Raw genomic sequence first — 57671 nt, 5'->3', positions numbered from 1 at the left:
TTAAAGGCAACCAAAAGTTATTAAGCTCAGCGTGGAATCCAAAATAAGCCACCGCCATCATTCCTGAACATAAAAAGGCCGCCAGTCTGGTCTGAAAGCCGATAAGTATCATTACTCCAAGTACTACCTCAAGCAGTCCCCCAAACCATCTAAACGAAAATAACTCTGGAAACATATGCTCGCTAACAGGAATACCAAACAGCTTCGTTGTTCCATTCAATAAAAAAGCATAGGCGGTGACAATTCGTAAGAGAGCTAAGACGTATGGTTCAAAACGCGACATGGAACTAAACAGCACTTTCATTGACTACTCCTTACATTCGCATGGTTTTAATACCTAATCTAGTCATTAACCTAACGAGAAAGCCAAGTCCAAACGTATCAAGTCAAATGCGACAAATAATAGATTTAATGAGCTTGAACGAGTCTAACAAGGATAGGTTATTTTATTGAATAAGGTTGATATAAAGACAATGACATTAAAAAAGCAGGGTGAGGTTGGGGGATAGCCAGCAATACTATACTCAAAGATTCAAGCTACATACGAAAGACCAACCTACCCCCAATCATCCCTTTTAGTTTATAACTATTAGATTACATTGATTATTCTAATTTGACTAAGTCAAAATTGTTTAACTTTTGTTTAATAATAGATCTGCCTCACAACCTTATCCCTATTCCTATAACGCTGGTCTTATAATCCTGCCTTTAAGCTGGCTTCAATAAACTGATCCAGATCGCCATCCAATACTGCGCCGGTATTAAAGGTCTCAACACCTGTGCGTAAGTCTTTAATCCGAGAGTCATCGAGTACATACGAGCGAATCTGACTGCCCCAACCGACATCCGACTTATTATCCTCAACTGCTTGTTGTTTCTCCATTCGCTTTTGCATCTCAAGCTCATACAGCTTAGCACGCAGCATCTTCATTGCAGTGGCTTTGTTGCCATGTTGGCTACGCTCATTCTGACACTGTACGACGATATTGGTTGGCTCATGGGTAATACGTACCGCAGAGTCGGTGGTATTGACATGCTGACCACCGGCACCGCTTGAGCGGTAAGTATCAATACGCAGATCTGCAGGGTTGATATCAATGTCGATATCGTCATCAATTTCAGGCGACACAAATACCGCGGCAAACGAGGTATGACGACCATTATTGCTATCAAAAGGCGACTTGCGCACTAAACGATGCACCCCTGTCTCGGTACGCAGCCAACCAAACGCATAATCGCCCGATACCTTAAAGGATGCTGACTTAATGCCCGCCACACTGCCAGCAGAGACTTCGGTGATATCGACCTTAAAGCCATGCGCTTCACACCAGCGTGTATACATTCTAAGCAGCATTTCTGCCCAATCTTGCGCCTCAGTGCCGCCGCTGCCCGACTGGATATCAACGAAGCAGTTATTGGCATCCATCTCACCATTAAACATACGTTTGAATTCTAGATCTTCAACTTGAGCCTTTGCAGCATTTAACTCACTTTGCACATCAATAAGTAGACTCTCGTCATCCGCCTCTACTGCCAGATCTAGCATCGCGGCCGCGTCTTCTAAGGTAGTTTCTAACCCTGTTATGGTATTAATCACGCTATCTAACTGGCTTTTTTCTTTACTGATTTTGGTCGCCCGCTCTGGATCATTCCAAAGCTCTGGGTTCTCCATTTCAAGGTTCACTTCTTCTAGACGCTCTGACTTCCCATCAAAGTCAAAGATACCTCCGCAGATCCTGCGCACGGTCGGTTAAGTCTTTGATTTGTTCTTGATATTGATTGATTTCCATTGATATTCCTAAGGTTTTAAAAAGTTGTAAGGGTTATAAAAGAATAGAAAGGGTACTAAATTAAAGTAGGACTGACGCTAACACATTCGATTTTCTTAATTTCGATTTTAAAGCGACCAGTCTTCAACCGCCCAGCGGTGCGCTAAGGCATGGGCATGAAGTACATCGTCTGGCGTGACTGCGATAGCGACATCCGCCCACTCAAGCAAGGGCAGATCATTTTTTGAATCAGAATAAGCATACGTTTTATCATAAGTGATACCTTGGTCTTGCTGTCCATCAAGCCACTTTTTCAGATGATAGAGCTTACCGTCTTTGAAATTTGGCTTGTCCGTAAGCTTACCGGTATAGCGGTTATTTTTGACCTCAAGTGGCGTTGCCAATACATTTGCCTGCTCGATACCGAAGCGTTCAGCAATGGCACACACCACAAAGTCATTCGTCGCCGAAATGATAACCACATCATGCCCAGCCTCCAAATGATGACGCAAGGTACTGATAGCTTGGGGGCGCATATGCGGCTCGATCTCAGTTTTGATATAGTCTTCGCGTAGCTCACACAGTCTGTCCATCGGTAAGCTACTTAAAAACTGCGCCACGAATTCATTGTATTCTGTCGCATCTAAGGTGCCTTCAATATACTCTTCATAAAAGCGCTGGTTCGCGGTGCGATACTCTGCCTCATCAACCAAACCATTTTTAACAATATATTCTCCCCAAAGATAATCACTATCGACATCCAATAACGTATGATCTAAGTCAAATAAAGCCAATTCTTTTGATTGCATAAAATACCTTTTTAAAAACAGTTCTATAAGTGATTAAATATATTAGGGTCTGTTTACCCTTAACCTGAGTGTGAAAGTAGTGCGGTTTAGCCGTGATTGCAGCGGATATACTTGGTGACGCATGAGGCAGAGGCGTGAGCTTTAGACCGTTCTCGCGGTAGCAGGAACGGGATAAAGCCACACGCCTCGCCTTATGCTAGCCAAGATAGTAGCGAAAAGCGCGATAAGCTCCAAACTCTAAGCTTTATATTTATAAGCTAATTGCTGGCTTAATAATTTTACGCTTTATACATTTTAGCTCTATAACTATTAATACTATAACCCTAATCAGGCAGTGGCATCTCTTCAAGACCTGTCTTAAACTCTTGACACTTATGAGCGTAATGTAAGGCGGACATCTTAAGCATCGCCACTTGCGCATCGCTTAATGTTTTGACCACTTTCGCCGGTGACCCCATCACTAGTGAGTTATCTGGAATCTCTTTGCCTTCAGTGACCAATGCTTTTGCGCCGATGATACAGTTTTTACCGATTTTCGCATTATTGAGTACCACGGAACCAATACCGATTAGGCTGTTTTCACCGACGCTACAGCCATGCAACATCGCTAAATGACCAATGGTCACATAATCGCCGATATTCACTTCGATACCCGCATCGGTATGAATCACTACATTTTCTTGCACATTGCTAAAGTCGCCAATATTAATACGCGCATTATCACCTCGAATCACCGCACCAAACCAAACGCTGGCTTTATGACCGAGTGACACATCGCCAATGACTCGGGCACTATCGGCAACCCAACCTTCAAAGGGTGTCGCAAACTGGGGAGCTTTATCCAAATACTTATATATCATGTTGAAAATCCTTTTAATTGCTTTACGTCTTAATAGCTAAGTCTTAACGGTTAAAAGTCTAATCCGGTCATTTTATTATATTGTATACTATCTTTTTATGAGCATTATCCAATCATTTGTCATAAAGTCAATTTATTGTCCGTTGTACTCGTGCTATTATCTGCTCCATCTATCAAAACACTTTTTCATTGCCTTTTTATAGTCATATTTTTATAGTCATATTATTCATGTTTAAAACATTAATAACTAAACTGCTCTAATTAAAATGACTAAATCTTCTGGATACCCTATGCGTCATTTTTTATTCGATTTTATTTTTACTATTTTTTGTTTAATCGTCGCAGCGTGGTGGGGCTTCTCACATGGTGGCGTCCCCGGCTTGGGTAAGGCGCTTGCCATTACGGTCATCTTAGCGATTATGGAAATATCGTTGTCTTTTGATAATGCGGTGGTCAATGCCTCAATTTTAAAAGGCTGGAATGACTTCTGGAAAAAGATATTTTTAACAATTGGCATTCTGGTAGCCGTCTTCGGTATGCGTTTGGTATTCCCTATTGTTATCGTGGCAGTAACCGCCAATTTAGGCTTCTTTGAGGTCATTCAACTTGCCTTAAATGAGCCTGCCCAATATGCCCAGCATCTCAACGCGCATCATGCTGAGATTTCTGCGTTTGGTGGTATGTTCTTATTACTGGTCTTCTTAACCTTCTTATTTGGCGATAAAGACGTCCTTTGGTTTAAATGGTTTGAGGGTAAACTGCGACGGTTTAGCAAAGTGGATGCCATGAGTACCTTTGTGGCCATTGTGGTATTGATGATCTCTTTAAGCTGGGTCGATGACGCTCATCAGTCGGTTATATTAATGGCCGGTATCTGGGGTATTTTAGTGTATTTGGGAGTCAATGTACTCTCAACCATGCTTGAGGGTAGCAGCGATACGGATGACGGCGAGGTGCTAACGGATGCGAAAGGCAACATTATTACCAATACATCGGGCGTCTCCTCAACTATATTGAAGGGCGGTATCGCAGGCTTTATTTATCTTGAAGTATTAGATGCCTCATTTAGTTTTGACGGGGTGATTGGTGCGTTTGCGATTACCAACGATGTGATTATCATTATGTTGGGCTTGGCAATTGGTGCGATGTTTGTGCGCTCGATGACGATTTTCTTAGTAGATAAAGGCACGCTAAATGAATTTGTTTACTTAGAACATGGCGCCCATTATGCGATTGGGGCATTGGCAATTATTATGCTATTGTCCATGAAGTTTCATGTACCTGAGCTGGTTACTGGGCTTATTGGGGTGGCGTTTATTGGATTGTCTTTATTTAATTCGATCCAATATCGCAAACATGAACAGGCCAATGATTAAAAGTCTATCTAAATTTAAGCCAACCCTTTTAAGTTCAAGTCTTGTTGAGCTGACGAGCCTTCATTTTTGGAACGAGCCTTCTTTTAGAAAATAGTTTTTAGGAAATAGTTGATGCGATACACATATTCTTCCGCCCTGTTATTATCAGGTGCCATGATGGCGACTTGCCCTGCTCATGCCGGCAGCTCAGACATCGAAACGGCTGGCGATATCGTGATGGTTGCCATCCCTGCTGTTGCCTATGGCTCGACCTTTTATATGAACGACGAGGAAGGACGCAACCAGTTTTATAAATCTTTCGCGACCAATGCGGTGGCGACCTATGGTCTAAAAGAGCTTGTTGATAAAGAACGTCCTGATCACAGTGATGATGACTCTTTTCCATCAGGTCACACCTCTATCGCCTTTCAGGGTGCTAGCTTCATTCATAAACGCTATGGCTGGGAAGTGAGTATCCCAGCCTATATTGGTGCGACTTTTGTTGGCTATAGCCGGGTAGAGGCAGATAAGCATCATACTTCTGATGTGCTGGCCGGCGCTGCTCTTGGCGTAGCAAGTAGTCTGTTTTTTACCAAAAGCTATGACAATGATAACCTACACATCAGCGCCAATCTCGCACCTGAGTCATACCAGTTAGCCGTACACTATCAGTTCTAAGCACTTTATTAATAATATTAGCTCATTATTAATGACAGATAAACAGTGCGATTGGAATTTGTTAGAGTCACCCCCATCTAGCCTATTACCAATACAAAGAAAATATTCGACCTGCGTGGATATATTTTTAATGATTGCCTAGCCATTTAGAGTCAGGTTTTGTATAATATGCAAAATCTGTACCTAAGCGAGTAGACATGACACAGTTTGCAACACTCACTAATGACCTATCCTTTAGTGATTTTGTTGTTTCCTGTCATTGGTCTACTCGCTTTTTTGTGGCTGAAATTTGTTAAATCAAATTTTATTGAGCAGAAAAACAATCGTAATTTTCACAAATGTCAGGTCATGATAAACACGAATAACAAGGGTGGTAATATGGGCGTACAACAAGACACAACTCACACTAATTTAAATCAAGCGGAAGCTGTATTGGCCTTGGCTGACGGCAGCATTTTTCGCGGCATCTCAATTGGTGCAAGCGGTCACCGCATCGGTGAGGTGGTATTTAACACCTCAATGACGGGCTATCAAGAAATTCTGACTGACCCAAGCTATGCCAAACAAATTGTCACCCTAACCTATCCACATATTGGTAACACAGGTACCAATAGTGAAGATGCCGAATCTGGCGATATTTATCAAAAGCATCAAATTTGGGCAGAAGGTTTGATTATTCGTGATGCCACCATGACCACCTCAAACTTCCGTAATTCAGAAAGCTTATCCGATTATCTTATTCGTCAAGAAACTGTTGCGATTGCTGAAATTGATACCCGTAAGTTGACCCGTATCCTGCGTGATAAAGGCGCTCAAAACGGCTGTATCCTGACCGCAAGCAATGGCGATACCCTAAGTGATGACGACGTCGCAAAAGCGCTAGAGTTGGCCAAAGGTTTTGAAGGACTTGAGGGCATGGATCTTGCAAAAGAGTGCACTCATCCAGAAGGCTTTGAGTGGACAGCAGGTACATGGGAATTAGCGGACCGCGGCGTACACGGCGTAACCGAAAGTGACACTGGCGGTTACTACAAACAACTAGGCGAACACATCGAACATAAATATGATGTGGTGGCGTATGACTTCGGCACCAAGACCAATATCTTACGTATGCTGGTCGACATCGGCTGCAAGGTGACAGTTGTGCCTGCCACCACCCCAATTGCTGACGTATTAGCGATGAATCCAGATGGTATCTTCTTATCAAATGGCCCTGGTGACCCTGCTGCTTGTGATTATGCCATCGATGCAGTGCGTCATATTATTGAAGAGACGGATATTCCAACGTTTGGTATTTGCTTAGGTCACCAGTTGGTTGGTCTTGCCAGCGGTGCAAAGACCATGAAAATGAAAACAGGTCATCATGGTGCCAACCATCCTGTTCAAGACTTAGAAACCAAGTCAGTGATGATTACCAGTCAGAACCACGGCTTTGCGGTTGATGAATCAACGCTTCCTGACAACATCAAGCCCACGCATCGCTCATTATTTGATGGTACCAACCAAGGTATTGAGCTGACCAATAAGCCGGTATTTAGCTTCCAAGGTCACCCTGAAGCCAGTCCTGGACCTCATGATGCTGCGCCTTTATTTAAGAAGTTTGCAGACATGATGGCCGCTGCTAAGCAAGGTTAATCAAGCATATTTATTTGCTTAAGCTCAAGTTGCACTCATAAATACCAGCAGAATTAAATAAGCAGAATTAAATAAATAGAAGAGAGACTTATGCCAAAACGTACCGACATAAAAAGCATCCTAATCATCGGCGCCGGCCCTATCGTTATCGGCCAAGCATGTGAGTTTGATTACTCAGGTGCTCAGGCGTGTAAAGCGCTTCGTGAAGAAGGCTACCGCGTTATCCTTGTTAACTCAAACCCAGCAACTATCATGACTGACCCTGTCATGGCAGATGCCACGTATATTGAACCCATTACTTGGCAAACCGTCGAGCAAATTATTGACAAAGAACGTCCAGACGCCATTTTGCCTACCATGGGCGGTCAGACAGCGCTTAATTGTGCGCTAGATTTAGACAAAAATGGCGTACTAGAAAAATACAATGTAGAGCTTATCGGTGCGACCAAAGACGCCATCGAAATGGCAGAAGACCGCGACCTATTTGACCAAGCGATGAAACGTATTGGTCTTGAATGTCCGCGAGCTGAAATTGCCGAAACCATGGAGCAGGCTTTTGAGATCCAAGCAAGCTTAGGCTTCCCCTGTATTATCCGTCCTTCCTATACCATGGGTGGCTCTGGCGGCGGTATCGCCTACAACCGTGACGAATTTATCGAAATTTGTGAGCGTGGCTTTGATCTATCCCCTACTCACCAGTTATTGATTGATGAATCGCTGATTGGCTGGAAAGAATATGAAATGGAGGTAGTACGTGACAAAAATGATAACTGTATCATTGTCTGTGCTATCGAAAACGTTGACCCGATGGGCGTGCACACTGGTGACTCAATCACTGTTGCCCCAGCACAAACGCTAACGGATAAAGAATATCAGATCATGCGTAACGCCTCATTAGCGGTACTGCGTGAGATTGGTGTTGAAACCGGCGGTTCAAACGTACAATTCGGTGTGAACCCGAAAACAGGCCGCATGGTTGTGATTGAGATGAACCCACGTGTGTCACGTTCATCTGCTCTGGCTTCAAAAGCGACGGGGTTCCCGATTGCTAAAATCGCCGCTAAATTAGCGGTTGGTTATACGCTTGATGAGCTTCAAAACGACATCACTGGCGGTAAAACACCAGCAAGCTTTGAGCCATCAATTGATTATGTAGTGACTAAGATTCCTCGTTTTAACTTCGAGAAATTCCCCCAAGCAGAAAACATCTTATCGACACAGATGAAATCTGTTGGTGAAGTCATGGCTATCGGCCGTAATTTCCAAGAGTCTATGCACAAAGCACTGCGCGGCTTAGAGACTGGTGCTGATGGCTTTGATGAACAAATCGATTTCGCCGCATTAAAAGCAGGTAAAATCAGCGAAGATAAAATCAAAGCGGAAATCACAAACCGCCTGACTGTGCCAACACCTGAGCGTATCTTCTATTTAGCAGACGCTTTCCGTTTGGGTATGAGTGTTGATGAGGTCTTTAAATTTACCAATATCGACCCATGGTTCTTAGTACAAATTGAAGACATCGTTAAAACCGAAGAGCAAGTAAAACTACTAGGTTTCGGCGGCATCACTGCTAAGAACTTACGTCAATTCAAACGCAAAGGCCTATCAGATTTACGTCTAGCCAAATTACTTGGCGTATCGCAAAAGCAGCTGCGTAAAAAGCGTTGGGACTTAGATGTTCACCCTGTTTATAAACGTGTGGATACCTGTGCTGCTGAGTTTGCAACCTCTACAGCATACATGTACTCAACCTATGATGAAGAGTGTGAAGCCAACCCAACTGATAACAAAAAAATCATGGTTATCGGCGGTGGTCCAAACCGTATTGGTCAAGGTATTGAGTTCGATTACTGCTGTGTACATGCCGCCCTTGCTATGCGTGAAGACGGTTATGAAACCATCATGGTGAACTGTAACCCTGAAACAGTATCAACCGATTATGATACCTCAGACCGTCTGTACTTTGAGTCAATCACGCTAGAGGATGTGCTAGAGATCGTACGTATCGAGAAGCCAGAAGGCGTTATCGTACAGTTTGGTGGTCAGACACCGCTTAAATTAGCCCGTAGCTTAGAAGCAGCTGGCGTTAACATCATTGGTACCTCTCCTGACGCTATCGACCGTGCAGAAGACCGTGAGCGTTTCCAGCATATGATTCAACAGCTAAACCTGATTCAGCCACCGAACGCGCTAGCGACTAGCATGGAAGATGGCCTGATGAAGGCAAGCAGCGTTGGCTATCCATTAGTGGTTCGTCCGTCATACGTTCTTGGCGGCCGTGCGATGGAAATTGTTTATAACGAAGATGAGCTTAAGCACTACTTGCGTACTGCGGTACGTGCATCAAACGAAGCACCCGTCCTACTAGACCGCTTCTTAGACGATGCGATCGAAGTAGACGTAGACTGTGTGAGCGATGGTAATGAAGTGGTTATCGGCGGTATCATGCAGCACATTGAGCAAGCCGGCGTTCACTCAGGTGACTCAGCTTGTTCATTACCTCCTTACTCATTGTCTGATGAGATTTGTGATGAGATGCGCGCTCAAACTGTTTCTATGGCCAAAGAGCTTGGCGTGATCGGTCTGATGAACGTCCAATTTGCAGTAAAAGATGGCACGGTTTATATTCTAGAAGTGAACCCTCGTGCAGCGCGTACAGTACCTTTTGTCTCTAAATGTATCGGTACATCCTTAGCACAAGTTGCCGCACGTTGTATGGCAGGCACATCGTTACAAGACCAGAAATTTACCAAAGAAATTAAGCCGGCCTTCTTTGCGGTTAAAGAATCGGTATTCCCATTTGCTAAGTTCCCAGGTGTTGACCCTATCTTAAGCCCTGAGATGAAGTCTACTGGTGAGGTTATGGGCGTAGGTAAGACCTTTGGTGAGGCCTTCTATAAAGGTATTATCGGTACAAACGAGCGTCTACCAGGTCTACCAGAAGAAGGCGAAATCAAAACCGTATTCTTATCAGTGCGTGACAGCGACAAGCCAAACTTACCACCGATTGCTAAGCAATTGGTTGATTACGGCTTTAAACTGGTTGCCACTTCAGGTACTGAGAAATATCTAAACGAGCAAGGTATTGAGTGCGCACGTATTAACAAAGTAACCGAAGGCCGCCCACACATTGTCGATGCCTTGAAAAATGGTGAAATAGACCTTATTATCAATACAACTGAGGGCAAACAAGCACAAGAAGATTCGTTCTCTATTCGCCGTAATGCCTTACAGAGCAAGGTTTTCTACGTAACTACACTAGGCGCTGCTGATGCTGTATGTAAGTCATACGCCATTGATCTACCATTTGATGTGTATAAGTTACAAACCTTACATGCTCAAGCAGATACTGCTGAATAATTGACATTGTGCTATTAAACAAGCAAAATTAGCGTTTAACAAACCCTATTTTGCAGCGTTATTATTATTTGAATTCATTGCTAATCGATCACGTCGGTTAGCAATTTTTTATAAGGGTCTGTTCTGTTTTTTGATTGAGACAGCTTTGAGTTAAGACTCCTTTTAGCTAAGACAGTACCCATTAACATCTTATGAATTTTGCACACAACACCATCCAATAGGCTGGTGTTGTGGTGTTTTTTATCTATCAATTTGTTTATCTGAGGAAAATGATATGCAACGCTACCCTATGACTCCGCAAGGACACGCTACATTAGAGGCCGAACTTAAACAGCTTAAGTCTGTTGATCGTCCACGCATTACTGCCGCTATCGCAGAAGCGCGCGAACATGGCGACTTAAAAGAAAATGCTGAATATCATGCTGCACGCGAACAACAAGGCTTTTGTGAAGCCCGTATCCGCGACATAGAAGCCAAGTTATCTGGTGCTCAAGTCATTGATCCTACTGAGCTACCAAGAGAAGGCCGCGTCGTCTTTGGTGTGACCGTAGTCATAGAGAATCTAGATACCGAAGAGCAAAAGCGCTATAAAATCGTCGGTGATGACGAAGCTGATTTTAAAAACAACAAGATCTCAATCAACTCCCCTATCGCTCGCGGCCTAATTGGTAAAGAAGAAGGCGATGAAGCGCGTATCCAAACCCCAAGTGGTGTGGTCGAGTTCGAAGTGGTTGAAGTTATTTACGAATAATCCGTAGCTGCTGTTAATCAGGTTGCCTAACTAACGAATGGTTTTTGAGTGATAAGATAAAAGTAACCATTGACGCTAGGTTCAAAAAATTGTTCACATTAATTAACAAATGGTTTATTATCTATAAACCTGAACTCCAGCGTCACTTGCAAAACATAAGCGATTAATGTTAAGTTACAAAACACAAACAAACGCAAATTTACTTGTGACACTTTGTGTGTATCTTACACTCTTGATGTTTTATAGCTATTCGAACCAGTTTAAGTATTATGTTTAATATGAAAAATGCATAGTCTTATGAGTTTGAATTATTAAATTAATAAATGCTTACGAGGCAATTATGAAGATATTCTCATCCACATTATGTGCGCTAGCATGTATGGTTGGAGCTACCTCATTAGGTCATGCTACTGATTCTAAGCAGACTATTAGCGTTAACAGTTCAAGCGACATCGATGTGGTACTTAACGAATTATCGCGTCAGCAAAAACAAGCCCCTTCGCTTATTCAGACTTCATTTGAGCCATCCTCTCTTGCAGAGAATAGCAGCTTAATTAGCGGCAAGTCATCAAACGCTGTTAAGCAAGATGACGATTTGTTATCTCATCTAACTCTAGTAGCATCAAATGCAGTAAGCCGTTTTAAACAAAGTGGCCGTGCATCTTGGTACGGTGGCAAATTCCATGGCCGTAAAACTGCCAGTGGCGAGCCGTTCAACATGCATTCAATGACAGCAGCACACCCCTCTTTACCGTTTAACACATATTTAAAAGTAACCAATAAAAACAACGGTAAAAGCGTTGTGGTTAAAGTAAATGACCGTGGTCCTTTCCATGGTAACCGTGTATTAGATTTATCTTATGGCGCTGCCAAAAAGATTGGTCTGGTGAAACGTGGTATTGCAAACGTTGCTATTGAAAAGGTAAGCTCGCCTTAGTCAATAGCTAAGTTAGTGTAAGCTGTAAATATATGAGTAAGATACAAAAGAAGGCCTGCCCATTGCAGGTCTTTTTTGTGCCTATTTAATTATCATTTATCTAAACTATTTATTTATAGACTTTGCAATATTCAAAATGTATTAGCTAATAGCCCTCGTCTCTAACGTATAAATTCAAGGCGTTAACATAGCAGCGATGCTTGTTAAAAAAAACCAAGTTCGTTATGATGGATGGGTTAAAGCTATAGCATGCTTATATTATGTTAGTCACAGGGGCGCCATTTGGCTGAGATGTACCCTTTGAACCTGATCCAGATTATACTGGCGTAGGGAGTGTATAGTAGTCGCGGTTCTCTTATTTTATTGGTGCTAGCCTTATTTTGCGTTAGCCGCCGTTACGCTTTGTCTTCTCACGCCCTCTTTATCCACATGGAGGGAATATGCAATCTCAACTGATTCATTCTTGTATTACCAATCTCAAACAACTATCCCCCTTAGTCCATAACATCACTAACTTTGTTGCCAATAACACTGCTGCCAATATATTACTGGCTGCCGGTGCATCCCCTGCTATGGTCTGCGATATCAAAGAAGCGCCTGAGTTTGTGCTATTAGCACGTGCTTTGACTATTAATATCGGTACGCTTACCCAAGACTCTTTAAGCAGTATGCTTGCAACAACCAAGGTCGCTCATGAGAACCATATTCCTTGGGTATTAGACCCTGTTGCCGTGGGTGCTACTACATTTCGTCAACAGGCGTGTCAGGAACTCATTAAATTCAAGCCAGACGTGATTCGCGGTAATGCTTCAGAGATTTTGGCTCTAGCCGGTATGAATAGTCAAAGCAAAGGCGCAGACAGTGGCGATAGCGTAGATGCCGCCAAAGCAGCCGCTAAAGTATTAACACAATATGCCAAAGTTGTGGTGGTCACCGGTGCGGTAGATTGGGTAGCGACTGACTCGCAAGGATGGTCAATTCATCACGGCCATCCTTTAATGGCACGTGTTACCGCTACCGGCTGCGGCCTGACATCCTTAATAGGCGCCTTTATCGGTGCCAATCATACTAAGCGTCCTGTTTCTACTGACGCCATCGCTGCAGCGACCGTCTCTGCGCTATGTTATTACGGACAAGCTGGCGAAATTGCGGCTCAAAAAGCCGAGGGCGCTGGCAGCTTTTATGTTCATTTCTTAGACGCTTTATATAATATAGATGCAGACAGGGTAAGTAAAAATGCAAAAATTAATATTTAAATAATGAGACTAACTCAATAGTGATGCTTTATCAGATTCATTACTCTTATCATCCATAATAAAATAATTAATAAACCATTATGACTAATAATATGATTACTCAAAAAAATAAGTCCGCAGATGCCTTAGCCTTATATCTTGTGACAGACAGTAGACTAACGGCACAGCGTGGATTAATTGAAACCGTAATGGCTGCTATTGACGGTGGCGTTACCCTTGTACAACTGCGTGACAAACATGCTAGCGACGATAGCTTGTATCGACAAGCCTGTTCGCTAAAAGAAGCCATCAATGGACGCGTGCCGTTAGTGATTAATGACCGAGTATTGATTGCCAAAAAAGCAAAGCTTGATGGCGCTCATATTGGCCAAGGCGACTTAAGTGTAATCGAGGCACGCCAAATCCTAGGGCCGGAGGCGTGGCTAGGACTGTCTATTAATAATATGGCTGAATTAAATAATGCGCACAATCAGGATTTAGCCCAACTCGATTACTTTGGTATGGGGCCTGTGTTTGCTACCCGTACTAAACCGGACCATTCAGCACCGATTGGCGTTGAGGGCTTAAAACAGTTATCGCAAGCCAGCCAACTACCAACGGTTGGCATTGGCGGCATTCAGTTAAATAATGCAAAAGACGTTTATCAAACAGGCTGTGATGGTATTGCGGTGGTCTCTGCCATTTGCGCCGCTGCTGACCCAAAGCAAGCAAGTGCTGATTTATTAGCCTGTCGTTCACTCTAAAGAGGTTTTTATGATTACTAATATCTTAAGTATCGCAGGAACAGATTGTACCGGTGGCGCTGGTATTCAAGCGGATATTAAGGCTATTAGCGCCAATGGGAGCTATGCCATGAGCGTCATAACTGCCGTCGTCGCTCAAAACACCCAAGGCGTGCAACAGATTGAGATGATGCCAATCGACTTAATTCGTGCTCAGATTGATTCTGTGTTTACCGACGTACAAGTCGATGCTGTCAAAATAGGTATGCTCGGTAATGCAGAGGTTATCAACTGCGTGGCAGAAGCCTTAGCTAAGTACAAGCCAAGTAAAGTGGTACTTGATCCAGTAATGGTCGCCAAAAGCGGTGACAGATTATTAGACAATGATGCCGTCACTGCCTTACGCAATAGGTTAATTCCGCAAGTGAACCTAATCACTCCAAACCTGCCAGAAGCAGCTGATTTATTGGGAACGGCTGAAGCCAGCAATCGTGATGACATGATTCATCAAGCCCAACAATTGGGCGTGCCAACTTTCTTAAAGGGTGGTCATTTAGAGAGCAACGACTCACCGGATTTATTATGTATTGATGATTCGTTTTATTGGCTTGAAGGCAAACGTATCCCAACCAAAAACAGTCATGGTACGGGCTGTACTTTATCTTCGGCCATTGCCACCTTTTGGGGACAAGGCGACACCCTTGATGAGGCGTGTAGAAAAGCCAAAGACTATTTAACCGGTGCGCTGAGTGAAGCTGACACACTCAATGTTGGTCACGGTCATGGACCGGTACATCATTTTTATAAATACTACTAGGCCCTCACTATGTCTACACTCAAAAAAGGACTACCCTCCCCTTATGTGATGCTTATTATCGCACCTCTATTGTGGGCGACCAGTAATATCACAGGAAAATTAGGCAAAGGATGGCTAACTCCCTATGAGATGACTTTTTTTCGTTGGTTTTTGGCAGCACTGATTCTAAGCTTTGCTGCCAAACGCTTTATTCGTCAAGACTGGACGATGCTCAAGAAGCACTGGTTATGGTTGTTTGTGGTCGGGGGTAGCGGTTTCGCTCTATTTAACTTAGTGCTGTATAGCGCATTCTCACTCGGTGCAACAGTAGTCAATGTCTCGATTATTACCGCACTTATTCCTACTGGCGTGATTTGTATTACCGCCTTGCTGTATAAAGATAAGACACATCCGCTGCAGTGGTTCGGAGTTGCTATCGCATTTGCAGGAGTACTGTGGATATTAACCGGTGGTCAACCCTTTACGCTAGTGAACTATAAATTTGCGCTAGGTGACTCTCTAGCACTGATTACCACCGCTATCTATATCGGGTATTCAGTCGCTCTACGCCATGCACCAAAGATACACTGGGCAAGTATGATGTGGGCGATGAGCTTAGCAGGACTTATCGTGTCTGTCCCATTTTATGGTTATGATTTAATACTTAATGGCTTACATTTCCCTGACTGGAAAGGCTGGTTACTGCTACTCTATATCGCTATATTTATCTCGATTATCTCCAAGCTTTTTTATATGGAGAGTGTGATTCAAATCGGTGCTGATAGAGCCTCTTTAACCATGAATCTATTGCCCGTATTTGGTGCCGTCATGGGCGTATTATTTTTTCAAGACGAGTCTATGACTACCAATCATGTGATTGCTTTGGCACTGGTGATGACCGGCATCTTCTGTTCAGAATATGGTGCTCATCTAAAGCGCCAAGCCAGCAATACATTACTTAGTAGACCCTAGAAGCTAAGAATAAAACCCAAATAAAGGTTTGTTTAAATCTCGAAAGCTCTATCAATCGCATCATCTAATCGGTCAGCTGTAATCACATTAATACCCTTAAATTGCCCCATTAAATCTTTTGGGGCATTGGCTTTGGGCACAATAGCATGCTTAAAACCATGTTTCATCGCCTCTTTTAAACGCTCTTGACCGTTTGGCACAGGGCGTATTTCTCCTGAAAGCCCCACCTCACCAAAGACTGCTAAGGAGGATGGTAGCGGTTTCTCTTTAATGCTCGAAGCACAGGCCAATAACACAGCCAAATCAGAGCCTGTCTCCATCACCTTAACACCGCCAACCACGTTGACATACACATCCTGCCCACTGGTATGAATACCGCCATGACGGTGCATGACTGCAAGCAGCATCGCCAAACGCTGGGGGTCTAAGCCTAATGCCATACGTCTGGGCTGACCAGCTGAATCATCCACCAAGGCCTGCACCTCGACCAATAACGGACGTGTGCCTTCACGGCTGACCATGACCACAGAACCTGATATGGGCTTATCGTAACGACTTAAAAATATCGCTGACGGGTTCGCCACCTCTTTCAGGCCCGTATCGGTCATGCCAAAGATACCAAGCTCATTGACCGCACCAAAACGGTTTTTGACAGCACGAATCATTCTAAATCGTGAGTCAGACTGACCCTCAAAGTACAATACCGTATCGACCATATGCTCAAGCACACGAGGGCCTGCCAATGTACCCTCTTTGGTTACGTGACCGACCAAGAATAGCGCCGTACCTGTTTGTTTTGCATAACGCGTTAGCATGGCCGCTGACTCACGGATTTGACTGACGCCGCCGGGTGCTGAATTAATCGCGTCAGTATAAATCGTCTGAATAGAGTCAATGATGGCTACTGCTGGCTGCTCTTGGGTTAAAGCAGCACAAATAGTCTCAACATTGGTCTCTGTCATGACTTTTAGGTGCTCGCTTGGCAAGCCTAGACGCTGAGCACGCATAGCGACTTGTGATAAAGACTCCTCACCTGTGACGTAGAGCGCGCTACCGGACAATGACTCCGGATCTGCCATGTTTGCTGCCGTTTGCAGCAAAATGGTTGATTTACCGATACCTGGATCACCACCAATAAGTACTACCGAACCGGCTACTAAGCCGCCACCTAATACTCGATTAAACTCGCCGATACCGGTAGGCAACCGTGTATCAAAAGTGACATTTACTGAATTTAAGGTAACCACACCGCTTTGTGAGCCGGAATAGTTGGCACGATCTCCAGCCTTAACGCCGCCAGATTTTGCCCCAGCATGACTGGCTGGCATCGGTGCTTTATTCGCAGCTTTATGATGCGGCAAGCTGACATTCGGTGCTTCAACCAGCGTGTTCCATTCACCACAATCTGAGCACTGCCCTGCCCATTTACCAAAATAGGCACCACAATTTTGACAGACATAACTGGTTTTTGATTTCGCCATAATTTAGACCTTTATAGTTTGATAAATGAGCACCATTAGCCGCTTATTAAAGGGGATAACAGAAATTTTAGAGTTAAAAATAGCCGGCTTATCAGGCCAGCTATTATTAAATTGCGTATAGAGCAAGGCGGACAATTAGCACAGTGCTTGGAAATCTCGTCCCAAGTACACCTCTTTCACCAACTCGTTATTCAAGATTTCATCAGGCGTGCCGTTGGCAATAATGGCACCTTCACTCACGATATATGCGCATTCACAAATGGCAAGCGTTTCACGTACGTTGTGATCAGTAATCAATACGCCAATACCACGATGTTTTAGCGCAATAATTACATCTTTAATATCACTGACCGAAATCGGATCAACACCAGCGAACGGCTCATCTAATAAAATAAACTTAGGATCAGCCGCCAGCGCACGGGCAATCTCACAGCGGCGACGCTCACCACCTGATACACTCATACCTAACGAATGACGGACATGACCCAAGTTAAATTCAGAAATCAGTTTCTCAAGCTCACTTTTCTGCGCCGCTTTATCCAAATCTTTTCGAGTTTGCAAAATGGCCATGATATTATCTTGTACAGATAGTTTTCGGAAGATAGACGCTTCCTGCGGCAGATAGCCGATACCAGCACGTGCACGCTCATGCATGGCATATTTAGACAAGTCTTGGTCACCTAATTTAACCACGCCCTTATCCATATTCACCAGACCAACCACCATATAGAAACTGGTGGTTTTACCGGCACCGTTTGGCCCTAGCAGACCCACAACCTGACCTTGCTCAACACTAAATGACACATCCTTAACCACCCAGCGCTTACCATAGCGTTTGGCTAAGCTGCGCATGGTTAATGTGGTCGTTTGGTTGTTTGACGTAGAGACAGGTCGCGTATCTGTTACCTGGTCGGCGTTAATCTGCTGAGTGGCCATAACTTATCTTACTCCTCTACGGCTATTCGATTCACTTGGTGGGAAAATAAGCTCTACACGTTGGCTACCACCGGCTGTGGCTTCCACATCACCCACTTTTAAGCTGTAGCGAATCTCATTACCTGAGAAGCTGGCTCCGTTTTGGGTTAACTTAGCATTACCCGTTAGCGTCACGATACCGTTTTGGGCATTGTAATCAATTTTATTTGCTTGACCTTTGGCAAGGCCTTTCTCTTTGGTCACCACTTGCTGCATTGTCGCTGGACGACCCGTAGCAATGGCCGAGCGAATGCTACGATTATCGGATAGATTAACGGTAATATTATCCGCTGCAAGCTTCAACGTCCCTTGGGTAATGGTGACATTACCTGAATAAGAAGTCACCCCAGTGCGCTCACTATAAGTTGCTTTGTTTGCCAACAAACGGATGGGCTGCTGCGCATCAGACGGCAAAGCATAAGCATTAAATGAAGCCACTGCTACCATTGTGGTAACAGCCACCATTGTTACTTTTCTGGCTTGATTTAATAGAGTGTTTGCAAGGTGCTGCGCTATGGTATTAGAGCGTTGATTCACAGTGTCGTTCCTAAGATTATGGCCTAAAAATAATGTCTAATATTTTATATGATATGGTCTTTATATGGGGGTATTGCCCCGCCTATTCAATTAGGCAAAGAGCGATATAGTTTAGCATCTATCTTATTATATCGTTAGCTGCTCGCCTAACCTATCTGCGTTATGGCTTATCTATAAATTGAGTTTATAAGCTAACTGTTATTGGTTTAAAGAATGAATGATATTGCAAGATATGATCGATTTAGAATACAGGTTGGTCATTACGCGCAGGCGGCATAAAAGTGACAGCAACCTGCTCAAACTCATAATCACCTGTACTCATATCTGCCTTAAAACTTGCTGAATCAAAGCTATTTTCAGCTTGAGTCACCTCAATCGGCTTATCGCTATAGACTTTTTTGGCCTTTAAATCACCAATCAGCTCCTCAGCAACCAGCTTCATTGGCGGCTTAACATCTCCTTGTGCATCTGTCGACTGACGACTTGAGAAGAGCACATTGTTGGTCATAACCACTTTGGACTGCTCATGATATATGGTCGCTTCATCAGCATTGACCACAACATTTCTGTCAGCATTGGGGCGCCAGTTTAATGTCATACCATTCATTTTATCAGAATTCTCAGCTGCATAATGCGTTAGGTCGTCGGCAGTTAGTGAGTATTCTGCATAGCCATTTTCATTAGTTTGCACCGCTAAGATATCGGTTGCTTCATATTCGATATTGGTCTCAGAGAGGTTAATCACAGAGTCAAGCTCGCCCTGATTGCGATAGAACCAAACCGCAAACACCGTCACTAACAGCGATAAGATAAATAAGAAACGCGTATTCATTAAACCTCTTTGTCACTACAAAAAATTATTAGGTTAACTATACCACGCTGCACCATTGAGGCGCTCAGAGTTATGGTTTAGTTCACTAAATTTAGGCTATCTCGTTTACTCAGTATTTAGTCGAGGATATATTGGCTTAAATACTCATCGTATTTGCCGTGGCCTTTTAAGATTAAATCGCAGACTTCACGAACTGCCCCTTCACCGCCATCACGTGTGGTTACCATCATCACACGGCTTAAGACGTCTTGATGCGCATTAGGTACAGTAGCAGAAAACCCCACCGACTGTAGCGCTTTAATATCAGGTAAATCATCACCCATATAGGCGCAATCGGCCAACTCTATAGATAAATCGCTCAATAGCTCTTTTAATGCAGCAAGTTTATCATCTCGACCTTGCACCACATAATCAATACCCATCTCTTTGGCACGTTTATCAACCATAGCGCTTGAACGACCCGTGATGATGGCCGTCTTAACGCCCGCTGTTTTAAGCGACTTCACGCCGATGCCATCTTTGACATTAAAAGACTTGGTCTCAATACCGTTGGCATCATAAGTGATATAACCATTCGACAAGATACCATCGACATCAAGTACCAGTAATTTTACGTTGCCCGCAGCTTTAATTAAATCTTGCATTGCTTATTCCTTTTGTCTCATCTCGTCTAATAGTGTTTTAATTTTAAATACTTTATTTTGGATGTTCTTGATATTTTATAGGATGAATGAACGCTGTGACATCTTAAATATTCTGGCGAATTTCGTGATTAAAGCGAATTTCGGGATTAAACAATAAGCCCTATAAGCCTTCAGTTACAAGGTTAACTCACCCCTGCTTTTAATAAGTCGTGGATGGTGATAATTCCTTCTAGATGCTGCTTTTCGTCGACAATAAGCAGCTGATTGATCGCTTTTTCATTCATCATGGTCAAGGCATCAGAGGCACGCATGTCTTTTGACACCTGCTGAGGATTGGCCGTCATGATATCGGCCATTGGCGTTTTTAAATCTATGTGCTTCTCTAACGCGCGTCTTAAATCACCATCGGTGAATATACCGACCACCCGCGTCTTATCATCAACAATCACAGCCATACCCAAACGACCACTGGTCATCACAAACAGTGCTTTATGCAAACTGGTTTCTTTATTAACGATTGGTAACTGCAAGTCTTTTTCTGTTTGATGCATCAGGTCACTGACACGCATCAATAATTTGCGACCCAGTGCCCCTGCCGGATGCGATAACGCAAAATCTTCAGAGGTAAAATGACGGGCATGTACCAGTGCGACCGCAATCGCATCACCTAAGGCTAAGGTTGCCGTAGTACTGGAGGTTGGTGCCAACCCTAGCGGACACGCTTCTTCTGACGCGCCTAAAGTTAAGGCCACGTCCGCAGCTTTTGGTAACATGCCGCGCTTATCACGGCTGATACTAATCAAGGGGATAGACAACTGTTTGACTACTGGCAATAGGGTCTTAATCTCATCAGATTCACCCGAATTAGAAATTGCTAGCAATATGTCACCTTTTACTAGCATACCCAAATCGCCGTGGCCGGCCTCACCAGGATGCATAAAAAAGGCAGGTGAGCCCGTAGAGGCAAAGGTAGCAGCAATTTTGCGGCCAATATGACCAGATTTACCCATGCCTGTGACTACCACACGACCACGGCAATTTAAAATCAGCTCACATGCTTGAACAAAGCGCTCATCAAGTTGTTCGATTAACAACTCTAACGCGGCATGCTCCGTGCGAATGGCATCAGTGGCAAATTTTATATACTGCTCTGCTGTCGGATGTGAAAAGGGTGCTTTCATAATAAGTAGCTGATTTGATAAAGAATGGAAATGCCAGAAGTCGCTTATTTAATAGACAGATGTTAACGCCTAATCTAAAGTAAGAAAAGTCTCTCTAAGCATTTTAAAGGTTAAGTTTAGCACAGTCTACTGGACCAACGCAGTGCTTCGAATGTGAATACATGTGAGCCACTACGGAATAAACGGTTTATTGTATTTATCTTGATTCATTAAATAGACTGCATTAAAAAAACCTGCAATAAAAGCAGGTTTAAATATGAATGACACAATAAGAGTAAATAAAACCATAAACGCTAGTAAAGACTTTTATTGGTATTTGATTAGTAAATAAGCTTCATAATATTACATTACATTCAGCTTATTAGATACGACTGATCGTTGACTATTATTCGTCTTCACCAAATCCTTTAGGCGGCGTATCGTGGTTACTGTGCGTGCTTGGGCCACTTGGGTCATCAAAGCCACGTTTCTCAAAGTTGCGATCATCAAAACCGCGCTGTGGACGATTGCTACCGACACCAAAAGTACGATCAGAATCAAAACCGCGATCACCCTCAAAGCCGCGCTCTACACCAAATCCGCGCTCTTGTACAAAGCCGCCACGTTCTTGATTAAAGCCGCGATCTGCAAATCCGCCGCCACGATTGAAGCTGCTACGTTTACTTGCAAATCCGCCTGGCTCAAAGCCTACCGAACCACGATCAAAACCGCCACTTGGTGCGCTACCGAAGCCGCCTTGATAGCCGACAGGCTGTTGACCTGTGCTGCCCACAGGTGCTGTACCGCTGCTGCGTGGGTTACGTGCTGGAACAACTGTTGAGATCGCATGTTTATAAACCATTTGGCTAACAGTATTTTTAAGCAATACCACATATTGGTCAAATGATTCAATTTGCCCTTGGAGCTTAATACCGTTTACTAAAAAGATGGAAACAGGAATACGGTCTTTACGAAGCGAATTCAAAAATGGGTCTTGTAATGTTTGTCCTTTAGACATGATAGATGTCTCCTTAATTTTTTAATTTATTATAAGTGGATGACAAATAATTATAATGAGAATCTGTACACCTTAATTTATACTTGGTTGTTATTAGTAAATGGGGGCACAGTCATTAAGAGTCAAATACAGCAATGAAAATCGACTGCTCAAATCACAACATCTTACTTAAAGTTATCTTAACACCGTAACAGTTTATAGCAGTGATGACTATAGTACAGTTATATCTATTGTCTTACATTTGATAGCTATCGTATGACTATTTATACTTGTTTTTTATACTTGTTTTGCTATATGTGACTGCCTATCTACACTAGCCTGTAACAATCGGATGCAGTGCGGATGGTTAAGGCATATAAAAGACACGCCACTATAATAAATAGCATTAACCCATCATACACATTAAAGTCGACTAAAGAGATAATGCTTTGCATCATTTATAGTAGAGAATTTGTATACCGCCTTACTCGCTTCTAATGGGGACGCATCGTCTGGCTTTTCATAAGTAGAAACTAAGTTCCTAAGCCACGTATATTGGCGCTTTGCAAGCTGCCTTGTCGCATATAATGCCTTATTTTTCATATCTTGACAAGCAATAGCCTCGTCTACAGCCTCACAGTCATGTTGTTTATTGTCAGTAAAATTATCATTAAGTATAAGATTTTTTATTGCTGGATGCTGGGTTGCGATTAGATAGTCTATCACTTGACGATAACCCACGCAGCGCATGGACGGCATATCAGGCGCTAACGGGTAATCTTTAATCAGTGATAACACCTCGTCTATAAAGCCTGCTTTCCACATCATCTCTAAACGCAGCTCAATTCGCTCATGCAGCCATTTTCTGTCCGGCATAACCGCAAGACCGAGCCAATATTGATCTGGATTATCTGACAACGCCAGCTTAGGTAAATCCTGCCACTCACTTAATGGTTTATTGGTCTGTTTATATACTTCAATGGCACGTGTGATACGCTGAGTATCGCCGATGTTTAACCGAGCCGCTATATCCGGATCGACTTGCTTTAAATAATCATGTAGCGCTTCAATACCCGCTTTTTGACGCCATGCTTCTACCTGTTCACGGATAGAAAAATCAGTTTCTGGAATCGGTGATAATCCTGAAAACAGTGCCATATAATACATCATAGTGCCGCCAACCAATAACGGGATTTTGCCACGCGCATGAATCTGTTTGATAAGCGCATCCACATCGGCAACAAAGCTTGCCACACTATAACTCTGATTGGGTTCAATAATATCGACTAAATAGTGCGGAAACTGTGCTAACTCCTTTGCTGTCGGCTTAGCTGTACCAATATTCATATCTTTATAAATAAGCGCAGAATCAACAGAGATAATCTCAAAACGACCCGTTTCATACAGCTCATATGCAAGCGAGGTCTTACCACTGGCCGTAGGTGCCATCAAACAAACCACTGCATTATCGGGTAATTGTTCACTTATCTTTTTAGGATTACGCTGCTCTGCCGTCTCAATCATGCTCTATACTCTTCGTCATCTTAATCGCTATTATTTTATCTAAAACCCTAAACCTACTTACTTACCTTGCCCGAGCATCATTTTCATCATCTCTTGCAACGTCAGCTTGGCTGCTACTTTCTGCTGTATCGAAGCCTGTAAGCGAGATACGTCATCACTATCATTACACGCCATTAGCCGATGATGCATACTTTGATTTAGCCATGCCAGCCTATTTGTCTCATCACACTGCTCATAACTGCCCATTACCTGCTCCACTGATGCATTATCGTGGCCCAAGGCTTCTATCAGATGAAAATCAGTACATAACCACAGCATATCGTTTTGTTGTAATAATACCAATCGTGATGACTTATTCTGACCCCTATCGTCTTGAGTTAGATTTTCTAATAAGTCAGAATCAATATCAGTGAGCTCTAATAAATATAAGCATCGATATAAAGGCAGTGATAGCAATGCCTCACTTTGCACTGACGAGCCCCAACTCTCAGGCTCAGAAGTCTCTTTAGGTAAGGCAGAAGCTATTGCTAAGCTGTTTTGATAATTAACCAACGGCTCATTTACCAGACTTTTATTATGCTGAATAGAATCATTAGGGCTTCGGTCATAAGAACGATTATCTGGAAAGCGCTCATTAATTACAGGAACCTTGGACGCCTCAAACCTGCCAGTAAACGCTAATGTTTGAGACTGGGATTGTCGTTGCTGTAAATCTGCACCCCTGCTATTCTGACCTGTATTTTGGTTCTGACTAGGCTTAGGCTGTCGCTTTTTCCAGCTTTGCAAGGCATCACGCACGCCTACTTCTAGATGGGCCATGATATTGGCAAGGTTTTGAATCTTAATACACTGCTTTGAGGGATGTACATTTAAATTAAGCCACGCCGTCGGCAAATTAAAGAACAGTACATAGCCCAATTGCTGCCCTTCGCCTACGCTGTCTCGCATACTCTGTGCGATACGTCTGTCTTTTACCAGTCGCCCATTAATATAAATCAATTTGTAGCTACTAGGGGGATTAATAGTAGAATTCGTACTTGGTATTATGAAGCCAGAAATCGCCAAGGGCTGAGTATTTTGTGCAGACAAAGCACTTTTAGGACGTAACCCTTCTAAATCGATAAATAAGGGTTGCAGCTTATTGTCATCAAGCAAACCAGATTGAGCGTGCAAGCTTGGCAAAATAGATTGCAGCCGTGCCAATACAGATTGCATCATATGTGATTTTATTAACCCACTATCACTGCTAGTAGTACCATTAGAGTTATTACTTGAGGTCTGAGTATATAAAGCCTGCGTGTCCACAGCTTGAGACAAACCATTTGCTTTAACCGCTTCAAAATGAAAGCGTCGCTTGTCGTTATGCCATAATGTAAAGGTGATGTCACTGGCAACTAAGGCCAACTGCTTTACCACCGATTCAATATGCGCATATTCTGTCGAAATAGATTTTAAATTTCCGCGTCGTGCCGGCACATTGAAGTATAAATCCTTTACGGTCACCGTCGTGCCTTGCGGATGTACTACAGGCATTAACGCAGGCGTGTCCTCTAAAATACCTGCTACATTTAACTCACGACCCACCCCATCGCTATCAGCACTACTCTTTAAGGTTAATCGAGATACCGCCGCAGTCGCTGCTAAAGCTTCTCCCCGAAACCCAAGCGTCGCAATACCTTGTAAGTGCGCCACATCAGCAATTTTACTGGTGGCAAATCGAGTAACCGCCATCACCATATCATCCGGATGGATACCACAGCCGTCATCGGCCACTTCAATAATGCCCATACCGCCTTGGGTAATACGAATTTCTATGGTTTTGGCACCGGCATCAATGGCATTTTCAACCAACTCTTTAACCACAGAAGCCGGACGCGTGACTACCTCACCAGCTGCAAGTTGGTTAACTAGCAGCGGCGGCAGCTTTTTGATACGGTTACTGTGGCTCGGTTGTACGATAGCGCTGTCTTGGCTAACAGAGTGAACGGAATTACTGGGTAATGTCATTAAAGAGGTCAACGATTGATGTGAATAAATTTATTTTGGCTAACAGTCTGATGCTTCTAGAAACTAATTTGAATAAATAAGCCTAAACGATCGCTTAATCGAATCTAGGCGCATCAAAGCGTATACTATCTGCATAAGTTACAGTGACTTCTCTCACTTCTTGCTCGTTCTGCTTGGTTACCGCAATATTAAGAGTCATAACTGGCTGCGGCAAATACTCTTCAGCACGGCTTGCCCATTCAATAATAACCAGTGCCCGCTCATCCTCCAGATACTCTTCGAAGCCAATAAAGGAGAGCTCCTCAGGATCTTGCAGACGATATAAGTCAGCATGATAAACGCGCTTAATATTAGACTGAGTAGACGTCGCTAACTCATAAGGCTCAACCAAGGTATAGGTCGGGCTTTTTACCGCGCCCTCATGCCCAAGCGCTCTAAGCCAATAACGGGTTAACGTCGTTTTACCGGCACCCAAATCACCAGATAGCCAGACACTACCTGTGATATTAGCCTTAGCCAATTGCTGTGCCAAACGCTGCGTGTCCTGTTCAGACTTTAAAGTATGGGTGACTGTTTGTTCTGTCATAGTTATTATCTGCCATGATTGCTATTTAACTTGTAAGGTCACTTCAGGGTTTATAAATGGCTCGCCTGCTATCAGCTTGTCATACATTTTAGGGTCGCTCCATTCTTGCTTGACCTGATCACTAAACTCAAAGTCTTCAAGCGTTAACACACCCATGTGCGCATTGCTAACATCTTCAGCGAAACATTGCGCATAACCTGTCGCGGTTTCATGCGCAATCACAGAATAAACGCTTACTCCTGCTTCACCATTGGCCATTTTGGTTTGGTTTAAAATACTTTGTGCCCAAAAGAAAATCACACGCGAGAATTGTTCAGCAGAGGGTGATACTGGCAGACTAATCCAGCGCGCACTAAACTGCTTACACATGGAAATATACTCAGGGTCATCTTTGTTCCAAAAGCATATCGCATGGTCAAAGCTGTCGATAATATCTTTAATAGACGACTTTAATAGCCCAAAATCATAGACCATCTGACCATTGTCTAATCTGTCCGCTTGCAAAATAAGCTCAATCTGATAGCTGTGTCCATGTATTGAGCGCTTGCATCTGTCAGAACTACAATTACGCACAATATGAGCGTTCTCAAATTTAAATAATTTACGTATTCGCATATCAACTCTCGTTAAAACCGATGACTGTTTTAGATGTTATAGGATTTACACAAGTAATAGCACTCAACATTAAATAGATGACTGAATATTATTTGTTAAGCGTCTGGCTCTACCTTTTATACTGCTCGAATAAATGATATTCAGTCACTACTCACTTGCGTAAGCCTTATTCTAGTTATATCTGTATTGGTATTTTATTAAAAGTAATATATCAGCCTTTACTAATATACCTAGTTTAACATCATAGTTAAAAAACAAAATGGATAACACTTGTAAGTGTTACCCATTATTTCTAAAGGCTGCCTAATCCCAGAAAGCAGTTATCTCATATTTAGCTTTTTGGTTCCAAATCAATCGCTACCGAGTTAATGCAGTAACGTAAACCACTGGTTTCTCTCGGCCCATCTGGGAATACATGACCCAAATGCCCACCACAGTTGCTACAGGTTACTTCTACGCGGCGCATGCCATGCGAGGTATCTAGGTGCTCATCCACTGCACTCTCATCAAGTGTGGCATCGAAGCTGGGCCAACCACAACCTGCATCAAATTTATTACTTGAATCAAATAATTTAGCACCGCAGCCTTTGCAGCGGTAGACCCCTTGCTCGCTCATATTATTATGAATACCAGTAAAAGGGCGCTCTGTCCCCTTTTCACGCAGCACTCGATACTCTTCATCGCTCAAGCGTGCCCGCCAATCCGCATCTGTTAATTGTGCGATCTCTTCTTTGGTCAACTGTGAATCTTTCATAACTTGTCCTTAATTACTTTAGTACATCTGACTCTTATTATGTGGGCGCGTACTGCTTTGTTCAAATTGATTTATCTGAACAGCACCTTATTTCTATCTTATAGGCACTTATATAGACTGTCATAAATAAACCGTTACACAATCATAATAAAAAATAAGGATGCTCAACAGCGTTAGATAATTAACATTGAATAGAAATGCAAGTATATCTTGCAAAAGTGGCTATTGATAATAATATTAGAATGCAATAATATCTTGCATTAAGAGATTTATTTACATTGGTTCATCACAATATAGCGAAGAAATGAAATAAAAATAAAAGGACGCAGGCATGAATGAGCAGTCGGATTACAAAGCCCAAGGCAAACGCCTAAATAAACTGCGTAAAGCCAAAGGGCTAACAGCGGAGCAATTAGCGCAATTAATGACAGAATCGGGCTCTAAAGTCAGCCGCGGCGCTATCTCTAATTGGGAGCGTGGTATTAACGGCATCGTCTCCTCTAAATTGCCTGCGCTCGCCACCATATTGGGCTGCTCAGAAGGTTATTTATTACGTGGGGAATCTGATACCGATAACAATCAACAAGCAAACTCCACTGATAATAATCCAAATGAGACCGCTAATAGCAACCATAGTAGTAATGCCTCAAAATCATCTACACCAATCCCCTCTTCAACCTCTAGCACGAGCGAGTCAACCATGACAAATTCAAAGCGTAGCAATATTCAGCAGCCTTTAAGAAAATCTGAAAAACTTCAAAACGTCTGTTATGACATTCGTGGCCCTTTGTTAAAAACAGCCATGCAAATGGAATCACAAGGTCAGCGTATCTTAAAGCTAAACGTCGGCAACCCTGCCCCGTTCAACCTAGATGCGCCGCATGAGATTCTGCAGGATGTTGCGCTAAATTTGCATAACTCGACCGGTTATTCTGACTCACAAGGTATCTTCTCAGCGCGAAAAGCAGTATTGCAATATTATCAATCAAAAGGATTGCTATCTGCTGTCGATGTGCGTGATGTTTACCTTGGCAATGGAGTCTCTGAGCTGATTGTCATGACCATGCAAGCGCTGATGAATGATGGTGATGAGGTCTTAATCCCGATGCCAGATTATCCATTATGGACAGCAGCGGCTAACTTAGCAGGCGGTACAGCCGTTCATTATCGTTGTAATGAGGATAATAACTGGCAGCCAGATATTGAAGACATCCGCTCAAAAATCACTGACAAAACCCGCGGTATTGTGGTAATTAACCCTAATAACCCAACCGGTGCGCTTTATTCTAATAACATCCTATTAGAGATTATCGAATTGGCGCGCGAACATAATCTAGTGCTCATGGCGGATGAGATTTACGATCGAATTTTATATGATGATGCGGTACACACGCCGCTATGTACGCTTGCACAAGATGTATTTATTTTGACCTATAACGGTTTGTCTAAATCACATCGTATTGCCGGATTCCGTGCCGGTTGGTTGATGTTATCAGGCAACAAAGACTACGCCAGCGACTTTATCGAGGGCTTGGACATGCTAGCCTCAATGCGTCTGTGCGCCAACGTGCCAGCTCAACACGCTATCCAGACTTCGATGGGCGGCTACCAAAGTATGCTCGACTTGACCGCAGAATCAGGGCGCTTATATAAACAACGTCAACTGGCTGTTGAGCGATTAAATGCTATCCCAGGCATTTCTTGCACCATGCCGCAAGGGGCGTTCTACTGCTTCCCGAAAATAGACCGCACTATCTACCCAATTGAAGATGATATGCAGTTTATGATGGATTTACTCATCGAAGAAAAAGTATTGATGGTACAAGGTACTGGCTTTAACTGGGATGCGCCCGATCACTTCCGTGTGGTCTTCCTACCTAACTTATTAGACTTAGAAGATGCAATGGATAGATTAGACAGATTCTTTGCCAATAAACGTCGTGAGTATGCCCCCTGTTAAGGCATCATTACCTTTGGCAGCACTGACTGCTGCTCCTAAAAGTGCATGGGCGAGTAGATGCTTTATTAGCTTTTATGGCTAACCTTATTTAGATGTAAAAAAGTTGGGGTATTCTCGACATTATATAAATTCAAGGGAATACCCTTCTTCTTTTAGTTTTTCTAACTCTTTTTTAACATTCAAACGTAATTTTTTTTCATCAAACTCATAATCATCTCTATCAGACTCAGGATTATAAAGATCTGCCATTAGAAATATTGTTGAGTTAACCTGACTTAACATCCCTGTATCCTGTGAGGCTAACTCTAAATCCCTTTCAATTTTCCAAAGTTCCATATACGCATCTGCAAATATATCAGCAGTTAGTCTTTCATTTACAAAAGATTCAGCAAACTTAGATAAAACTATACTCATCTTAACACTCCATTTTTCATATAATTTTGATATTGTGACGAATTCGTTTGTAACTTAAAGCCAGTTAAGAACTTTCCTGATTTATCTACCACAACTGCATTATTTGTCACTTTATTATAATAAACTTTGGTGTAATGGACAAAATTCAGGCTAAAAACGAGCGGTTAGTCTCTAATGGACAAAATTCAGGCTAACCTGCAGAGTATGTCATTAAAAAGTTGTTAATAAACTTAAGCTTACGTTGTTTATTGAGCCCATTATGACTGCTTAATTGGCGTTTTAACTCGCTAAACAAACCTTCTAGAGAATTAGTTGTATTTGGAATGTTTAAGTCATCTAATTCTCTATAAGTGAATAACCAATCACTATTTACTCGCAAGCTTCTATAGGCACTTCTAAGACGCTTATGGGTGTACCAAGTCTTACCAGTATCTATATTGGTACTACGTTCATTTAAGTAGTCCTCATGAGTTAAATACCATCTATCCAAGTCCTGAATGAACGTTGTCTTATCATAATCCTTTATATTTAAAGCTAGCTGTCTAAGTGCAATACTTGCGATATTTTGAGGCCTACGAGTTAAGTATCGAGTGATGATCTGTAGCTGATGAAACTGGCACATTTGTATCGGTATATCTTTAAACAAAGCATTAAGACCTCGTCTTCCATCGCAAGTAATGCTAGTGATATCAATGCCTTGTGATTTTATATGCTCTATTCCCAGTTTATACAGAGCGTTGGTCTCATAGTGAATAATACGGTGGTGTAATACCGCTTTGCTTGTATAGTCGAGAAATACCATTAAGCCAAATGTTCTACCAAAGTAGGTCGTGTCCATCACTATGTTGGCACGAGTAGGTAGCTTATTAAGTGACTTTATCTCAATAGTATCTAGTCGCCTTTGTATGGTCTTTATGCTACAGCCATACTTATGAGCAAGTTGTTTATAAGTCTGTTTACCTTGAGTATATTCTTGCCACAAAGTTGTATTATTGAGCCGCCTGCCACCTAAAAACTGCCGATTACAAACAAGGCATTTGTACTGCTGTTTCCCTGATTTATAACCATTCTTTTTCGTGTGTTTTTCACCACAAAAAGGGCAGTTTTTTGATTCATGGCTTTCAATCCTTGCAAATACTTATAGTATATAGCTTTAAAGGGGGTCTCAGCCTGAATTTTGTCCATTACACCTAAACTTTTGAACCTTCTTTATAACGGAAATACCCCCAAATTTAAAACACTAAATAAGTAGAACTAAGCTGCCATATAAAGTTTCTGAATCGGCGTAAATCCACCATTACCCATATTGGGTCTCTCGTTATTATAGTGATTGAGCCAAGTTTGGGCTTGCTGTCTCACTTGAACTAAACTTTCAAATAACTCCTGATTAAGCCAATCATAACGTACTGTTTTATTAAACCGCTCGACATAGGCGTTTTGCTGAGGATTACCAGGCTCAATATATTCAATAACGATACCTTGCTTAGTTGCCCAGTCCTTTAAGTCATTACTGATATACTCAGGACCATTATCACACCTAATTTGATTAGGCTTACCACGGCACTCTATGAGCTGATTTAAACTGCGTATCACTCTTTGAGCAGGTAGTGAGAAGTCGACCTCTATGGTTAATGCTTCACGATTAAAGTCATCAATGACGTTAAAGAGTCTAATAGCTCTACCATCGGTTAAGGCATCGTGTATAAAGTCCATACTCCAGCTTTGATTGATGCAAGTGGGCACAACAAGCTTTTTTGGTTTGTCTCGTTTAATACGACGTTTAGGCTTTATTCTCAGGTTTAATTCAAGCTCACGGTAGATACGATAAACTCGCTTATAGTTGTAAGGTAACCCCAATACATTTCTTAAGTATAAAAAGCATAGTTTAAAGCCCCAGTTTTTATGACGGTTTGTTAAATCAATCAACAACTTGGCTATCTGCTCATTCTCATCCGCTGTCTTTGGCTGATAGTAATAGCAGGTTATGCTGATGTTAAAGATCAGACAGGCCAAGCGTACGCTAATGGCTCTGGCTTTGATGTAATGCTGAGCAAGCTCTTTGAGCCTAGAAGGCGCTACCACTTTTTTGACATGGCATCCTTCAAGATGTCTGATTTTAGACGCTCTTCGGCGTACATCTTTTTCAGGCGAGCGTTTTCAGCCTCTAATTCTTTAAGACGGGTAATCAGTGAGGCATCCATACCACCGTATTTGCTCGAACTTCGCTATCGCTCCGCCTTGCGTCACTAAAACAGTCTCCCAGACTGTTTCTTAACGTTCCTCATTATAAAAGTACTTTGGCTTATATTGTGTTCACGCAGTATGTCACTGACAGGTACGCCTTGTTCTGCCTGTTTGAGTATATTAACGATCTGAGTGTCGGTAAATCTTGATTTTTTCATGTCGAAATCTCCTGCTGGTATTTTAGCAGTTAGTTTCTACTTTTACGTGTTATTATTTTTTGGGGTGATTACCGTTGTACCACTGGCTATAGCGCCATCAATACTTCCTGTTGCAATAGCAACTACTAAACTATGCAGAGCAACTCTGTAAATACCGTCATCTGCCCATTTATCAGCTTCTTCGAATTTACCTTGCGTTAAAAGCTCAATTTGCTTTTCTTGAGCAAAATCCCCAACCGCCCTTGGTGCTTCTGTGCCAAAAGCCCTCGTTATATCAACCTGAGCACCAAGCTCTTCATTGACGGTACTGGCATCAAAACTATTAACCAATACCTCATTTAAGCTGTCTTTGGTAGCAGTGGTCACATCAGCCTGCCCTGCCATACCTGTGACCGCGGCTTTAGTGATACTGCTTTGACTATCTCTATCTGTGCCATAGCCAATGCCGTTTAGGTTGGCTTCAGGGTTGGTATCTTTAGCTTTACCGATGCTAATACCAGCAGCTATGGCTTTACCGTCATAATTGCTGTGGTTTTGGATATCTGAGGTTTCTATGCCTTGAGCAAAGACAGTTTGGTTATCTTCAATGGTGGCTGTGGTTAAGGCAGCGCCATTGAATCTGCCTTTGCCGCCAACCTTTAAGTCTGCTTTCTGGGTATAAATAACCGTTTGTTCAGTGACGGCGGCATAGTTGGCATCAAGGTTAGTCTTGCCACCGTTAATGGATAGGCTGTTAGCTTGAGCATTACCTGAGAGGTCTATATCAGCACTAAAGCCTGCATTGTTTTGTTTGCTATCATACTGGTAAGTGTCTTGTAGACTCTCTGCGTTTAGATCACCAGCCACTTGCCCTGTGAGTGTGTCTGTAGTGAGTACACCGCCTTTGATATTGACATCATTGCCGATATCTAATGTTGTGGTGCCGCCCACATTAATATGGCTGTTTGCATAAGTGGTTGCGTCACTGTTGGCATGGCCTTTAGTACCACTGGCGTTAAGGGTGATACCTGCGCTTGCACCTTTGCCTGGGTTGGTAGCGGCATAAGCCCCTATTCCAAAGCTTGAGCTTTTGTTGGTGCTGCGGGTTTGCTCGTTTTGCGCCACGCCGTTTATATTAAAGTCGTTGTCTGTTTTAAATAGGGCATTATTAGCGACGCTGATGTCACTGGCATTGATGTTGATATTGCTATCTTTACCACCGCCTGTGGCAATAATGGCAAGGTTGTTCGCCGCTTGAATAGTTGAAGCTTGGCTTTGCTCACTATAGCTTTGTGAGTTGGATTGCGACTTGGTTGAGCCTATGGTGGCTTGTATGCGGGTTGAGCCTACATCTTTTAGGTTGCCAGCTTTTACAGCTTCTAAAGCTGCGCCGCCTTGTTCAGCTAATCCTTTGACTTTTAGTCCTGCACTGATAGCTGCTAAGCCTTTCATACGAGGGCTGCTGGTATTGCCTGCGGCATTGATGAGGTTGTCTATATTTTGGGCGCTATCGATAAGCGAGTTTGATACAGAGACGGTTAAGCCGCTTTGTTTAAATCTTTGCTGATTTTGGTTGGTGTAGACATCCATTTCGTTGTCAATATCAACCGCTTTGGCTTGATAGACAATGTTGCCACGCTCTGTATCGCTACTGTCAACAGACTGACGATCGCCTATTCCTGCAATGACGTTACTGCCTGTTTGCTGGATATGGTTGCTAGCTTCTATGCTGACGTTACCGTCTATCGCGCCGATATTGCTGCCAGTATGGGTCAGTGCGCTTTGGGTGTTGTCATTTTCTGTTTTTTGCTTACCTATGGTTAGGCTAAGTCCCCCTGAGCTAAACACACCTGATTTTTTGGTGCTGCTCTCACTACTTTTACTTGAGGTGTTTTGTGCCGCTAAAATGTTGGCATTATTACCCGCTTTTATAGAGGTACCGGTATCACTGACAGCATTGGTGGCCGTCAGGTTTACGTTGTTACCTGCATCAAAGATGACTTTGTTACCTTCAATGCTATTGCTGATGGCGGTGTCACTTTGGCTGTCAAATCGGTTTTGGGTGGTGGTTTTGCTAAGCAGGCCTTTGTCAGTGATTTTAATGCCAGTAGATAGGTTTTTGGTGTGACGTCCTTCGGTTAGAGTGATGTCATTACCGGCTTTTAGACCGACTGTGCCATTATCTGAGCTGATAGTGACAGCTTTTCCTGTGATGTCGCCACCTGAGAGGATGGTAACATCGCCTGTGCCTGTGATACGGCTACCGATATCACGGGTTTCACCTTGTTTATAGTAGTTGTTGGCATCCCCAATGGCATTGGTTTGATAGCCTGTGTTCACGGCATTAAGCTTGGTATCGCCTTTGGTGTTGATTCGGGTACTGCCGCCTTGGTTGTCAAGCACTCCTGCATCAAAGGTGGTGTTACCGCCGACATTGGCATTAAAGGTGATAAGCGGTTTGCCCTGTTTATCCAGTAGCTCAATTCCTTTTATAAGCTACTTTACTGCTTGTTCTAAGTATCTTTCCAATTGATATCTATATTTGATATTTGATTTGTATTTAAAAGACTCCATCCATTTCTTTCGATGATGTTCTATCGACTCTAAAGATATATCTTCATATCCAGACTCTATACCACAACAAGGACATATTTCAAACATTGGGTGCATACCATCAGATCCCCAAGGAGTAAATTTTTTATTAGTATAACCACAAATTTTACAAGTATGAATCATGCTATTGGGCATTAAAATATTCCATGTTATTATTAAATTTATGTTCAGAAGGATTTGGTTTAAATATTGTTCTAGGAGTACCGTCTTTATTTTTTACAGCAAAAGTATTTGATTGAGGGTTATATAAAATAGTATCACCATTCTTTCTAACTTTCTTTAAAGTTCCAGCAGGAGGGTTGCTAACAAAATCTGTTGCGAATCTATAATAATCATTTGGCGATTTAAGATCTGGAAACTCATTCTTATGCTTCTGCCAATGAGAGGCTAAATTAGTGTTACTTGAGAGTTTTTTTGTTGAAGTCCAATTAGCACCGTATTCTGAGTCACGATAAACATTATTCTCAATCCGAGCTTTCTCCATTGCGTCATTAGCTGCTTTCTTAGCAGTTCTGACATCTTTATATTTTCCAACGACTTGACCAGTCTTTTTGACAACAACTGCAGCACCTGTACCACCTGGAATTGGAACAACATCTAAAGCGAAATCTTGAAAACCCTGTTTGACTTCTTGAGAACTAGCATATCTTTCGTTAGACCTAGGGGCACAACTATTATTACTATAAGGCACGCATACGATAAACTGACCTTTATCGTTCTTCTTAAACACAATGTTTAACTTACCTATCGTTTCAGGAATCCTTTGAATGGCTTCCAGTTGTTCTCGAGAATAGTTAGGATTATTTTTTATTTCATCAATTTCATGGGGAAGCAATACGTTTTCTATTCCATTATCCTCAACCGCCACTTTCGCCGTTTCACCCGCATTTACGGCATTAGTGACTTCACCCGTGGTAGAACCAATAGCTACACCAGCTAAGGTAGTGATATTACTTATGGTGTCTTTCTGTTCAGCGGTTAATTCACTTGGATCTTCTACCTTGTAGATATACTTAGATAATAGAATAACTGTGCCTTCTCCAGCACTAGCGCCTAAACCTCCTGTTAAGACATCGTTACCTGTGGCAGCACTAACTGCTGCACCTAATAGGGCCTGGACTAATAGATGTTCAGGGCTACCTTCGCCTGCCAGATTTGTATTATTAGCAGCATTGTCCAGATCATTCTTTTTAAATACTTGTCCAATTTGATAAGCCACTTGTGGACTTACCGCTTTGGCAACATAACCTGTTGCACCATTGACGTTTGGTCCATATAAAGCACTGCTGATACCGTCAAAGAGTAAAGCTTTTTGTTGTATGTCGTTTGCTTGTTCTAGTAAAGCATCTCTCGCTGTGTAATTACCTAATGCTTCTTGCTCTTTAGCAGCATCACGAAGCTCTTGCTCCTTTTTATTAAGCTCGGTCTTAATCTTACGACGCTTAACGATCATTCTTCTAACTTTAGGAACTCGTACCTTTTATATGCTACCATCTGCAAGATTGTCTACTTCTTTATCCAGACCATATCTGCAATATGAGGCTAATCAGACTTATATTTATATAGCCCTTAAACAGATTTAATCAGGCAATATTAAAAAGTTATCATAATCTAGTATCTTGAGGTTAGATTTCGATTCTACAAGCTTTTCACAATATTTAAGCCATTCTAATGACCATCTAGGATGACGGTATTTATAAAAATTGCCATTCTGTATGTTACCTTTTAATTTATTCCTACTTAAAAGCTTAAACAATAATTCTGAATCAAGAGTTGGATCATTAGCTAGGCTTTTTAATAACTCCTGATTTTTAAGTTCTGGCAATAAAGGCAAGAGGTGTATATAACCTTCTTCGTCATCATAAGTATTTAATGTAAAACAGCCCTCTCTATTATCGTGAGCTTGTTCACTTTCTTCAAAAGTAAATATTTGATTAATAAATATCTCATATAAATCACCAGGAAATAATATACCAGTATATTGCCCAATATTGTCAAAAGCTGTATATAGCTTTTTTAATAAAAAATAAGGTAAATAACACCGCTTTTCTTCAGGATATCCTAAATAGTCTAACCTTATAGACACTCCTTCATGATCCATTAGTCCCCAATGTCTACTTGAAAACTTAGCTTCACCTACATACAACATTTTAAATGTCTCAATATTTACATAATTATAAGGAATACTCATTCAACACTCCTACTTTCTAGAAAAATTAGTCATTGGTTGTAAGGGTATAATCACCTTTCCACCACTATCTACTACGACAATCTGTCGTCCTTGAACTGAACTTGTTGTGAAGTTTCCTAATTTACCTTTTAAATTATTAACATCAGCAGACGGTGTATTCTTCGGAACTTGTACAGCAATAATTTTACTTCCTTGACCTGATGCTAAAGACTTAGCTAAATCCTCTTTAACACGCTTTTCAAACGCTCTAGGGTTACCATTGACTGATTTAACCTGAACTGTAGTAACTATTTTATTCGTAGTATTTGATATAATTTTTATATCTGGTCCAGATACGTTATCTCCCATAACTTTAACTTTACTACCAGGTGGAGTAGTAAGATCAATAATTCTATCTGCTCCTGCGTTTGTTAAAGGCGATGAATTGTTTTTCGAATGCTCATCAACTAACTTTTGTTTTTCATAGGGTGTAGGAAGTATTCGCTTACTACTAATCGCCTCATGTCGTGACTTATTATAATTAGGATTGTTCTTACCGATATTATTAGCATTTGCAACTTTTGTTGACTTATTCTTATCTGCACCTTTAATCGATTTTACGCTGCGCGAAGCACAAACACCTACAGCAGCTTGAGCTATAGGTGAAAACGGGCTTTCTCTAGCTGCAACTTCATTTTCATGTTTTGAATTACTGCTAAAAACATAATCATTATGAGCTGTAACAGTATTTCTTAAGTAGCCTGTCTCAAGTTTCCCTAACTTTTCAATCTTAGAATATAAGTTAGGATCAAAAAGTGTATTACCTTTATAAGTATTACCTTCATGGAATTTTTTGACGTGTTCTGCGCATCTCTGATAATTATAATTAGTTTGGCAATCATTAATAAAGCTTGCTTGTTGATCTCTATCAAGCTTCAGATAGTAGCTATTAATTTGATCCCTACGTCTTGGATCACTCCCTGTTTTCTTTAAAGCATCAATCCATTCTTGCATTTGCTTATGACTTAAATAATTATAATTCGTCTGATTAAAGCTACTCACGGTGCTGGCTGTATCATCACCAACAGCAGCACCCACGCTAGCAGAAAAGCCTAATAATACCGCTTCTCTAGCAGTGTTATCTAATCCCTGTTCTTTTAAATAATTATCTAAGGCAGGCACAGATACAGCCGTTGTACCACTGGCTATAGCGCCTTCAATACTTCCTGTTGCAATAGCAACTACTAAACTATGCAAAGCAACACGATAACTACCTCCTTCTGCCCATTTGTCAGCAGCGTCAATATCACCTTTATCAATCATCTTAAGCTGCATATAGCTTGAAACATCCCCAACTGCCTTCGATGCTTCCTGTCCAAACGCCCTCGTAATCTCAACCTGAGCCCCAAGCTCCTCATTAACGGTACTCGCATCAAAGGTGTTTTCAAGTGGCTCATTTAAGCTGTCTTTGGTAGCCGTAGTCACCTGTGACTCACCTGCCATACCTGTGACCACGGCTTTAGTGATACTGCTTTGACTATCGCTATCTGTGCCGTAGCCAATACCATTTAGATTGGCTTGTGGATTGGTGTCTTTGGATTTACCAATATTCAGTCCAGCGGATATCGACTCACCGCCATAGTTGCAGCCGTTCTGTGATCTACTAATACAGTCCCCCCCCCGAGTCTGCTTTAGGATATAAGTTTTGACCGATAATGGCTTGATTGGTATTATTGAGTGTGCTGGTGGCAATAGACAGTTTGCCAGAACCAGTTTGTAATAATTTACCTGAGTTGTCTAAGCTTGCTGCGGTAATATCAAGACTGCTGGCGCTAATTTCGAGACTTCCTATATTTTGCTGAACTTCCAGAAGTCTCTACCGTTTACTTTCCAATAACATTCACTATCAGGAATTAGATAACCAAAATCTAATGCTTTGGCAAACCATCCTTCATAAACGTAATCTTCATGACTTCTATCCCAATCCATATGTAAGTAAACCTTAGTATCGAAATTTATATAAAAAAGTGGGAGCCTAGACGCTATTTGATTAATCTTTTTAAAATCACTTGGATTGCCATTACAAGGAATATTTGTGTTATGTGCTAGTTTATCTTCTACAAGTTTGTATAGTTGTGCTTGCTCTAATTCATCAAACTCTTGAAAGAACAAGTATTTTAAACAAGATGGTTCTAATATCATAACTTCATCTAATGCTAAAAACTCTTCGAAGTTATCAGAGTTGAGTTGCCAAATTCCTCCTCTATAACACCCTTTGCTTAGCTCATCATCATAATCTTTTTTGCTTAACTTCCCATTTTTTAAATCCAAATCTAAATCTAACTTCATGTTTAAAATAAAATTTTCTTTATAGCTATAAATAAAACTGAAAACTCTATTTTTAATAAGAACTGCTATACATGTAGAATATTCAAAAATACTGTCTTTATCCCATTCAATACTCATATTATTTTTCATATTTTCCAAACTCCTTTATAAATTGCTCTTCAGTTAAAATTTTAGCATTTGAGGAATTTTTTTCTAAGACTTCGTTCCATACTTTTGGTAGCTCCAGAGAAAATCCAGGCGTTGTTTTATCTGTTACTTTAGGCGCATTAGGAAACTTTGAGGCATATCGTTGTTCTATAACACTATTTATTATTTGCTGGTGTGTCTTAGCATCAACCTCAAATACAACTACCTTACCGCCTGGTCTTTTCTCACTTAAATAATATTTTGCATGTTCAGGTCCTTTAGTACTTACACACAATTGTCCTTTACATCCTGGGTTGATAGTAATTGTGCCATCATTATTTACCCATATTCTATTTTGACTCGTTTTATTTCCTATTCCCCCACCTTCTACACGGAAATAGGTCTGTGTATTTTTTGCAGCATTAGTACTGGTAGTAGAATACTTACCAGCTTGCCCAGTACCCGAAGCTACTCCAAAAATCGCTCCTGACACACCCATAGCTATTAACTGCGTACTATCTATGTTCCCAGTTAATAGTTGTTGCATGGCTGCGTCCATTGCCATACTGCCACCAGAAACAATACCTGCATTCTTGAATGCTTGCTGAACTTGCTGTTTAGTAAGTCCAGTTTTAGAGGGTCTTCTAGTTAAAAGAAGTGTGATTGCAGCCAAAGGATCTGTAGTATAACTATAAGCTCTATCTTCCCAACCAATGCCTTCGCCTAACACTAATAAATCCTGAGAAAGCATTATAAGTGCGATTTTTCTGGCATCAGGGTCTTCCAATTTCTCCGCTGTCCGAAAACTTGCACCTATAAGCTCTTCCCATTGTGGACAAGTAAAGCCACCATCGCCACATTGTTGTTTTAACTTTTTATGATTGATACGATGTTCTTCTAAATATTTCTTAATGACTGCCGAACAGCCATGTGCTGTATTCTTACACTTCACAATTGCATCGTTAAATGAAGAATAAGTGATATTCCTTTTTAACCAGCTATCATCATAAATAGTATTTAAGCTATTATCCTCAACCGCCACTTTTGCCGTCTCACCCGCATTCACTGCATCAGTGACTTCACCTGTCGAAGCGCCTATTGCTACACCAGCTAAGGTAGTAATATTGCTAATGGTGTCCTTTTGTTCAGCGGTTAGCTCACTTGAGTCATCAACCTGATAGATATATTTTGACAGTAAGGTAGCAGTGACCTCCCCTGAGCTTGCAGATATGCCACCTGTTAAGGCATCGTTACCTGTAGCAGCACTTACCGCTGCTCCTAATAGTGCATGGGCGAGTAGATGCTGTGGGCTGTTAACTCCTGCAAGGTCTTTGTTTTTATTTATACTGTTTTGAACGTCATTGTCTTTAAAGTATTGTCCAATTTTATAAGCCACTTGGGGACTTACCGCTTTGGCAACATAACCTGTTGCACCATTAGCGTTTGGCCCATATAAAGCACTGCTGATACCGTCAAACAATAAAGCTTTTTGTTGTATGTCGTTTGCTTGTTCTAGTAAAGCATCTCTGGCTGTGTAATTACCTAATGCTTCTTGCTCTTTAGCGGCATCTCGAAGCTTTTTCTCATCTTTATTAAGCTCTGTCTTTATCTTACGACGCTCTTGATCAAACGCCCTCGTTATCTCAACCTGAGCTACAAGCTCTTCATTGACGGTACTGGCATCAAAACTATTAACCAATACCTCATTTAAGCTGTCTTTGGTAGCAGTGGTCACATCAGCCTGCCCTGCCATACCTGTTACACCAGCTTTGGTTGTCCTGATTTGACTGTCACCATCACTGCCATAGCCTGCACCCTACATATTAGCTTGTGGTTTACCTTCAGTGTTGCCAATACTTAAGCCTATTTGTATTGACTTCTAATCTATATTGACAATCTCTTCATACTCTTCTTTTGGTTCTCTTTTCAAGAATAAAATCCATGCATTCAAAACTTCTGCTAATTTAAAGCGATCTACTATAACCTCCTCATCCTCACTATATAAAAAAAATATTTTTACATTATTGTTATATAGCTCAACACCATAAGAATTACTGCTAATATCTGCATTATATATCGAGGTGTTTTTTAAATATTTTAAACACTCTGTCAAATATTCAATATGTGACTCTAATGATGCTCCACCATCATCTAAAAAATATGATGAGATTAAATTTTCATCATCATTTTCTGATTCGCTAGTGCAGATAGTGGGAGTTAAATCTTCAGAGTCAAGAAATTTAAAATAACAAAACTTAAAATTCATAATTGATCGATTCCTATTTATTATAAACTGGGTACACGGTAGTATTTGGGCTGCTATACCCCTCTACAGCAACTCCAGATGGAGTACGTCCGTACCACATACCTTTTCTCGCTTTATTAGGATCTGGGTGAGTAATTCTATTCTTATATGCCCCATCAATTTCAACTTTTACTCTATCTTTTGTCCAGTTGTCAGGAAACATAGTTGCTTTACCACCATTATTTGTTTTTGGTATATAGCGACCTGAATTATGTGGATCGGAAACAGCTATTCTGGCTTCATATACACCATTTTTATCAGGAACTTTTACCACATTTAATACCTTAACATCGCTAGTTGCTGTTGAGTGCCCTCCTACCACACTACCATTTCTTTTAATTTCTCCATTAAAAATATGCCCATCAAAATCAATAGGTGCCGTTACTTGAGATACTTTTTTACTCGCCTGTTGATTAAGGTAATTATCTGACTTTCGACCACTAATCGCCTCATGCCGTGACTTATCATAATTGGGATTATTTCTGCCAATATTATTGTCACTTGCATTAGTTGATTTACTTTTATCTCCACCCTTAATTGCTTTCACTCCACGCGAAGCACCAACACCTATCGCACCTTGAGCTATAACCCCAGCAACTCCATCTTGTCTATACGCTACATCACCTTCCCGTCTTGAATTATTACTAAAAACATAATCATTATGAGCTGTAACAGTATTTTTTAAGTAGCCTGTCTTAAGTTTTCCTAACTTTTCAACCTTAGTATATAAGTTAGGATCAAAAAGTGTATTACCTTTATAAGTATTACCTTCATGAAACCTTTTAACATGCACTGCGCATCTCTGATAATTATAATTAGTTTGGCAATCATTAATAAAGCTTGCTTGTTGCTCTCTATCAAGCTTCAGATAGTAGCTATTAATTTGATCCCTACGTCTTGGACTAATCCCTTCAACACTTAAAGCATCAATCCATGCTTGCATTTGCTTATGACTTAAATAATTATTATCCGTCTGATTAAAACTACTCACCGTACTGGCTGTATCACCACCAATGCTAGCACCAACACTAGCTGAAAAGCCTAACAATACTGCTTCTCTAGCAGTGTCATCTAATCCTTGTTCTTTAAGATAATTATCCAAAGCAGGTACGGATACAGCTGTTGTGCCACTGGCTACAGCACCATCAATGCTTCCTGTTGCAATAGCAACTACTAAACTATGCAGAGCAACTCTGTAAATACCGTCATCTGCCCATTTATCAGCTTCTTCGAATTTACCTTGTCTTAAAAGCTCAACTTGCTTATTACCTGCAAAATCCCCAATCGCTTTCGGTGCTTCCTGTCCAAACGCTCTCGTAATATCAACCTGAGCTCCAAGCTCTTCATTGACAGTACTGGCATCAAAACTATTAACCAATACCTCATTTAAGCTGTCTTTAGTAGCGGTAGTGACATCAGGCTGTCCTGCCATACCTGTCACACCAGCTTTAGTAATACTGCTTTGACTATCGCTATCTGTGCCATAGCCAATACCGTTTAGGTTGGCTTGTGGTTTACCTTCGGTGTTGCTTAAACCCAAGCCTATTTACTTTATTAGACTTTTAAGTTCTTCACATTCACCAGATACCTCAATAACATACCAATTCACAGCTATTAAAAAATTTAATCTTTCGTCAAATAAAAAATATTCAATTCCGAAAGATTCGCCCATTAACTCGCCTACTTTTTGAATATTATCGACTACAAAAACTAAATTTCTATCACTTCCTTCTTGATCAAAAATTAAATAACCTTTTTGTTTCTTCATTGGAAGTGTATAAGTAAATTCGTTATCATCTAAAGATATAACACCATTATTATTAGATATGGACAAATGACCACTTGTTTTTAGCGGTTTAAATTTCATTACAACTTTAGATATTATTTCTTTAGCCTCTTGCCCTTCTATAACACAATATTTAAGACCTATAATCTCTGAATTTTTCGCCAGCTCATTGATTATGTACATTAAATCTATCTCCTTGTTGTTGGAATATAATCGACAAATATGTGCCCTCTGACTCGGTCCACCCCCTTCCCAGGAGTCTGATAACCAATATGTGGCTCATGCGGACCTTCCCCTAATTGACCATTACTTTTAACATTATTTAACTTTGGTATATCTAAATTTACGTTAGCTCCATTAGGTCCCACATATTCAGTAGGAATAGATTTACCATTCTTATCCTTACCCCATTTTGTTACACGGAAACTTGATTTCGGCACACCAGTTTTTTGAAAAGCTAAATCCAAAGCGTCTCTATAATTTGCAGATGTTCCTCGTAAATCAACATCTTTTGTAGGATTAAAACTCCAATTTTTCCCGCTTAACCCTCTTCCTACCCCAATATTTCTACCACTAACCGTCTCATGTTGTGACTGTTTCTGAATATTAACAACAGCCCCAACTCTATTTTTTATCCCCGTACCACCGACTGCACCATCAGTAGAGACATTATCTTTATATGCTCCATGAACTGTCCATCCAATATTATCGAGAGTAGAGTTATTAGGGTTATTTCTGCTTATCTCGCTCCATATACGCTCTGCCGACTCATTTTGAGTTTGTACGTGTGAAGCTGCCTTAAAACCTCCTGGCCGTGAAATTACAACAGACATCCTAGGATCTATTTTGGTCTGCGTTATACTAAAATACTCTTTTCTTAACTGTGCACATTGACTAGCGTTATAATTTGTAATACATACATTATTGAGTTTAGCTTGTCGAGTATCAGATTGATCAATCCAATATTTATTTTTATTACTAATACATTGCTTATTTGTACCACAGTCTCTAATAGCTTTAGACCAAGCTCTCATTTCTGAATGTAGCAAATAATTATTATCCGTCTGATTAAAACTAGTGACAGTACTGGCTGTATCACCACCAATGCTAGCACCGACACTCGCTGAGAACCCTAACAATACTGCTTCTCTAGCAGTATCATCTAATCCTTGTTCTTTAAGATAATTATCCAAAGCAGGTACGGATACAGCTGTTGTGCCACTGGCTACAGCACCATCAATGCTTCCTGTTGCAATAGCAACTACTAAACTATGCAGAGCAACTCTGTAAATACCGTCATCTGCCCATTTATCCGCTTCTTCGAATTTACCTTGTCTTAAAAGCTCAACTTGCTTATTACCTGCAAAATCCCCAATCGCCTTCGGTACTTCCTGCCCAAAAGCCCTCGTTATCTCAACCTGAGCACCAAGCTCCTCATTAACGCTGCTCGCATCAAAGCTATTGACCAGTAGCTCATTTAAGCTATCTTTAGTAGCCGTAGTGACCTCAGACTGTCCTGCCATACCTGTCACACCAGCTTTAGTAATACTGCTTTGACTATCGCTATCTGTGCCATAGCCTATACCGTTTATACTGGGTTCAGGATTGGTGTCTTTAGCTTTACCGATTGTAAGACTAGCGGATATCGACTCACCGTCATAATTGCTATGGTTTTGAATATCTGAAACTTCAAGTCCTTGTTCAAAGATGGTTTGGTTGTCATCAATTGTGGCTGTGGTGAACGCGGCTCCTTTAAAGCTGCCTTTGCCGCCAACCTTTAAGTCTGATTTCTGGGTATAGATACCCGTTTGCTCAGTGACGGCGGCATAGTCGGCATCAAGGTTAGTCTTACCACCATTGACTGATAGGTTAGAGCCTGCTCCTGTTGCTAAATCAATATCGGCACTAAACCCTGCGTTTTTCTGCTTGCTGTCATACTGGTAAGTGTCTTGCAGGCTCTCTGCGTTTAGATCCCCTGCCACTTGCCCTGTGAGTGTGTCTGTGGTGAGTACACCGCCTTTGATATTGACATCATTGCCGATATCTAATGTTGTGGTGCCGCCCACATTTATATGGCTGTTGGCATAAGTGGTTGCGTCACTGTTGGCATGGCCTTTAGCGCCACTGGCGTTAAGGGTGATACCTGCGCTTGTCTCTCCACCTGGGTTGGTAGCGGCATAAGCCCCTATTCCAAAGCTTGAGCTTTTGTTGGTGCTACGTGTTTGCTCGTTTTGTGCCACGCCGTTTATATTTAAATCATTTTCTGTTTTAAATAGGGCATTATTAGCGACGCTGATGTCACTGCCATTGATGTTGATATTACTGTCTTTGCCACCGCCTGTAGCAATGATGGCAAGGTTGTTCCCAGCTTGAATAGTTGAGGCTTGGCTTTGCTCACTATAGCTTTGTGAGTTGGATTGCGACTTGGTTGAGCCTATGGTGGCTTGTATGCGGGTTGAGCCTACATCTTTTAGGTTGCCAGCTTTTACAGCTTCTAAAGCTGCGCCGCCTTGTTCAGCTAATCCTTTGACTTTTAGTCCTGCACTGATGGCTGCTAAGCCTTTCATACGAGGGCTACGGGTATTGCCTGCGGCATTGATGAGGTTGTCTATATTTTGGGCGCTATCGATAAGCGAGTTTGATACAGAGACGGTTAAGCCGCTTTGTTTAAATCTTTGCTGATTTTGGTTGGTGTAGACATCCATCTCGTTGTCAATATCAACCGCTTTGGCTTGATAGACAATGTTGCCACGCTCTTTATCGCTACTGTCAACAGATTGACGATCACCTATTCCTGCAATCACGTTACTGCCTGTTTGCTGGATATGGTTGCCGGCACTAATGCTAACGTTACCGTCTATCGCGCCGATGTTGCTGGCGGTATGGGTCAGTGCGCTTTGGGTGTTGTCATTTTCTGTTTTTTGCTTACCTATGGTTAGGCTAAGTCCCCCTGAGCTAAACACACCTGATTTTTTGGTGCTGCTCTCACTACTTTTACTTGAGGTGTTTTGTGCCGCTAAAATGTTGGCATTATTACCCGCTTTTATAGAGGTACCCTTATCGCTAACAGCATTAGTGGCCGTCAGGTTCACGTTGTTACCTGCATCAAAGATGACTTTGTTGCCCTCGATGCTATTGCTGATGGCGGTGTCACTTTGGCTGTCAAATCGGTTTTGGGTGGTGGTTTTGCTAAGCAGGCCTTTGTCAGTGATTTTAATGCCAGTAGATAGGTTTTTGGTGTGACGTCCTTCGGTTAGAGTGATGTCATTACCGGCTTTTAGACCGACTGTGCCATTATCTGAGCTTAGGGTGACAGCTTTTCCTGTGATGTCGCCACCTGAGAGGATGGTAACATCGCCTGTGCCTGTGATACGGCTACCGATATCACGGGTTTCACCTTGTTTATAGTAGTTGTTGGCATCCCCAATGGCATTGGTTTGATAGCCTGTGTTCACGGCATTAAGCTTGGTATCGCCTTTGGTGTTGATTCGGGTACTGCCGCCTTGGTTGTCAAGGACACCAGCTTCAAAGGTGGTGTTACCGCCGACATTGGCATTAAAGGTGATAAGCGGTTTGCCGTTTGCATCAGTTTGTCCTTTTAGACCATCACCAACATAGATGGTGGCAAGCTGACTGATGCCAGTTCGACTGCCAAAGCTTAAGCCTTGTGTTGAGCTGGTGCTATAAGTATCACTTAGGTTGTTAAAGTTACCACCAACGTTAAAGCTTGCTGCGCTGCCAGCTTTGATGAGTGATTTGTTAGTCAAGTCTTCGGTGGTGTTTAGCTGTAGATAGTCGCCGGCTATAACGCCGCCGTTTTCATTGGTGAGGTTAAGTGCTTGAACATTGACACGGTTGTGACCAACCAGTTGGCCTTGGTTGTGTACGTTACCGGTCACATTGACAACGAGATTTTCTGCCGCTATGAGGCTACCTGTGCCATCTATTTGTGAGGCGGCTTGACGGGTGTAGACTTTAGGAACCAGTACCTTTTGGGTGCTACCATCTGCAAGCGTAATGCTTTGCTCCTCTATCCAGACGATGTCTGTGGTAAGATTTGCAACTTGCTCAGGAGTTAGAGCGATACCAGGGCGTAGGTTAAGCGCTTTTGCCATGGTGATACCGGCATCCATTAGCCCTTTATACTGGGCATCATTACTGCGGTAGTCGCCTAGGTAGTAGCGCCCTGTTAGTGCCATGATTTGGTCACGGATATACTGCTGCTCATAGTAGCCATCGCCCAGACGCTTGTGAGTGACACTTGGGTCTAGACTGAGTCGCTGCAGCATGTAGTCTGAGGATAGCCATTTTTTATAATCTGCAAAAGCAGGGTCAGTTTCTATTAGGTAGTTAGTTTTACTGTCAGGGTTAATGGCATATAGGCTAGAGTTTGGCACGGTTGGGCTATTACCACTACTGCGTATCTCCTCTGATGCGCTTTGCGCTATAGTGTCGTTAAGGCTATTGATTAAGTCTTGTGCAGCAATATTGTCAATGGTGTTACCCTTTTTTTGTGCATCAAGCAGGGCTTGCAGTTGCTGCTTTTGATCATCAGTTAAACGGCTGTTATCTGCTTTGGCAAACTCAGCTAATAGCTTGGCTGCATCTTCAAGACTGGTGCTATTGACTGTAGGATTATCCGTCTGTCCAGTAGCTGTCTTAGCTCCTTGGTTAAGGGTTTCGATGGCGGTTTTAATATTGTCAAGATTTTTAATATCTGATGTATTGCCATCTTTATAAGCAATGACAGTTTTATCTATGTCTTGGTTTAGGATGGGCAGTTGATAGGTACTAACGATTTCAGGCTCTGATATATAGGGTGCGACATACCTATCACGTTTACAGTGTTTGCCACCTAAAAATCCACATGATTCAATCCAGCGCCAGTAAATACTTCCATCCTCAACATGATTTTTGGTGTAACCCACATTTCTTTCAAGATCATTATCTAATTGGTCACCCAATATCTCGAAGTTCTCACCGCTATTGATTTGACTTTTTTTACTTAATAACGTATCTCCATTAAGGGTTAGATTCTTACCTGAGACAATACGTGAGGGATCCGATGTTTTTACCTCATCTTTATAAGTAACTTCATTAAATCTAAATTCATAATAATCCTCTCCTATTTTCTCATTACTTCCTATAACATATAAGTCTTCACCATTTCCATCCCAATATACTTCATCTTGTTTATATTTTTTAGTATCTTCATTATTAGCATATTCTTCTTTAGCATATTGTTCAACATTATCCTTTCTAGCTACCTCAATACTTTGAACTACCCAGTCAGCATTCACGTTGTTAAGCGTATCAGTACTAATACTCATCTCACCAACAGACTCAATACTGGCGCCTTTGTTAGTGACTGTCTTAGCTTTGCCAGTAGCATGATGATTAGCATCTAAACTGCCGCTTATGTGCATCTCACCATTGCTGATGATTTTGGCTTGTCCATTAAAGTCTTTGTTAAAGATACCCGATCGAGCTTGGTTAGGATTGTTGTTAAGCGTTTCAACACCGATATCTAACCGCTCTCGTGCTGCAATGACAGGAGCAGGCTCTGAGCTGACTTTATAATAGATTTTCTCCTCAGTGACTAATGGGTTATAAACTGATGGATAATTATCTTTATAATAAGCTATTTCCTCATCACTCCAGCCATATACATTATTAAATCCTTTTGTTATTTCTATGACACAACCAGGCCCTGGCTCACATGAGTCAACTTGAGTTTTGCTAAACACATCAGGCGTATTATTCAAGGTATTCGCCTCGATAGCTAGATGATCGCCATAAATACGACCATGGCTATAGTTACTGACACTGCCATCTGCTTTCAGATAGGTGTTACTACCATTAATCAGCCCTCGGTTATCGATGTTAGTGGTGGCTGTCAGCTGCGTTATGCCTTGACTACTAAGCTCGCCATCTTTTTGATTGTCAATGGCGGCCGCGTTTATAATCAGTGCGTTTTGTCCTGATAGCACCCCTGTATTAATAAACCCGCCTTGTGTGGTTAATGCCACGTCATTGGCATTAATGCTGTTTGTACCCGTGTTGTGAATGTCATCAATCATATTAATAGCAGCGCGGCTGTTTGCTAGGATGTTACCGCCTTCATTACTAAAGCCTTTTGCAATTAGTGCCACATCTTTACTGGCTGCAATACGACCTGCATTATTATCAATCATGAGATGTCGATTGGCTGTGCTGCCATCAGGGCTATTACTGTCTGTTATGGTTATCTCATTACTTTGAATAGTACCTGACTGGTTGTTTACTTGAGTTGATGCACTGATATTTATCGCATTGTTTGAGAGCAGCTGACCTTTTTGGTTATTAATACCACTACTACTAATGGTTAATACTTCTCCTGCAATAACGCCTTGCGTTTTATTATCACCTGCTTGCTGAGTGTTTTGGTTATCCAGCACGCCGGTTGTGATGTTGACGTTTGCTGTGCCCTGAATCAGGCTATCTGCAGTATTGTTATCAATACGTCCGCTGTCTGTTGAGCCGACAGTTAGGTTAACGTGATCCGCTTGGACTTTACCGCCTTGGTTGTTAAGCTGCGTACTGTTATTCGCTGTTAAATTAAGATCTTTGCTAGCTTGAATTTGACCTAGTGCGTTATTGATAGTATCAGCGGAGGTTAGACTAACTTCTAATGAATCAGCTGCTATATGACCTGACTGGTTGTCTAAACTACCTGCGCTAATGTCCGCGGCACCATTGGCTAAAATACCTTTTTGAGTGGCCTTATTCTGCTCATCTGTAACATCTACTTTGGTGTTTTGGTTGTTAATCTCACCTTTAGCACTAATAGTTAGTACCTTGTCTACATTCGTCTGAGCGATAAGCCCATTGTCATTATTAATGTCAGAGTTACTGCTTAGAGTTATGGCTTCACCCGATAACACGCCTTTTGAGTTGTCGATAGTACCACTATTAATATTCAGTTTATCCGCTGATCCAATCACACCTTGGTTGTTTAGTGCCTGCTCGGTGGTTATGATAGTGTCAGTTGCAGCGCTGATTTGAGCTTGGCTTGTGTTGTCTAGGCTACCTGCGCTGATATCGATGTTTTTTGATATTGAGGCTATTTGAGATTCATTGGTTAGTGCACCTGCTTTGACACCAAGCTGTTTGTCACTGGCAATAACCGCACCACTGGTGTTGTTTAAACTGTGAGCGGCGCTAATGTCGGCATTGTCTTTGGCCCAAATAGTCGCATTATCTGTATTATTAAGGGTTTGACTCTGTATGCTAAGGTTACGACCACTTTGGATATAGGCGTTTTGTCCTTGGTTATTCACTAAAGCGCTATTGAGATGTAAGTCACCAGTTTTACTGATCAGTTGACCGTCATTGTTGGTTAAGGTTTGGCTTGCAACGCTTAGGGTATCCCCTTGTAGTTTGCCTTTTGTGTTGTCGATATTCTCTGCGGTGCTGGTGAGCGCTGCGGTGCTGACGATAGCGCCTTGAGCGTTATTTATATTAGCAGCCGTTATCGTGGCACTATCTTGCCCACTATGTACTATCTTACCTAAGTGATTGTTTATATCAGATTGAGTGGTTATGGTTAAGCTGTCTGCATTGCCTCCAATGACCCCTTTTTCGTTATTGATAACGCCATCTGTTTTAAGATCAAAGGCCTGTGTGCCGGTTTGGTTAATCGTTCCTGACTCGTTAGACAGCGCTTTGACTTGCCAATCAAACGCACCTGCTTGTAGGATGCCGCCATCATGACTTAGTGTCGCGTTTGTCTTTAAGCTCGCTTTATTAGCCACATTGGTATTGGCAGCATCAAGGCGGATGCCGCCATCTGTTGCGCTAAGGGTTAAATTAGCACCGCTTTGATTATGACTACCGGTTAAATCAAGATCACTACCACTAAGGCTCATATCACCTGTGGCGATATTAGTGCCTGCATTGATTTGTTTGCTATCACTGTTAACGGTCAGATTGGCTTTGGTGTCGCTTAGTTGATTGTCTGCTGTCAATCCTGCAATCAGCTGAGCTTCTTTGGTTTGGTTAAAACCTTTGGTACTGATGGTGATGTGACGCTGTGCAGCTAGGCTACCGGTATTACTGACGTGTTCGGTATTACTAACCTCTAAGTTATCTTGGCTATAGACATTACCACGGTTATCTAGATTATCCGTGTGTATCGCAAGCGTGCCGACACTTGAGATTTGTGCATGATTATCAAGCGTCTTGGCATTAAGCGTTAAACGACCGGTATCACTGGCAATAACGCCGCCTTTATCTGTTGTTGGGTCTTCATCCGAGCTTGTATTAGCATCTAAACGGTTTTTGATCGTGCCTTTAATATTTAGGCGGCTTTCAGTATTACTGTGGTTGTTACTAACTTGACCACTGTCTTGAGATTTAACGGCAACGATACGCCCGTTGGTGTTATCAAGATCACGACCACTAATATCAAAACGATTGGCTTGCACCACGCCTTGCGTATTATCAATATCACCAGCGACTTGCCAAACTTGATCTGCTAGGCTGAGTATTTTGCCGTCAGTGTTACGAACGCTATCAGCATGAATACTCAGCTCCTTATCATCAGTGCGGCTTTGAGTGGCATGCACAATGCTACCGCTTGTGTTATCAAGCACACTAGTATTAATCGTTAAGTTATCTGAGTGACTGGCAATCTCACCTCGGGTATTGTTAATGCCCTCATCCAGATCAAGCGTTAAATCCTTATTACCAGTTTGGGTGAGTATGCCGTCTGTGTTGTTTAAAGCACTGGCTTTAATATCAAGTATTTGACCACTTAGATTACCTTGGGTATTATCTAATGTGCCTTCGGTATGCAGGCTTAGGGTGTCAGTTGCTGTTAAGGTGGCATGTTTGGTATTAACACTGCCTGTGCGGGCAACTGTGTTAATATGACGGCCTTGGGTGGTGCTGCCCTCTAAATTAACACCTGCTCCCGTTAAGCTGACATCGCCTGTGGCAATATGCTGACCTTGGCTTACAAGGTTACCTGTCGTATTGACGGTTAAGTCTGAGTGACTGCCTTCAATAAGTTTGCCTTGGGTATCTAGTCCGGCAATAAGATTGCCACTGCTTGTTTGGGTAAGACTACCTGCCTGTATGTCTGTATGACCCCCACTGGCAATAGTGCCACTATTGGTAATAGCATCAGTTGCGCTAATCGTGGTTTGAGTCTTACCGTATAATTGACCGCTGTTAGTGAGATGGGCTGCGTTGGTAGTCAGTCTGCCTTGTGAGGTGATATGACCGTCATTATTGCGTAGCGCATCGCTTGTAATAGTGGTGTCTTTTGCACTACTAATACTTCCTTTAGTATTAATAAGATTGCCACTGCTATCTATATTAATAGCGCCCTGAGCATTGATATGACCCTCACTATTATTCAAGTTTTTACTGGCTAAGCTTACATTATTATTGGTTAGAATAGTGCCGTTATGGTTATGAATATCTTTTGTGGTCGTAAGATTGATGTCAGCAGCACTGGCAAGGGTGCCCTCAGCATTATTAATATCACTACTTGAGTCAATATTAATACCACCATTGGTAATAATTTGACCTTTGCGGTTATCAAAGCTTGCAAGTTTCCAATTAACGTCATCTAATTGAATACGGCTATCATTGTTGTTAACCGATCCATTGTCACTAATGGCTAATGAGCTTACGCCAATACTTGACTGCTGAGTATTGTTGAGGGTATTTGATTGTATGTCCATCTTGCCATTGGCATAAATAGACCCAGAGTCAGTATTAGATAGAGTGTCTACCTTAATACTACCGTCTTTAGTGATGCTAGGTAAGGGCTCAATAGGTGTATTAGGCTCACTGCCAGCATCTGTATCGTCACTGCTGTTAATGTTACTGCCGTTATTAGCACTAGTAGGTGGTGTTGTCGTCGGTGCGATAACCTCAGGTTCACTCGGTTCTGTCGCAGCTTTTGGATATAAGTTTTGACCGATGATGGCGTTGTTGTTGTTATCTAAGGTAGCTGTCTCAATTGACAGGTTGCCTTGCCCTGTTTGTAGCAGTTTACCTGTATTCGTTAGGCTTGCCGCTGTTATATCAAAGCTGCCTGCGCTAATCTCAGCCTCTTTACCTGAGTTTTTAATACTACCTACTTGTTGTAGTTTGGCAGTATCGTAACTACTTATCACCCCTGTATTATCAAGACTATCACTGCTTAAATGAAGACCGCTACGGCTACTGGCGATCGTGCCTGAATTATTAACCTGATTGCTCTTAACATCAATATCAACTTGACCTTGATTGGCCATAAGGCTACCGCTATTTACCAAGTTGCCATTGGCATCAAGTTGTAAGGTGCCACTGGTTGCCATAATACTACCGGCATTCGTCACCCCCATACCCTTATCCGTACCAATTAAACGAATCTTCCCAGCATACATACCACCAAGACTTGAGACATCAAGGGCAACCCCAGTTTGGGTATTGTTGCTACTGCCTTTAGGGGTTACACGGGTTTGCTCTGGGTCGTTCTCATAGCTTACTTGGTTTGTGCCTGTTATCACATCTAAGTTTTTGGCAACAATGTTGGCATTGAGCTGCGCAGTTTTGGCGATAAGCTGGGTGTAGTCAGAGTCGCTGCTATTCATCCCTGTGCCATCTACTCGAATAAGACCGCTTTGCACATCAAAGCCTGTCAGCATGCCATCTGTCATCATTGCCTCACCTGTGGTTAAGGTGGTTCTTGAGGCGTTGATAAAGCCGCAGCCTGCGCAGCTAATACCGGCTGGGTTGGCTATCACCAGTTCAGCTCGCTTACCGGCAATCTCGGTAAAGCCATTTAATTGACTTGGGTCACTTGAGTTTACCTCGTTTAAGATTACTTTGGCCTCTCCGCGCGCAAGCCATGGGTTGCCTTCAACCCATCCTGCCATTTGAGTTTGGGCATTAGTACGGCTGTTGTTTAATATGGCGCCATCAGCACCGACATCAAATTGACTAAAGACGTTACGAGAGACACCTGCTTTACTTGGGGTTTGGATGTTGACTTGCGTCATCCCATTAGAGGTGTTGATAATGGTGGCTTGCTGACTTTTAGCCGCTGTCTGATCGGCAATAATCTTGGAGTTGTCGGCATAAGAGAGGTTACTGATGCCAACGATACTAGCAAGTCCTAAGGCAAGCAGTAAGTGCGATCTTAGGGTATCAAGCTTGCTACTTTGGGCAGTACTGGTGATTTGTGAGCTGGCGGCTACTTGGCTGATATCACTGCCGGTACTTGCAGGATTACCCGTTTTGCCTTGTGCGCGGGCGGCTTCGGATACCACCATGAGCATGCCACGGGCTTTGTTGAAGATAACTCGGTAACATTGTGCGTTCATAGTGGTGTCCTTTGTTCTATATGGTTAAGCTATTATTTGATTGGTATGAGGGATAGATAGTTATAGCAGTGGTGATTAATGGGGAGATCTGGCGTTTAGTACTGCCAACCTAGGCTAAAGCCTGTAGTCCAGTCTTTATCACTAAAGCCATCTGGTTGATCAAGTGGATAGCCTGCAAATAAATCATAGTTGATATGTGCAGGTTTGATATAGCCTTTAATACCGACCACACCGCCAATTAAATGATGCCCAAGCAGCAAGTCATCTTGTGCGTTGTTATCCATTTTGACATAGCCTGCATCTACCCCAGCGTATAAGGCATGCGGTTTGTCACCTAGGTAGGCGCTGATTTCTTGACGAATGAGCGCACCATGGTCGCCGCTTAGGCTACGCTCTCCATCAAAGCCGCGTACGGTGTAGCGTCCACCTATACTAAATCTGTCATTGGGAACTAGTGCCTCCACGGCATATTGGCCTTTGATAGTGGCGTGATAGTTTAGGGCTTGCGCTTTGATTTTAAACGGATGATTAATGTCGATGTTGGTTTTTATGATGCCGGTACGGGCACTGCCTTCATTAAATAAAGATTCAGGCGGGGTCATGGCATTAAAGGCCCCTGTGCCATGCTGATAGGTCAAATCACTGATTATTTGAGTTTGTCCGATACTGGTCTCATAGCTAATGCCTGTTTTGTAGCCTGCTGTTTTACGGCGCTGTACTTCAACCTCGGTATCGTCGATGTAGTTGCGCTGCTGTTTGGCAAACAGCCCCCCTGTTAGGTAGGTTTTACTGTGGTTGTCACGATGTACTAGGTGACTGATGCTGGCATCGGTGGTGTAGGATTCTCCACTGTAGGTATAGTCTTGATTGGCGCCGGCAACGGTTTGGTCATAGTCATAACCATTGTGGGTCAAGGTAAGCTGGCTGTAGTGTATGGGTAGGGTGTAGCCAATGTTATAACTCCAGCTGTCGCCGTCTTTATCTGAGCTGTCTTTTTTGCCGATATCATCCAGGCTACGACTGTATGATAGATAGAGTAAGTCGTTATGCCAGGTGGGGTTATCAAGCGATAAGGTGATGCTGCCTTGGTATTCTCCTGTGCTCTCTTGTCCTGAGTCATCAAGGGTAGCTGATACTCTAAAGCGTTTGTCTTGCTTGTATTTAATGAGGATGTCGCTGTAGCCAGGTTTGCCGATACGGCTACTTGGGGCAATGGAGAAGTCAGCGTCTGCTGTGGGTACTTTTTTAAAGTTCTCTAGTGCCTGTTCGATGTCTCGTACATTGAGCAGGTCACCTGTTTTAAGGGGGATGGCTTTTGCAAAGTTGGCAGGGTTGCCTGTGTTGTCGGTGTAGATGGGGCGAGAAGCCTTAATGTCGTCAGCAATAATTTGATCCACTCGCCCTGGTATTAGGGTGAGATATAGGTTGCCTGTCTTAAGGTTTTGGTTTTGTACTAAGACTCGGGTGGTGATGTAGCCTTTGTCAACGATGCGGTTTTGTACTGCAGTAACTAGGTTATTGATGTCAACTGCACTCATGCAGCTGCCGATAATAGATCTAGAGCCTTGGGTAAAGGGTGACACGGCAAAGTTAAATTGCTCAGCAAGCTCTCCTGTTAGGTAGAGGTGGTGTATGTCAAAACAGGGAGAGTTAGTGTCTTGTTGGGTAGTCAGTGCGGTGTTTTGTTGCGGGGTGTCAGTTTGATAGGCGGTAGTGTCTATTGAGACATTAGGATGTGGCAGTTGTTGTTGTTTTAACGCTTCGCTGCGTTGTTGTTGGTATTGGTATTGTTGTTCGGGGGTAAGAGCGTGGGCGGAAGTACTTACAATGGGAGTACTTAGAATAATAAGACTTAGCGGCAATCTATACCCAAAACGATAGCTATTTATCATAAATACTACTCTTTTAACAATTTTATAATAAAAGATTATTATATTAGTTAAAATAAATTGCAAGTAAATTTTAATACTAAATAGCTTTTATGTATTCAAATTTTTATGAGTAATATTTTTAGTGGTTTATGGAAGGTGGCAGCAAGCAAGGCTGGGCTTGTAGCCCAGCAACTATGTAATCAGTCTCAAAGCGTATTCCATCATCTGAATACTTTTTGAATAGCATTTGGTTTTGCGTTTAAATCTTGCTAAATAATGAAAGTATTCTACTGTTATACCTTTCGATAGTGAGTGTCTGAGTCTT

The 57671-nt window shown here is 42.1% G+C and carries 42 protein-coding genes, 1 pseudogene and 1 riboswitch (1 of these 44 only partly in view); of the genes and pseudogenes, 11 read left to right on the top strand and 32 right to left on the bottom strand.

Features of this window, described 5'->3' with window-relative positions; all coding sequences use genetic code 11:
* From AC2SLO_RS05725 to AC2SLO_RS05710, 4 genes are all read right to left on the bottom strand, one after another.
* On the bottom strand, positions 1–304 hold the 5' portion of the coding sequence (locus AC2SLO_RS05725) for a DoxX family protein (RefSeq protein WP_486540887.1). It extends 131 nt beyond the left edge of the window; the window shows 304 of its 435 coding nt (coding positions 1–304); it begins with the start codon at positions 302–304; its stop codon lies beyond the left edge, outside the window.
* Positions 305–694: 390 nt separating this feature from the next.
* Positions 695–1790 (bottom strand): peptide chain release factor 2 gene (prfB, locus tag AC2SLO_RS05720; RefSeq protein WP_486540889.1). Its coding sequence is split into 2 segments (ribosomal slippage): positions 695–1717 and positions 1719–1790, totalling 1095 coding nucleotides; the frame shifts between segments, so codons are not numbered across the junction.
* A gap of 107 nt (positions 1791–1897) precedes the next feature.
* Entirely contained in the window at positions 1898–2578 is a 681-nt protein-coding gene (locus AC2SLO_RS05715) for an HAD family hydrolase (RefSeq protein ID WP_486540891.1), read from the bottom strand.
* Between the two features lie 323 nt (positions 2579–2901).
* Entirely contained in the window at positions 2902–3438 is a 537-nt protein-coding gene (locus AC2SLO_RS05710; protein WP_486540893.1) for a gamma carbonic anhydrase family protein, read from the bottom strand.
* A 289-nt stretch (positions 3439–3727) separates the two neighbouring features.
* Between AC2SLO_RS05710 and AC2SLO_RS05705 the strand changes: the two genes are divergently transcribed.
* The 10 genes from AC2SLO_RS05705 to AC2SLO_RS05660 all read left to right on the top strand — a co-directional run bounded on the left by AC2SLO_RS05705 (position 3728) and on the right by AC2SLO_RS05660 (position 15899).
* The gene (locus AC2SLO_RS05705) at positions 3728–4813 is read left to right on the top strand and encodes a DUF475 domain-containing protein (protein ID WP_486540894.1); all 1086 of its coding nucleotides are present in this window, start codon (positions 3728–3730) and stop codon (positions 4811–4813) included.
* Between the two features lie 111 nt (positions 4814–4924).
* The gene (locus AC2SLO_RS05700) at positions 4925–5470 is read left to right on the top strand and encodes a phosphatase PAP2 family protein (protein WP_486540896.1); all 546 of its coding nucleotides are present in this window, start codon (positions 4925–4927) and stop codon (positions 5468–5470) included.
* A gap of 378 nt (positions 5471–5848) precedes the next feature.
* Positions 5849–7105, top strand: a complete 1257-nt coding sequence (gene carA, locus AC2SLO_RS05695; RefSeq protein ID WP_486540949.1) for a glutamine-hydrolyzing carbamoyl-phosphate synthase small subunit — start codon at positions 5849–5851, stop codon at positions 7103–7105.
* Positions 7106–7195: 90 nt separating this feature from the next.
* Complete coding sequence (carB, locus tag AC2SLO_RS05690; protein ID WP_486540898.1) at positions 7196–10465, top strand: carbamoyl-phosphate synthase large subunit; 3270 nt, start codon at positions 7196–7198, stop codon at positions 10463–10465.
* A 274-nt stretch (positions 10466–10739) separates the two neighbouring features.
* Entirely contained in the window at positions 10740–11216 is a 477-nt protein-coding gene (greA, locus tag AC2SLO_RS05685) for a transcription elongation factor GreA (protein WP_486540900.1), read from the top strand.
* Between the two features lie 340 nt (positions 11217–11556).
* Complete coding sequence (locus AC2SLO_RS05680) at positions 11557–12153, top strand: septal ring lytic transglycosylase RlpA family protein (RefSeq protein WP_486540902.1); 597 nt, start codon at positions 11557–11559, stop codon at positions 12151–12153.
* Positions 12154–12414: 261 nt separating this feature from the next.
* A riboswitch (TPP riboswitch) is annotated at positions 12415–12503 on the top strand.
* 90 nt (positions 12504–12593) lie between these two features.
* Positions 12594–13409 (top strand): hydroxyethylthiazole kinase, encoded by an 816-nt coding sequence (thiM, locus tag AC2SLO_RS05675; RefSeq protein ID WP_486540904.1) that lies wholly within the window; start codon positions 12594–12596, stop codon positions 13407–13409.
* 92 nt (positions 13410–13501) lie between these two features.
* Positions 13502–14152 carry a thiamine phosphate synthase gene (thiE, locus tag AC2SLO_RS05670; protein ID WP_486540906.1) on the top strand — a complete coding sequence of 217 codons (651 nt, stop codon included), beginning with the start codon at positions 13502–13504 and terminating at the stop codon, positions 14150–14152.
* Between the two features lie 10 nt (positions 14153–14162).
* Positions 14163–14948, top strand: coding sequence for a bifunctional hydroxymethylpyrimidine kinase/phosphomethylpyrimidine kinase (thiD, locus tag AC2SLO_RS05665; protein ID WP_486540908.1), 786 nt, complete (start codon positions 14163–14165; stop codon positions 14946–14948).
* Positions 14949–14957: 9 nt separating this feature from the next.
* Complete coding sequence (locus AC2SLO_RS05660; protein ID WP_486540910.1) at positions 14958–15899, top strand: DMT family transporter; 942 nt, start codon at positions 14958–14960, stop codon at positions 15897–15899.
* A 32-nt stretch (positions 15900–15931) separates the two neighbouring features.
* Here the strand turns inward: AC2SLO_RS05660 and radA are convergent, their stop codons facing one another.
* The 12 genes from radA to msrB all read right to left on the bottom strand — a co-directional run bounded on the left by radA (position 15932) and on the right by msrB (position 28011).
* A complete protein-coding gene (radA, locus tag AC2SLO_RS05655) occupies positions 15932–17380 on the bottom strand; it encodes a DNA repair protein RadA (RefSeq protein WP_486540912.1) in 1449 nt (482 codons plus the stop codon).
* Positions 17381–17515: 135 nt separating this feature from the next.
* The gene (gene lptB / locus AC2SLO_RS05650; protein WP_486540951.1) at positions 17516–18232 is read right to left on the bottom strand and encodes an LPS export ABC transporter ATP-binding protein; all 717 of its coding nucleotides are present in this window, start codon (positions 18230–18232) and stop codon (positions 17516–17518) included.
* A gap of 87 nt (positions 18233–18319) precedes the next feature.
* Positions 18320–18820, bottom strand: a complete 501-nt coding sequence (gene lptA / locus AC2SLO_RS05645; protein ID WP_486540953.1) for a lipopolysaccharide transport periplasmic protein LptA — start codon at positions 18818–18820, stop codon at positions 18320–18322.
* Positions 18821–19133: 313 nt separating this feature from the next.
* Positions 19134–19724, bottom strand: coding sequence for an LPS export ABC transporter periplasmic protein LptC (gene lptC, locus AC2SLO_RS05640; protein ID WP_486540914.1), 591 nt, complete (start codon positions 19722–19724; stop codon positions 19134–19136).
* 116 nt (positions 19725–19840) lie between these two features.
* Positions 19841–20368, bottom strand: a complete 528-nt coding sequence (locus AC2SLO_RS05635; protein WP_486540916.1) for a KdsC family phosphatase — start codon at positions 20366–20368, stop codon at positions 19841–19843.
* 182 nt (positions 20369–20550) lie between these two features.
* A complete protein-coding gene (locus AC2SLO_RS05630; RefSeq protein ID WP_486540918.1) occupies positions 20551–21549 on the bottom strand; it encodes a KpsF/GutQ family sugar-phosphate isomerase in 999 nt (332 codons plus the stop codon).
* 385 nt (positions 21550–21934) lie between these two features.
* Complete coding sequence (gene hfq / locus AC2SLO_RS05625; protein WP_486540920.1) at positions 21935–22546, bottom strand: RNA chaperone Hfq; 612 nt, start codon at positions 22544–22546, stop codon at positions 21935–21937.
* Between the two features lie 402 nt (positions 22547–22948).
* A complete protein-coding gene (miaA, locus tag AC2SLO_RS05620; protein WP_486540922.1) occupies positions 22949–24049 on the bottom strand; it encodes a tRNA (adenosine(37)-N6)-dimethylallyltransferase MiaA in 1101 nt (366 codons plus the stop codon).
* Between the two features lie 57 nt (positions 24050–24106).
* The gene (mutL, locus tag AC2SLO_RS05615; protein WP_486540924.1) at positions 24107–26056 is read right to left on the bottom strand and encodes a DNA mismatch repair endonuclease MutL; all 1950 of its coding nucleotides are present in this window, start codon (positions 26054–26056) and stop codon (positions 24107–24109) included.
* A 94-nt stretch (positions 26057–26150) separates the two neighbouring features.
* Positions 26151–26642, bottom strand: coding sequence for a tRNA (adenosine(37)-N6)-threonylcarbamoyltransferase complex ATPase subunit type 1 TsaE (gene tsaE, locus AC2SLO_RS05610; RefSeq protein WP_486540926.1), 492 nt, complete (start codon positions 26640–26642; stop codon positions 26151–26153).
* Positions 26643–26663: 21 nt separating this feature from the next.
* Positions 26664–27257, bottom strand: a complete 594-nt coding sequence (locus AC2SLO_RS05605; RefSeq protein ID WP_486540928.1) for a 6-pyruvoyl trahydropterin synthase family protein — start codon at positions 27255–27257, stop codon at positions 26664–26666.
* A 331-nt stretch (positions 27258–27588) separates the two neighbouring features.
* Complete coding sequence (gene msrB / locus AC2SLO_RS05600) at positions 27589–28011, bottom strand: peptide-methionine (R)-S-oxide reductase MsrB (RefSeq protein ID WP_486540930.1); 423 nt, start codon at positions 28009–28011, stop codon at positions 27589–27591.
* A 331-nt stretch (positions 28012–28342) separates the two neighbouring features.
* Here msrB and AC2SLO_RS05595 point away from each other — a divergent pair, with 331 nt between their 5' ends.
* Positions 28343–29971, top strand: a complete 1629-nt coding sequence (locus AC2SLO_RS05595; RefSeq protein ID WP_486540932.1) for an aminotransferase class I/II-fold pyridoxal phosphate-dependent enzyme — start codon at positions 28343–28345, stop codon at positions 29969–29971.
* Between the two features lie 120 nt (positions 29972–30091).
* On the opposite strand, the gene AC2SLO_RS05590 is transcribed toward AC2SLO_RS05595, so the two are convergent.
* The 16 genes and pseudogenes from AC2SLO_RS05590 to AC2SLO_RS05515 all read right to left on the bottom strand — a co-directional run bounded on the left by AC2SLO_RS05590 (position 30092) and on the right by AC2SLO_RS05515 (position 57367).
* On the bottom strand, positions 30092–30385 hold the full coding sequence (locus AC2SLO_RS05590) for a colicin immunity domain-containing protein (protein ID WP_486540934.1): 294 nt from the start codon (positions 30383–30385) through the stop codon (positions 30092–30094).
* A gap of 190 nt (positions 30386–30575) precedes the next feature.
* The gene (locus AC2SLO_RS05585; RefSeq protein WP_495637094.1) at positions 30576–31511 is read right to left on the bottom strand and encodes an IS256 family transposase, variant Zn-binding type; all 936 of its coding nucleotides are present in this window, start codon (positions 31509–31511) and stop codon (positions 30576–30578) included.
* Positions 31512–31639: 128 nt separating this feature from the next.
* Positions 31640–32787 (bottom strand): annotated as a pseudogene (locus tag AC2SLO_RS05580) (IS3 family transposase).
* 42 nt (positions 32788–32829) lie between these two features.
* Positions 32830–35169, bottom strand: coding sequence for a hemagglutinin repeat-containing protein (locus tag AC2SLO_RS05575; RefSeq protein ID WP_486543103.1), 2340 nt, complete (start codon positions 35167–35169; stop codon positions 32830–32832).
* 93 nt (positions 35170–35262) lie between these two features.
* Positions 35263–35514: a hypothetical protein gene (locus tag AC2SLO_RS05570; protein WP_486543105.1), complete on the bottom strand. Its 252-nt coding sequence runs from the start codon at positions 35512–35514 to the stop codon at positions 35263–35265.
* Positions 35504–36832 (bottom strand): VENN motif pre-toxin domain-containing protein, encoded by a 1329-nt coding sequence (locus tag AC2SLO_RS05565; protein ID WP_486543107.1) that lies wholly within the window; start codon positions 36830–36832, stop codon positions 35504–35506. Before AC2SLO_RS05565 ends, AC2SLO_RS05570 begins: the two co-directional genes overlap by 11 nt.
* Positions 36833–36958: 126 nt before the next feature.
* A complete protein-coding gene (locus AC2SLO_RS05560) occupies positions 36959–37570 on the bottom strand; it encodes a hypothetical protein (protein WP_486543109.1) in 612 nt (203 codons plus the stop codon).
* Between the two features lie 9 nt (positions 37571–37579).
* Positions 37580–39034, bottom strand: a complete 1455-nt coding sequence (locus AC2SLO_RS05555) for a hypothetical protein (protein ID WP_486543111.1) — start codon at positions 39032–39034, stop codon at positions 37580–37582.
* Between the two features lie 178 nt (positions 39035–39212).
* Positions 39213–39386 carry a hypothetical protein gene (locus AC2SLO_RS05550; protein WP_495637098.1) on the bottom strand — a complete coding sequence of 58 codons (174 nt, stop codon included), beginning with the start codon at positions 39384–39386 and terminating at the stop codon, positions 39213–39215.
* An 11-nt stretch (positions 39387–39397) separates the two neighbouring features.
* Positions 39398–40027: a hypothetical protein gene (locus AC2SLO_RS05545; RefSeq protein ID WP_486543113.1), complete on the bottom strand. Its 630-nt coding sequence runs from the start codon at positions 40025–40027 to the stop codon at positions 39398–39400.
* On the bottom strand, positions 40017–41777 hold the full coding sequence (locus AC2SLO_RS05540) for a VENN motif pre-toxin domain-containing protein (protein ID WP_486543115.1): 1761 nt from the start codon (positions 41775–41777) through the stop codon (positions 40017–40019). The genes AC2SLO_RS05545 and AC2SLO_RS05540 overlap by 11 nt, the downstream gene beginning before the upstream one ends.
* A 126-nt stretch (positions 41778–41903) precedes the next feature.
* Positions 41904–42290, bottom strand: coding sequence for a DUF5376 family protein (locus AC2SLO_RS05535; RefSeq protein ID WP_486543117.1), 387 nt, complete (start codon positions 42288–42290; stop codon positions 41904–41906).
* 13 nt (positions 42291–42303) lie between these two features.
* On the bottom strand, positions 42304–43869 hold the full coding sequence (locus AC2SLO_RS05530) for an EndoU domain-containing protein (protein WP_486543119.1): 1566 nt from the start codon (positions 43867–43869) through the stop codon (positions 42304–42306).
* A gap of 6 nt (positions 43870–43875) precedes the next feature.
* Positions 43876–44298 carry a hypothetical protein gene (locus AC2SLO_RS05525; protein WP_486543121.1) on the bottom strand — a complete coding sequence of 141 codons (423 nt, stop codon included), beginning with the start codon at positions 44296–44298 and terminating at the stop codon, positions 43876–43878.
* 5 nt (positions 44299–44303) lie between these two features.
* The gene (locus AC2SLO_RS05520; RefSeq protein WP_486543123.1) at positions 44304–55475 is read right to left on the bottom strand and encodes a two-partner secretion domain-containing protein; all 11172 of its coding nucleotides are present in this window, start codon (positions 55473–55475) and stop codon (positions 44304–44306) included.
* 95 nt (positions 55476–55570) lie between these two features.
* A complete protein-coding gene (locus AC2SLO_RS05515) occupies positions 55571–57367 on the bottom strand; it encodes a ShlB/FhaC/HecB family hemolysin secretion/activation protein (protein ID WP_486543125.1) in 1797 nt (598 codons plus the stop codon).
* Positions 57368–57671 lie beyond the last annotated feature (304 nt).

This window comes from Psychrobacter sp. CX14, from assembly GCF_057396205.2.
The sequence above is the reverse complement of the archived record's forward strand: the minus strand, read 5'-3'. Positions and strand labels throughout refer to the sequence as shown.

What these genes read in the sequence shown, in the direction of transcription:
- AC2SLO_RS05715 (WP_486540891.1), bottom strand. Translation starts at nt 2,578, where the DNA reads ATGCAATCAAAAGAATTGGCTTTATTTGACTTAGATCATACGTTATTG.
- AC2SLO_RS05710 (WP_486540893.1), bottom strand. Translation starts at nt 3,438, where the DNA reads ATGATATATAAGTATTTGGATAAAGCTCCCCAGTTTGCGACACCCTTT.
- AC2SLO_RS05705 (WP_486540894.1), top strand. Translation starts at nt 3,728, where the DNA reads ATGCGTCATTTTTTATTCGATTTTATTTTTACTATTTTTTGTTTAATC.
- AC2SLO_RS05700 (WP_486540896.1), top strand. Translation starts at nt 4,925, where the DNA reads ATGCGATACACATATTCTTCCGCCCTGTTATTATCAGGTGCCATGATG.
- carA (WP_486540949.1), top strand. Translation starts at nt 5,849, where the DNA reads ATGGGCGTACAACAAGACACAACTCACACTAATTTAAATCAAGCGGAA.
- carB (WP_486540898.1), top strand. Translation starts at nt 7,196, where the DNA reads ATGCCAAAACGTACCGACATAAAAAGCATCCTAATCATCGGCGCCGGC.
- greA (WP_486540900.1), top strand. Translation starts at nt 10,740, where the DNA reads ATGCAACGCTACCCTATGACTCCGCAAGGACACGCTACATTAGAGGCC.
- AC2SLO_RS05680 (WP_486540902.1), top strand. Translation starts at nt 11,557, where the DNA reads ATGAAGATATTCTCATCCACATTATGTGCGCTAGCATGTATGGTTGGA.
- thiM (WP_486540904.1), top strand. Translation starts at nt 12,594, where the DNA reads ATGCAATCTCAACTGATTCATTCTTGTATTACCAATCTCAAACAACTA.
- thiE (WP_486540906.1), top strand. Translation starts at nt 13,502, where the DNA reads ATGATTACTCAAAAAAATAAGTCCGCAGATGCCTTAGCCTTATATCTT.
- thiD (WP_486540908.1), top strand. Translation starts at nt 14,163, where the DNA reads ATGATTACTAATATCTTAAGTATCGCAGGAACAGATTGTACCGGTGGC.
- AC2SLO_RS05660 (WP_486540910.1), top strand. Translation starts at nt 14,958, where the DNA reads ATGTCTACACTCAAAAAAGGACTACCCTCCCCTTATGTGATGCTTATT.
- radA (WP_486540912.1), bottom strand. Translation starts at nt 17,380, where the DNA reads ATGGCGAAATCAAAAACCAGTTATGTCTGTCAAAATTGTGGTGCCTAT.
- lptB (WP_486540951.1), bottom strand. Translation starts at nt 18,232, where the DNA reads ATGCGCAGCTTAGCCAAACGCTATGGTAAGCGCTGGGTGGTTAAGGAT.
- lptA (WP_486540953.1), bottom strand. Translation starts at nt 18,820, where the DNA reads ATGGTGGCTGTTACCACAATGGTAGCAGTGGCTTCATTTAATGCTTAT.
- lptC (WP_486540914.1), bottom strand. Translation starts at nt 19,724, where the DNA reads ATGAATACGCGTTTCTTATTTATCTTATCGCTGTTAGTGACGGTGTTT.
- AC2SLO_RS05635 (WP_486540916.1), bottom strand. Translation starts at nt 20,368, where the DNA reads ATGCAAGATTTAATTAAAGCTGCGGGCAACGTAAAATTACTGGTACTT.
- AC2SLO_RS05630 (WP_486540918.1), bottom strand. Translation starts at nt 21,549, where the DNA reads ATGAAAGCACCCTTTTCACATCCGACAGCAGAGCAGTATATAAAATTT.
- hfq (WP_486540920.1), bottom strand. Translation starts at nt 22,546, where the DNA reads ATGTCTAAAGGACAAACATTACAAGACCCATTTTTGAATTCGCTTCGT.
- miaA (WP_486540922.1), bottom strand. Translation starts at nt 24,049, where the DNA reads ATGATTGAGACGGCAGAGCAGCGTAATCCTAAAAAGATAAGTGAACAA.
- mutL (WP_486540924.1), bottom strand. Translation starts at nt 26,056, where the DNA reads ATGACATTACCCAGTAATTCCGTTCACTCTGTTAGCCAAGACAGCGCT.
- tsaE (WP_486540926.1), bottom strand. Translation starts at nt 26,642, where the DNA reads ATGACAGAACAAACAGTCACCCATACTTTAAAGTCTGAACAGGACACG.
- AC2SLO_RS05605 (WP_486540928.1), bottom strand. Translation starts at nt 27,257, where the DNA reads ATGCGAATACGTAAATTATTTAAATTTGAGAACGCTCATATTGTGCGT.
- msrB (WP_486540930.1), bottom strand. Translation starts at nt 28,011, where the DNA reads ATGAAAGATTCACAGTTGACCAAAGAAGAGATCGCACAATTAACAGAT.
- AC2SLO_RS05595 (WP_486540932.1), top strand. Translation starts at nt 28,343, where the DNA reads ATGAATGAGCAGTCGGATTACAAAGCCCAAGGCAAACGCCTAAATAAA.
- AC2SLO_RS05590 (WP_486540934.1), bottom strand. Translation starts at nt 30,385, where the DNA reads ATGAGTATAGTTTTATCTAAGTTTGCTGAATCTTTTGTAAATGAAAGA.
- AC2SLO_RS05570 (WP_486543105.1), bottom strand. Translation starts at nt 35,514, where the DNA reads ATGCCCAATAGCATGATTCATACTTGTAAAATTTGTGGTTATACTAAT.
- AC2SLO_RS05565 (WP_486543107.1), bottom strand. Translation starts at nt 36,832, where the DNA reads ATGATCGTTAAGCGTCGTAAGATTAAGACCGAGCTTAATAAAAAGGAG.
- AC2SLO_RS05560 (WP_486543109.1), bottom strand. Translation starts at nt 37,570, where the DNA reads ATGAGTATTCCTTATAATTATGTAAATATTGAGACATTTAAAATGTTG.
- AC2SLO_RS05545 (WP_486543113.1), bottom strand. Translation starts at nt 40,027, where the DNA reads ATGAAAAATAATATGAGTATTGAATGGGATAAAGACAGTATTTTTGAA.
- AC2SLO_RS05540 (WP_486543115.1), bottom strand. Translation starts at nt 41,777, where the DNA reads ATGGCAGGGCAGGCTGATGTGACCACTGCTACCAAAGACAGCTTAAAT.
- AC2SLO_RS05535 (WP_486543117.1), bottom strand. Translation starts at nt 42,290, where the DNA reads ATGAATTTTAAGTTTTGTTATTTTAAATTTCTTGACTCTGAAGATTTA.
- AC2SLO_RS05525 (WP_486543121.1), bottom strand. Translation starts at nt 44,298, where the DNA reads ATGTACATAATCAATGAGCTGGCGAAAAATTCAGAGATTATAGGTCTT.
- AC2SLO_RS05520 (WP_486543123.1), bottom strand. Translation starts at nt 55,475, where the DNA reads ATGAACGCACAATGTTACCGAGTTATCTTCAACAAAGCCCGTGGCATG.
- AC2SLO_RS05515 (WP_486543125.1), bottom strand. Translation starts at nt 57,367, where the DNA reads ATGATAAATAGCTATCGTTTTGGGTATAGATTGCCGCTAAGTCTTATT.